At 46.7% G+C, this 56,279-nt stretch carries 57 protein-coding genes and 2 pseudogenes (2 of these 59 running past the window's edge); 33 read left to right on the forward strand and 26 right to left on the reverse strand.

Annotated elements, in window-relative coordinates; genetic code table 11:
* From serA to ACOGW3_RS15990, 4 genes are all read left to right on the forward strand, one after another.
* Positions 1–1,397 carry the 3' portion of a phosphoglycerate dehydrogenase gene (serA, locus tag ACOGW3_RS15975; protein ID WP_419903896.1) on the forward strand. Its footprint begins 181 nt before the window's first position, so 1,397 of the gene's 1,578 nt are visible here — the last part of the coding sequence; its start codon lies beyond the left edge, outside the window; it ends in the stop codon at positions 1,395–1,397.
* Between the two features lie 249 nt (positions 1,398–1,646).
* The gene (locus ACOGW3_RS15980) at positions 1,647–2,804 is read left to right on the forward strand and encodes an ATP phosphoribosyltransferase regulatory subunit (protein WP_419903897.1); all 1,158 of its coding nucleotides are present in this window, start codon (positions 1,647–1,649) and stop codon (positions 2,802–2,804) included.
* Position 2,805: 1 nt separating this feature from the next.
* Positions 2,806–4,107, forward strand: a complete 1,302-nt coding sequence (locus ACOGW3_RS15985; RefSeq protein ID WP_419903898.1) for an adenylosuccinate synthase — start codon at positions 2,806–2,808, stop codon at positions 4,105–4,107.
* 254 nt (positions 4,108–4,361) lie between these two features.
* Positions 4,362–4,940 (forward strand): hypothetical protein, encoded by a 579-nt coding sequence (locus ACOGW3_RS15990; protein WP_419903899.1) that lies wholly within the window; start codon positions 4,362–4,364, stop codon positions 4,938–4,940.
* Between the two features lie 6 nt (positions 4,941–4,946).
* Here ACOGW3_RS15990 and ACOGW3_RS15995 read toward each other — a convergent pair whose 3' ends face one another.
* Positions 4,947–6,179 (reverse strand): ISL3 family transposase, encoded by a 1,233-nt coding sequence (locus ACOGW3_RS15995; protein WP_419901077.1) that lies wholly within the window; start codon positions 6,177–6,179, stop codon positions 4,947–4,949.
* On the opposite strand from ACOGW3_RS15995, the gene ACOGW3_RS16000 reads away from it, so the two are divergent.
* Entirely contained in the window at positions 6,166–7,755 is a 1,590-nt protein-coding gene (locus tag ACOGW3_RS16000; protein ID WP_419903900.1) for a hypothetical protein, read from the forward strand. The genes ACOGW3_RS15995 and ACOGW3_RS16000 overlap by 14 nt on opposite strands.
* 10 nt (positions 7,756–7,765) lie before the next feature.
* Positions 7,766–8,233 (forward strand): hypothetical protein, encoded by a 468-nt coding sequence (locus tag ACOGW3_RS16005; protein WP_419903901.1) that lies wholly within the window; start codon positions 7,766–7,768, stop codon positions 8,231–8,233.
* Between the two features lie 8 nt (positions 8,234–8,241).
* Here ACOGW3_RS16005 and ACOGW3_RS16010 read toward each other — a convergent pair whose 3' ends face one another.
* Complete coding sequence (locus ACOGW3_RS16010) at positions 8,242–8,394, reverse strand: hypothetical protein (protein ID WP_419903902.1); 153 nt, start codon at positions 8,392–8,394, stop codon at positions 8,242–8,244.
* Between the two features lie 236 nt (positions 8,395–8,630).
* Between ACOGW3_RS16010 and tnpA (ACOGW3_RS16015) the strand changes: the two genes are divergently transcribed.
* Positions 8,631–9,065 (forward strand): IS200/IS605 family transposase, encoded by a 435-nt coding sequence (gene tnpA, locus ACOGW3_RS16015; RefSeq protein ID WP_419901154.1) that lies wholly within the window; start codon positions 8,631–8,633, stop codon positions 9,063–9,065.
* Positions 9,066–9,250: 185 nt separating this feature from the next.
* Positions 9,251–9,622 carry an IS200/IS605 family transposase gene (tnpA, locus tag ACOGW3_RS16020; RefSeq protein WP_419903903.1) on the forward strand — a complete coding sequence of 124 codons (372 nt, stop codon included), beginning with the start codon at positions 9,251–9,253 and terminating at the stop codon, positions 9,620–9,622.
* Positions 9,623–9,754: 132 nt separating this feature from the next.
* Here the strand turns inward: tnpA (ACOGW3_RS16020) and ACOGW3_RS16025 are convergent, their stop codons facing one another.
* Both ACOGW3_RS16025 and ACOGW3_RS16030 read right to left on the reverse strand, forming a co-directional pair.
* Positions 9,755–10,198, reverse strand: coding sequence for a hypothetical protein (locus ACOGW3_RS16025; protein ID WP_419903904.1), 444 nt, complete (start codon positions 10,196–10,198; stop codon positions 9,755–9,757).
* A gap of 119 nt (positions 10,199–10,317) precedes the next feature.
* Complete coding sequence (locus ACOGW3_RS16030; RefSeq protein ID WP_419903905.1) at positions 10,318–10,506, reverse strand: hypothetical protein; 189 nt, start codon at positions 10,504–10,506, stop codon at positions 10,318–10,320.
* Between ACOGW3_RS16030 and ACOGW3_RS16035 the strand changes: the two genes are divergently transcribed.
* The 7 genes from ACOGW3_RS16035 to ACOGW3_RS16065 all read left to right on the forward strand — a co-directional run bounded on the left by ACOGW3_RS16035 (position 10,493) and on the right by ACOGW3_RS16065 (position 18,698).
* Positions 10,493–11,725, forward strand: coding sequence for an ISL3 family transposase (locus tag ACOGW3_RS16035; protein ID WP_419901077.1), 1,233 nt, complete (start codon positions 10,493–10,495; stop codon positions 11,723–11,725). The two genes, ACOGW3_RS16030 and ACOGW3_RS16035, sit on opposite strands and share 14 nt — an antisense overlap.
* On the forward strand, positions 11,719–12,639 hold the full coding sequence (locus ACOGW3_RS16040; RefSeq protein ID WP_419904069.1) for an NADPH:quinone oxidoreductase family protein: 921 nt from the start codon (positions 11,719–11,721) through the stop codon (positions 12,637–12,639). Before ACOGW3_RS16035 ends, ACOGW3_RS16040 begins: the two co-directional genes overlap by 7 nt.
* A 137-nt stretch (positions 12,640–12,776) precedes the next feature.
* Positions 12,777–13,970: an ectoine hydrolase DoeA gene (doeA, locus tag ACOGW3_RS16045; RefSeq protein WP_419903906.1), complete on the forward strand. Its 1,194-nt coding sequence runs from the start codon at positions 12,777–12,779 to the stop codon at positions 13,968–13,970.
* Entirely contained in the window at positions 13,967–15,154 is a 1,188-nt protein-coding gene (gene argE, locus ACOGW3_RS16050; protein WP_419903907.1) for an acetylornithine deacetylase, read from the forward strand. Before doeA ends, argE begins: the two co-directional genes overlap by 4 nt.
* Positions 15,155–15,179: 25 nt before the next feature.
* A complete protein-coding gene (locus tag ACOGW3_RS16055) occupies positions 15,180–15,686 on the forward strand; it encodes an Lrp/AsnC family transcriptional regulator (protein WP_419903908.1) in 507 nt (168 codons plus the stop codon).
* 117 nt (positions 15,687–15,803) lie between these two features.
* The gene (locus tag ACOGW3_RS16060; protein WP_419903909.1) at positions 15,804–17,294 is read left to right on the forward strand and encodes an NAD-dependent succinate-semialdehyde dehydrogenase; all 1,491 of its coding nucleotides are present in this window, start codon (positions 15,804–15,806) and stop codon (positions 17,292–17,294) included.
* A gap of 21 nt (positions 17,295–17,315) precedes the next feature.
* Positions 17,316–18,698, forward strand: coding sequence for an aspartate aminotransferase family protein (locus tag ACOGW3_RS16065; protein ID WP_419903910.1), 1,383 nt, complete (start codon positions 17,316–17,318; stop codon positions 18,696–18,698).
* Between the two features lie 45 nt (positions 18,699–18,743).
* Here ACOGW3_RS16065 and ACOGW3_RS16070 read toward each other — a convergent pair whose 3' ends face one another.
* Entirely contained in the window at positions 18,744–19,571 is an 828-nt protein-coding gene (locus ACOGW3_RS16070) for a 3-keto-5-aminohexanoate cleavage protein (RefSeq protein WP_419903911.1), read from the reverse strand.
* A 14-nt stretch (positions 19,572–19,585) separates the two neighbouring features.
* Positions 19,586–20,923 carry an aspartate aminotransferase family protein gene (locus tag ACOGW3_RS16075; protein WP_419903912.1) on the reverse strand — a complete coding sequence of 446 codons (1,338 nt, stop codon included), beginning with the start codon at positions 20,921–20,923 and terminating at the stop codon, positions 19,586–19,588.
* Positions 20,924–21,194: 271 nt separating this feature from the next.
* On the opposite strand from ACOGW3_RS16075, the pseudogene ACOGW3_RS16080 reads away from it, so the two are divergent.
* The 4 genes and pseudogenes from ACOGW3_RS16080 to ACOGW3_RS16095 all read left to right on the forward strand — a co-directional run.
* Positions 21,195–22,046: pseudogene (locus tag ACOGW3_RS16080) on the forward strand (TAXI family TRAP transporter solute-binding subunit); the annotation flags it as partial.
* Positions 22,047–22,238: 192 nt separating this feature from the next.
* A complete protein-coding gene (locus ACOGW3_RS16085) occupies positions 22,239–25,061 on the forward strand; it encodes a TRAP transporter permease (protein WP_419903913.1) in 2,823 nt (940 codons plus the stop codon).
* Between the two features lie 14 nt (positions 25,062–25,075).
* Positions 25,076–25,504 carry a universal stress protein gene (locus ACOGW3_RS16090; protein WP_419903914.1) on the forward strand — a complete coding sequence of 143 codons (429 nt, stop codon included), beginning with the start codon at positions 25,076–25,078 and terminating at the stop codon, positions 25,502–25,504.
* A 183-nt stretch (positions 25,505–25,687) separates the two neighbouring features.
* On the forward strand, positions 25,688–26,095 hold the full coding sequence (locus ACOGW3_RS16095) for a DoxX family protein (protein WP_419903915.1): 408 nt from the start codon (positions 25,688–25,690) through the stop codon (positions 26,093–26,095).
* An 87-nt stretch (positions 26,096–26,182) separates the two neighbouring features.
* Here ACOGW3_RS16095 and ACOGW3_RS16100 read toward each other — a convergent pair whose 3' ends face one another.
* From ACOGW3_RS16100 to ACOGW3_RS16110, 3 genes are all read right to left on the reverse strand, one after another.
* Positions 26,183–26,878, reverse strand: a complete 696-nt coding sequence (locus ACOGW3_RS16100) for a glutathione binding-like protein (RefSeq protein WP_419903916.1) — start codon at positions 26,876–26,878, stop codon at positions 26,183–26,185.
* Positions 26,879–27,051: 173 nt separating this feature from the next.
* Positions 27,052–28,296 carry a multidrug effflux MFS transporter gene (locus tag ACOGW3_RS16105; RefSeq protein WP_419903917.1) on the reverse strand — a complete coding sequence of 415 codons (1,245 nt, stop codon included), beginning with the start codon at positions 28,294–28,296 and terminating at the stop codon, positions 27,052–27,054.
* Positions 28,297–28,402: 106 nt separating this feature from the next.
* Complete coding sequence (locus ACOGW3_RS16110; protein WP_419903918.1) at positions 28,403–29,317, reverse strand: LysR substrate-binding domain-containing protein; 915 nt, start codon at positions 29,315–29,317, stop codon at positions 28,403–28,405.
* A 128-nt stretch (positions 29,318–29,445) separates the two neighbouring features.
* Here ACOGW3_RS16110 and ACOGW3_RS16115 point away from each other — a divergent pair, with 128 nt between their 5' ends.
* Positions 29,446–30,048 carry a sulfatase-like hydrolase/transferase gene (locus ACOGW3_RS16115; protein WP_419903919.1) on the forward strand — a complete coding sequence of 201 codons (603 nt, stop codon included), beginning with the start codon at positions 29,446–29,448 and terminating at the stop codon, positions 30,046–30,048.
* Between the two features lie 5 nt (positions 30,049–30,053).
* Here ACOGW3_RS16115 and tnpA (ACOGW3_RS16120) read toward each other — a convergent pair whose 3' ends face one another.
* Positions 30,054–30,488, reverse strand: coding sequence for an IS200/IS605 family transposase (tnpA, locus tag ACOGW3_RS16120; RefSeq protein WP_419901075.1), 435 nt, complete (start codon positions 30,486–30,488; stop codon positions 30,054–30,056).
* Between the two features lie 102 nt (positions 30,489–30,590).
* On the opposite strand from tnpA (ACOGW3_RS16120), the gene betC reads away from it, so the two are divergent.
* From betC to ACOGW3_RS16135, 3 genes are all read left to right on the forward strand, one after another.
* Positions 30,591–31,601 carry a choline-sulfatase gene (betC, locus tag ACOGW3_RS16125; protein WP_419904070.1) on the forward strand — a complete coding sequence of 337 codons (1,011 nt, stop codon included), beginning with the start codon at positions 30,591–30,593 and terminating at the stop codon, positions 31,599–31,601.
* A gap of 407 nt (positions 31,602–32,008) precedes the next feature.
* Entirely contained in the window at positions 32,009–32,347 is a 339-nt protein-coding gene (locus ACOGW3_RS16130) for a hypothetical protein (protein ID WP_419903920.1), read from the forward strand.
* A 103-nt stretch (positions 32,348–32,450) separates the two neighbouring features.
* Entirely contained in the window at positions 32,451–32,909 is a 459-nt protein-coding gene (locus ACOGW3_RS16135; RefSeq protein ID WP_419903921.1) for an ATP-binding protein, read from the forward strand.
* A gap of 279 nt (positions 32,910–33,188) precedes the next feature.
* Here ACOGW3_RS16135 and ACOGW3_RS16140 read toward each other — a convergent pair whose 3' ends face one another.
* Entirely contained in the window at positions 33,189–33,317 is a 129-nt protein-coding gene (locus ACOGW3_RS16140; RefSeq protein ID WP_419903922.1) for a hypothetical protein, read from the reverse strand.
* Here ACOGW3_RS16140 and ACOGW3_RS16145 point away from each other — a divergent pair.
* Positions 33,304–34,536, forward strand: a complete 1,233-nt coding sequence (locus ACOGW3_RS16145; RefSeq protein WP_419901077.1) for an ISL3 family transposase — start codon at positions 33,304–33,306, stop codon at positions 34,534–34,536. The two genes, ACOGW3_RS16140 and ACOGW3_RS16145, sit on opposite strands and share 14 nt — an antisense overlap.
* A 203-nt stretch (positions 34,537–34,739) precedes the next feature.
* Here the strand turns inward: ACOGW3_RS16145 and istB are convergent, their stop codons facing one another.
* The 4 genes from istB to ACOGW3_RS16165 all read right to left on the reverse strand — a co-directional run bounded on the left by istB (position 34,740) and on the right by ACOGW3_RS16165 (position 39,332).
* A complete protein-coding gene (gene istB, locus ACOGW3_RS16150; RefSeq protein WP_419901088.1) occupies positions 34,740–35,552 on the reverse strand; it encodes an IS21-like element helper ATPase IstB in 813 nt (270 codons plus the stop codon).
* Positions 35,549–37,057 (reverse strand): IS21 family transposase, encoded by a 1,509-nt coding sequence (istA, locus tag ACOGW3_RS16155; RefSeq protein ID WP_419901087.1) that lies wholly within the window; start codon positions 37,055–37,057, stop codon positions 35,549–35,551. Before istA ends, istB begins: the two co-directional genes overlap by 4 nt.
* 97 nt (positions 37,058–37,154) lie before the next feature.
* Positions 37,155–38,099, reverse strand: coding sequence for a response regulator (locus tag ACOGW3_RS16160; protein WP_419904071.1), 945 nt, complete (start codon positions 38,097–38,099; stop codon positions 37,155–37,157).
* Positions 38,100–39,332: an ISL3 family transposase gene (locus ACOGW3_RS16165; RefSeq protein WP_419901077.1), complete on the reverse strand. Its 1,233-nt coding sequence runs from the start codon at positions 39,330–39,332 to the stop codon at positions 38,100–38,102.
* Between ACOGW3_RS16165 and ACOGW3_RS16170 the strand changes: the two genes are divergently transcribed.
* The gene (locus ACOGW3_RS16170) at positions 39,319–39,453 is read left to right on the forward strand and encodes a hypothetical protein (RefSeq protein ID WP_419903923.1); all 135 of its coding nucleotides are present in this window, start codon (positions 39,319–39,321) and stop codon (positions 39,451–39,453) included. The genes ACOGW3_RS16165 and ACOGW3_RS16170 overlap by 14 nt on opposite strands.
* Positions 39,454–39,459: 6 nt before the next feature.
* Here ACOGW3_RS16170 and ACOGW3_RS16175 read toward each other — a convergent pair whose 3' ends face one another.
* Entirely contained in the window at positions 39,460–40,692 is a 1,233-nt protein-coding gene (locus tag ACOGW3_RS16175) for an ISL3 family transposase (RefSeq protein WP_419901077.1), read from the reverse strand.
* Between ACOGW3_RS16175 and ACOGW3_RS16180 the strand changes: the two genes are divergently transcribed.
* A complete protein-coding gene (locus ACOGW3_RS16180; protein WP_419903924.1) occupies positions 40,679–40,843 on the forward strand; it encodes a hypothetical protein in 165 nt (54 codons plus the stop codon). The two genes, ACOGW3_RS16175 and ACOGW3_RS16180, sit on opposite strands and share 14 nt — an antisense overlap.
* Before the next feature lie 206 nt (positions 40,844–41,049).
* Here the strand turns inward: ACOGW3_RS16180 and ACOGW3_RS16185 are convergent, their stop codons facing one another.
* The 3 genes from ACOGW3_RS16185 to ACOGW3_RS16195 all read right to left on the reverse strand — a co-directional run bounded on the left by ACOGW3_RS16185 (position 41,050) and on the right by ACOGW3_RS16195 (position 44,812).
* Positions 41,050–44,139, reverse strand: coding sequence for a methyl-accepting chemotaxis protein (locus ACOGW3_RS16185; protein ID WP_419903925.1), 3,090 nt, complete (start codon positions 44,137–44,139; stop codon positions 41,050–41,052).
* A 94-nt stretch (positions 44,140–44,233) separates the two neighbouring features.
* Positions 44,234–44,392, reverse strand: a complete 159-nt coding sequence (locus ACOGW3_RS16190) for a hypothetical protein (RefSeq protein WP_419903926.1) — start codon at positions 44,390–44,392, stop codon at positions 44,234–44,236.
* A gap of 27 nt (positions 44,393–44,419) precedes the next feature.
* On the reverse strand, positions 44,420–44,812 hold the full coding sequence (locus ACOGW3_RS16195) for a chemotaxis protein CheW (protein ID WP_419904072.1): 393 nt from the start codon (positions 44,810–44,812) through the stop codon (positions 44,420–44,422).
* A gap of 107 nt (positions 44,813–44,919) precedes the next feature.
* On the opposite strand from ACOGW3_RS16195, the gene tnpA (ACOGW3_RS16200) reads away from it, so the two are divergent.
* Entirely contained in the window at positions 44,920–45,354 is a 435-nt protein-coding gene (tnpA, locus tag ACOGW3_RS16200) for an IS200/IS605 family transposase (RefSeq protein WP_419901154.1), read from the forward strand.
* Between the two features lie 69 nt (positions 45,355–45,423).
* On the opposite strand, the gene ACOGW3_RS16205 is transcribed toward tnpA (ACOGW3_RS16200), so the two are convergent.
* From ACOGW3_RS16205 to ACOGW3_RS16220, 4 genes and pseudogenes are all read right to left on the reverse strand, one after another.
* Positions 45,424–45,615, reverse strand: coding sequence for a hypothetical protein (locus tag ACOGW3_RS16205; RefSeq protein ID WP_419903927.1), 192 nt, complete (start codon positions 45,613–45,615; stop codon positions 45,424–45,426).
* The gene (locus ACOGW3_RS16210; protein ID WP_419903928.1) at positions 45,615–47,960 is read right to left on the reverse strand and encodes a chemotaxis protein CheA; all 2,346 of its coding nucleotides are present in this window, start codon (positions 47,958–47,960) and stop codon (positions 45,615–45,617) included. The genes ACOGW3_RS16205 and ACOGW3_RS16210 overlap by 1 nt, the downstream gene beginning before the upstream one ends.
* A gap of 127 nt (positions 47,961–48,087) precedes the next feature.
* Positions 48,088–48,452, reverse strand: a pseudogene (locus ACOGW3_RS16215) (response regulator).
* 5 nt (positions 48,453–48,457) lie between these two features.
* The gene (locus tag ACOGW3_RS16220) at positions 48,458–48,754 is read right to left on the reverse strand and encodes an STAS domain-containing protein (RefSeq protein ID WP_419903929.1); all 297 of its coding nucleotides are present in this window, start codon (positions 48,752–48,754) and stop codon (positions 48,458–48,460) included.
* A gap of 302 nt (positions 48,755–49,056) precedes the next feature.
* Between ACOGW3_RS16220 and ACOGW3_RS16225 the strand changes: the two genes are divergently transcribed.
* From ACOGW3_RS16225 to phnE (ACOGW3_RS16245), 5 genes are all read left to right on the forward strand, one after another.
* The gene (locus tag ACOGW3_RS16225; protein ID WP_419903930.1) at positions 49,057–49,533 is read left to right on the forward strand and encodes a globin family protein; all 477 of its coding nucleotides are present in this window, start codon (positions 49,057–49,059) and stop codon (positions 49,531–49,533) included.
* A gap of 350 nt (positions 49,534–49,883) precedes the next feature.
* Positions 49,884–50,861: a phosphate/phosphite/phosphonate ABC transporter substrate-binding protein gene (gene phnD, locus ACOGW3_RS16230; protein ID WP_419903931.1), complete on the forward strand. Its 978-nt coding sequence runs from the start codon at positions 49,884–49,886 to the stop codon at positions 50,859–50,861.
* Between the two features lie 82 nt (positions 50,862–50,943).
* On the forward strand, positions 50,944–51,747 hold the full coding sequence (phnC, locus tag ACOGW3_RS16235; protein ID WP_419903932.1) for a phosphonate ABC transporter ATP-binding protein: 804 nt from the start codon (positions 50,944–50,946) through the stop codon (positions 51,745–51,747).
* The gene (phnE, locus tag ACOGW3_RS16240; protein ID WP_419903933.1) at positions 51,744–52,550 is read left to right on the forward strand and encodes a phosphonate ABC transporter, permease protein PhnE; all 807 of its coding nucleotides are present in this window, start codon (positions 51,744–51,746) and stop codon (positions 52,548–52,550) included. The genes phnC and phnE (ACOGW3_RS16240) overlap by 4 nt, the downstream gene beginning before the upstream one ends.
* Positions 52,550–53,368, forward strand: coding sequence for a phosphonate ABC transporter, permease protein PhnE (gene phnE, locus ACOGW3_RS16245; RefSeq protein WP_419903934.1), 819 nt, complete (start codon positions 52,550–52,552; stop codon positions 53,366–53,368). The genes phnE (ACOGW3_RS16240) and phnE (ACOGW3_RS16245) overlap by 1 nt, the downstream gene beginning before the upstream one ends.
* 77 nt (positions 53,369–53,445) lie before the next feature.
* Here phnE (ACOGW3_RS16245) and ACOGW3_RS16250 read toward each other — a convergent pair whose 3' ends face one another.
* The gene (locus ACOGW3_RS16250) at positions 53,446–54,144 is read right to left on the reverse strand and encodes an SDR family oxidoreductase (RefSeq protein WP_419903935.1); all 699 of its coding nucleotides are present in this window, start codon (positions 54,142–54,144) and stop codon (positions 53,446–53,448) included.
* A 111-nt stretch (positions 54,145–54,255) separates the two neighbouring features.
* Entirely contained in the window at positions 54,256–55,488 is a 1,233-nt protein-coding gene (locus ACOGW3_RS16255) for an ISL3 family transposase (protein WP_419901077.1), read from the reverse strand.
* On the opposite strand from ACOGW3_RS16255, the gene ACOGW3_RS16260 reads away from it, so the two are divergent.
* Positions 55,475–56,086, forward strand: coding sequence for a flavodoxin family protein (locus tag ACOGW3_RS16260; protein ID WP_419903936.1), 612 nt, complete (start codon positions 55,475–55,477; stop codon positions 56,084–56,086). The genes ACOGW3_RS16255 and ACOGW3_RS16260 overlap by 14 nt on opposite strands.
* Positions 56,087–56,180: 94 nt before the next feature.
* On the opposite strand, the gene ACOGW3_RS16265 is transcribed toward ACOGW3_RS16260, so the two are convergent.
* Positions 56,181–56,279, reverse strand: the end of a protein-coding gene (locus tag ACOGW3_RS16265; RefSeq protein ID WP_419903937.1) for an NAD(P)-dependent oxidoreductase. 825 nt of this gene lie beyond the right edge of the window; only the last 99 of its 924 coding nucleotides appear in the window; the start codon falls outside the window, past its right edge; the stop codon is at positions 56,181–56,183.

Consider the following 56,279-nt stretch of genomic DNA (forward strand, 5'->3'; position numbering starts at 1 on the left):
CCGCAACCAATCTAAAAGTTGTTGGCCGTGCGGGCATCGGGGTCGATAACGTAAATATTGACGCTGCATCCGGTAAGGGCGTGGTTGTTATGAACACACCACACGGTAACTCCATCACCACAGCAGAGCACGCGATTGCAATGATGTTTGCTGCGGCGCGCCAAATTCCAGAAGCGAATGCATCTACTCAGGCCGGTAAGTGGGAAAAATCTCGCTTTATGGGGTCTGAGCTTAACGCCAAGACTCTTGGCGTTATTGGGTGCGGAAATATCGGCGCGATTGTAGTTGATCGGGCTCAAGGTCTGAAGATGAAGGTGGTTGCATTTGACCCGTTCCTTTCTCCTGAGCGGGCCAATGACCTAGGTGTGGAAAAAGTTGAGTTGGACGAGCTTCTCGCCCGGGCTGACTTTATCACATTGCATGTCCCCTTAACGGATCAAACCCGTGGCATTATCAATGCTGATGCGATTGCGAAAACCAAGAAGGGTGTTCGTATCATTAACTGTGCCCGTGGTGGTCTTGTTGTTGAGGCTGATCTGAAAGTAGCTCTTGAAAGTGGTCATGTCGCTGGTGCTGCCAGTGATGTGTTCGAAGTTGAACCTGCCAAGGACTCTGTTTTATTCGGTGCGCCGAATTTTGTGGCAACCCCTCACCTCGGAGCTTCTACAGCGGAAGCACAGGAAAATGTTGCGCTTCAGGTTGCAGAGCAACTTTCTGATTACCTGCTGACAGGCGCGGTTACCAATGCGCTTAATATGCCGTCTTTGACTGCAGAGGAATCCAATAGACTTCAGCCTTATATGACATTGTCCCAACAATTGGGCAGCTTTGCTGGTCAGTTGACGCGTACGGGTCTTAAGGCAATCAAAATTGATTATGAAGGCTCCGTTGCATCACTGAACTGTCGTCCTTTGACCCAGACAATTGTGGCCAGTCTTCTGGCCCCAATTATGGATTCTGTGAATGTGGTGAGTGCGCCTGTAATTGCCCGCGAGCGGAATATTGACGTGAGTGAAGCCAAGCATGAGCGTGATTGTGACTTCCAGACTTTAATCCGGTTAACCGTTACCACTGAACAGGGTGAGCGGTCTGTTGCGGGAACTCTTTTTGGGGGTAAACGTCCCCGTCTCGTCAACATCAAAGGAATTGAGATCGAAGCTGAACTTGGAAAACACATGCTTTACCTCACCAACGAAGATTCCCCAGGTTACATTGGGGCCTTGGGTATGCAGTTGGGTGAAGCAGGGGTGAATATTGCAACCTTCCATCTCGGGCGTACTGCGCCAGGACAAGATGCAATCGCCTTGATCGAGCTTGATAGTCCTCTTGATGCCGCGCAGATCGAAAAAGTTAAACAGCTGCCTCAAACCAAACAGGTAGCCCAGCTTAACTTCTAGATTAAGCTTTGAATTGAAAAGAGGGCCGTTGGTTTATTCCGCGGCCCTTTTTCTGTAGGGAAAAGATTCATTAAAAACCTTACGTTTAGCTCGAAATTTACAATTATTCGGCAAAAAATCAGGGAATCTGGTTGCTCTGCGGAGGTAAAACCTGTAGTCAATCACCGAAAGAGCCCAAGGTTCGGACTTCCGGTCATTGTAGGTTTTTTCGCATCGTAATGAGCTTAAAACCGACCCGGAACGCAGACTATGAAAAAGAATGGGAACCAGGCTTTATTGCCAGCTGGCTTACAGGATTTATTAATGCCTGCTGCCGCGCATGAAGCTGAAGTCGTACGCCGCCTAATCGACTGCTTTTCTTCCGAAGGATATGACCGCATCAAACCTCCTCTGTTGGAGTTTGAGAACGCTTTGTTATCGGGTGCAGGTGAGACCCTTTCTGATCAAATTTTCCGTCTAATGGATCCTTCCAGTCATCGTATGATGGGTGTTCGGGCTGATATTACACCTCAGATTGCGCGTATAGCTGCATCCCGTCTACAAAATGCACCGCGCCCACTGCGTCTTTGTTATGGCGGGGACGTCCTTCAGGTTACGGGCAGCCAGCTTCGCCCAGAACGTCAGTTTACCCAGGTTGGTGGTGAGCTAATTGGCGTTACCGAAGACGCTGCAGATGCTGAAGTCATTCTGGCTGCCGTTTCTGCGCTTGAAAATGTTGGCGTGAAAGACCTCAGTGTAGATATCAATCTACCAACGCTAGTTCCTGCTATCGCACATGAACTTGGAATTGATAAAGATGCTGCTCTTGAATTGAGGGTCGCCCTTGATCGTAAGGATGCAGCCGAAGTTGAAAAACTCGCAGGTGAAAACGCCGGGTATTTTCTAAAGCTCCTTAATGCTGCAGGTACGGCACAAGAGGTTTTGGACTACGCTAAAAATCTGGATTTTTCCGGAACGGCCAGCCGTGAGTTTGAGCGCCTTGTAACCGTTGTTAATTTAGTATCAAAGGCTGCGCCTGACTTAACCGTTACCCTCGATCTTGTTGAGCACCGTGGTTTTGAATATCACACAGGTACCAGCTTTATCTTCTTTGCAAAGGGTGTACGTGGGGAATTGGGGCGCGGCGGACGTTATGATTCTGTCAGCGTTGATAATGTTACAGAGCCTGCAACTGGCTTTACGCTCTTCATGGATACTGTACTTCGAGCCCTTCCGAAACCTAAGGTCGCTCGCCGAATATTCCTTCCTTTTGGAACACGGCGAGAAGAAGGGACTGCCTTGCGTGCGCAAGGTTGGGTAACTATTGCTGGCCTAGAGCAAGCTGAGAATGATCGCGCGGAAGCGCTGCGTTTGTCCTGTAGTCATCTCCTTGAAGATGATCACATACACGAGTTAGGAAATAACTGACATGTCTAATGTTGCTGTCGTCGGCTCCCAGTGGGGAGATGAAGGTAAAGGTAAAATCGTTGACTGGCTATCCGAACGTGCGGATGTCGTCGTTCGATTCCAAGGTGGCCATAATGCTGGTCATACTCTGGTAATTGATGGCGAGGTTTACAAACTTTCCCTTCTTCCATCTGGTATTGTTCGCAAGGGCAAAATGTCCATTATTGGCAATGGTGTTGTTGTCGATCCCTGGGCATTGTTGTCTGAAATTGAGCGTCTGCAAGAACAGGGCGTTGCGATTACGTCTGACAATCTCAAAATTTCTGAGAATGCCGCTTTGATCCTGCCAATTCACGGTGAAGTTGATCGGGCCCGCGAACTCGCTGCTAAAGGTGAAGCCAAAATAGGAACCACAGGTCGTGGCATCGGCCCTGCTTATGAAGATAAAGTAGGACGCCGTGCTATTCGTATTTGTGATCTGGCTGACGAGGACTTCCTTCGCGAGCGTGTTGAAGGTCTTCTCCTCCACCATAACGCTTTGCTTCGTGGCCTCAAACAGCCCGAAATCAATGGTGATGGCCTGGTAGAAAAACTTATGGAGATCGCTCCCAAAATCCTTCCATTCGTTGATGTTGTTTGGCAACGGCTTGACGAGTGCAGGAAGACAGACAAACGTGTACTTTTCGAAGGTGCACAGGGCGCTATGCTAGATGTTGACCACGGAACTTATCCCTTTGTCACGTCATCTAATACAATTTCTGGTCAAGCATCGGCTGGATCTGGTGTTGGGCCGAGTGCTGTTGGTTATGTCCTCGGCATTACCAAAGCCTATACGACCCGTGTTGGGTCAGGGCCTTTCCCTACCGAGCTCTTTGACGATGTTGGACAGCGTCTGGGTGAGCGCGGTCACGAGTTTGGTACAGTTACAGGTCGTCAACGTCGTTGTGGCTGGTTTGATGCGGTTATGGTTCGCCAAGCTTGTAAGGTTGGCGGTATCACAGGTATCGCTCTCACCAAACTTGATGTTCTTGATGGTTTTGAAGAACTTAAGGTTTGTGTCGGTTATCGTATCGATGGTGTCGAATATGATCACCTTCCTTCGTTACCGAGCAAACAGGCTAAAGTTGAGCCTATCTTTGAAATTCTTGAGGGGTGGAGTGAGACCACTTATGGCGCGCGTTCATGGGCTGATCTCCCTGCGACTGCCATTAAGTATATTCGCCGTATTGAAGAACTGATTGATGTGCCGGTGGCCTTGCTTTCTACAAGCCCGGAACGTGATGATACTATTTTGGTTCAGGATCCTTTCCATCCAAAATCATAAGACACTTATCCATAAGTTGTTTTAAAAGAGGCGCCGTCATTTTTCGGCGCCTTTTTTGTTGAAAAATGACGAGGTGTCTCTGATTTGAAATCTACTTTGCGAGAAGATGAATGGGGAAAAGTTTTTCCGACGGCCTTCTCTTTTCTATAAGTTTTGTTAACTATATTTTTTATGTTTGGCTGTTATAGCTAAAAACAGCTAATTACGAATAAGGTTTGAGAGGGCCGGGGGCCTGTTCTCAGGTAGAGGAAAGTATGCCTGCTTATCTTAGAGAAATTGCCAACGAACTGGCTCATCTTCAACAGCCCGTTGATTTTGATAAGCGCTTTAGATTAACGCCTTCAGAGCGCTTGCCAGAACTCCAGTCACCGGGAACTCTAGCGATAGGTGTCGCGAGCCTTAAGAGTGACGGAAGGTCGCTTTTTGCTTTGGTTTGCCAGAAAGAAGCGGCACCTAGATTTTCAATGATCCGCTTGATGAATCGCATCAATTGTTCGGCGATGGTCACACCTTTGGCATCCGGGACGATCATTTTTCCAGATGACAATGTTCGCCGGTTTGTGATCATATACGACCGCCCTAGCGGGAATCGTTTGGTCCAGCAGTACGGACAGCCTGTGTCGAAAATGGGCGAAGAAGAAATCCTTACTGGTGTTATCCATAACTTACTCCCTGCATTTAGAGAGCTTTCTACTCGTACTCTTATGCATCGGGCAATTCGGCCAGATAATGTTTATATAACGTCAGACGGCCGGGCGACCCTTGGAGAATGTCTTTCACCCCCTGCCGCCTACGCACAACCGGTCCTTTATGGCACTTCTCCGCTTTGTTGAGTAGATTTAGGATTTCAAATAGAGCATAGATTGATTATCTGGAATGGATGATTGTCTAATTTTGAGTTTGAAGTATTCGGTATCCTTGATGCCTCTGGCTCGCTTACGGATCATTCCTATACTGACATTACCAGCCTCTATCCTGGCGCTTGTGAGCTTGTGTTTGGCGTAGTTGCAGATGCCCACACAATGTTTCCGTAGGGATTTCGCGAACTTTTTTAGATAGAGCATCTGTGACTGATCTGCTATCAGGCACCAACGTTCCAGTTGCTCCGCCATCGCCTCAAATGAAGCGGCACTCCACAGCAGCTGAAGCTGTTCTTTCAAGACGTAAAGTGCATTCAGGTTGCTATTGCTCTCCAGCAACCTTTGCAGCTTGTCACTTTGTTTTTCACTCAACTTATCCGCATTTTTGAGCAACAGATAATGTGTCCCTTTCATCAACTCTTTACCACTTGGATCGGCCTTTCTGAACTCAAGTCGACGCTGATTATGGATAGCTTTGCTGTAGTTTTTCATGACGTGGAAACGGTCAAATACTATGTCGGCCAACGGCAAGGACTCTCTGACAGCCTTTTGGTAGGCAGGCCCCATATCCATCGCTACGGCCTTTATTTTGCAGGCTGTATCTGGTTGCAGTTGTTTCAAAAACCTTGAAAAAACCTCGGCAGTTCGGCCTGCTTCAACCCAGATCAGATGACCGCCAACCATATCGTAGACCACCGTCATGTAGTCATGACCTTTCGCCCGGGCAACTTCATCTACACCAATATATTCCAAGCCAGTTAGCTCTGCAGGATCAAGCGTAGGGAGAGTTTCAATAAGGTATGCCCTGTCGATATTCTTGACCGTTTCCCATCGTATATCCAAATGTCTGGAAACCGCTTGAATAGACATATGCCGACATAATCCACTGATCAGTCGGCAAAATCGGTGAGTGAAACGGCACCCTTTATCAACAAAATCACACCCCTCAATGCGGCGTTCGCCCTTGTTAATATAAACCTGCGCCAGCTCAATCTCGACCACACAAGGATACCCAAAAAGGGGGATGTCGTTTACTTGTCGGCGGACATGCTGGTTGATGCTTCCCTTCTGGCCTGTAGCAGGGTCTATAGCCCTCCTACGCGCGTCTCGGCTGCAGTGAATGACAATCTTAACACCGCCGTCATCCAGTTTAATTTCATTTACACGTTGCCCTTTGAGGCCTAAAATATGCTGCGAGATGTTGATTGTCATATACCTGCTCTATGTAAAGTTATCAGAAACCATACATATCAACAGGTTACTTGGCGGTCGGCATCTTTTTCTACTCAACAAAGCGGAGAAGAGCCTCCTTTATGAACCCATTGATTCTGGTATGGCTAATCCTTCTGGGCGCGGGGATGGTGGCGTTCTGGATGATTTCTACGCATTCGGGGTTTTGATCGCTGAGCTTGCCATGGGTGGAACCCTACTTAATAACCATAGCGATGATGATATTGTTGAGGCCAAAATAAAACTGGGTTCTTACGGAGCCCTGTTGGGACAAACCCGTGTCCCCTTAAAGTTTATGGAGCCTTTGAGAGGGTTGCTTAGTGATGATGCCTATGAGCGTTGGACGATGTCTGATCTTGATATGTGGGCGAACGGCCGTCATTTAAGTCCCAAGCAAGTTCCATTGCCGCAAAAGGCAGTTAGATCGTTTTCTTTTGTCGGAAAAGAGCATCACACAGCCCCAGCCCTGGCAAATGGGATGCGTATGCACTGGGAGGAAAGTAAAAAACTTATATCTTCTGATCAGTTGGATGCCTGGGTTCGGCGCGCGCTATCAAATGACGATATGGGTGATTTAATTGTTCTTGCTGAACGAACGTCTCATGCGCTTGCGAGTACAGGGTCTGGAGATGATAGGGCTGTTTCAGTATCCATTATGGCGTTAGATCCTTCGGCACCCATTATATACAAGGACACATCGGTGAGAGTTGATGCGGTTGCACAATCCCTGGCAATAGATTTTTTTGTTCCTAATAAGGTTGAGCAAATTCTGGATATCATCCGGATGAAGTTGTCACAGGCATGGGTGTCCTCTCAAACACGGACCAAACCAGAGTTTGTTGCGATCGTGAAACAGATTGAATCCCTGGGGCAAAATGTTCAAAGCATGCTACCGGGTTATGGGATGGAACGAACCGTGTACTCTGGAAATGAGGGGTGGCCTTGCCAATCACCACTGCTAGGTGAAAATTACATCGATGATTTAAAAGACCTTCTCCCGGCCTTGGAGAATATGGTTGCATCTGGTCGTATAGAAGGGGCACCCGTTGACCGTCACCTCCTCGCTTTTGGTATGAACCACTTGCGCGGTAATTTCGATACTTTATTGAAACGTTTTGAAGATCCCTTTGAGCGAGATACTTACAACCGTGCGTCTTTAAGATTTCTTTCTGATTTACAAAAACAATTTGGCCCTTCAAGTCTACCTGCTTTATCTGCACATATGGCGGACCTGTTAATTGATGCTGTTGAAGATTTTCATAATACAGCCTTCCGGCAGCAGTTAATAGAAGCCGTTGATAAAGCGAAGAAGGAAGGGAAACTGATAACCCTTCAATCGATTTTAGACAATTCTCAAATCCAGGGCCAAGACAAAGCTGGGTTTGATCAAGCGCAAGCCATTTTTGCTAATCTAGAGGCTCAGGCCACCTGGTTAGAAAAGGGCGGACTTGTCTCTGAACAAAACGTTCGTGCCGTCAGCAATAAGACTTCGGCGGTTATTTCCGGGGTTTGTTCTGGCCTGGCGTTAGTACTTATGACGATAACTTGGGTGTTATAGGGAATTTATGATGGGTAGATTACCTATTTTATTAGTAATGTTGTTATTGGCAGCAGTTCTAATGCCATCAGCAATTTTGTTGTGTGTGTTAATGGTGCCAAGTATCGTTGCTTTCGTGGCAGACCGCACTCCCCAGCACTACCTTACAATGACCGTAGGGCTTCCTAACATTTGCGGCGCAATACCTGGCTTAGTCAAACTCTGGGAGTTGGGCCAGACCTTTGACGGTGCTTTTTCAGGGATTTCTGATCCCTGGAATATGATGATTGCCTATAGTGCCGCGGGGTTTGGCTGGCTCATCTATTTTGCAACCCCTATCGTCGTGCAAAGTTATCTGAGTACCTCTACGGAGGGGAAGGTCAAATCTATCCGGAGGTATCAAGATGATTTGATTGATGCTTGGGGTGAAGGGGTCAAGCAGTCAGCAGTTGTTCAAACTGAGGCCGGGGAGGAAGGCAGTGAACAGGAAGTTGTTTGAATAAACAACTAGGTTTCACTTCGTGATAGTTTATTCAAACGCTGCAAAAAGATAATAAGGTAAAGTAGAATAAAGAGGGCAAAAAAGAGTTCTTGTACTTCGCTAGCCCTTTGAAAAATTCTAAATGAAGCATCCATCGCTCCTAAAAGACGTTCTGTCATTCTTGCGACCTCGGAAATTATCGCGGTTGGAAGTAGAACAAGCGTTGGAATAATAAAGGCGACGGGTTTGCTTCTAAGTTCAGGTCTGTAATGAAGCAGTAGTGGAAGAACTATTCCTCCAAGTATAATTTAATCCGGTAAACCCCCGGCTATGCCGGGGGACTCTCAATGGTTTGACCGTTACCACGGTCTTACATTTCTTTGTTTATTGACCAAAATAACAAAGGAATTAGCCGATGAGAGATTACAAAAGCCTTGCACATACGAGATGGGATTGTAAATACCACGTGGTTTTCATCCCTAAACGCAGGCAAAAAGTTATCTATGGCAACCTACGTCAGTATCTTGGTGAAATTTTCCATGAACTGGCCGGGCATCGCGAAAGTAAGATTGAGGAGGGCCATTTGATGCCGGATCACATTCACATGTGTATCAGCATACCGCCCAAACATGCTGTTTCAAAAGTCGTTGGATACCTAAAAGGAAAAAGCGCGATTGCCATAGCTCGAAAATTCAAAAATAAAGCACGGAATTTCAAGGGTGAAAATTTTTGGGCCCGTGGATATTTCGTCTCAACTGTAGGGCTCGATGAACAGATGGTGAGGGAGTATATCAGAACGCAAGAAGAGCGTGATAAGTACTTTGACCAAATGGATATATTCAATCCATAACCGCTTTAGCGGTTCCCAATTTGCCCCTTTAAGGGGCTCACCCGCTTAAGCCCCCGGCTTTGCCGGGGGTCATTTAACTTAATCCGGTAAACCCCCGGCTATGCCGGGGGACTCTCAATGGTTTGACCGTTCCCACGGTCTTACATTTCTTTGTTTATTGACCAAAATAACAAAGGAATTAGCCGATGAGAGATTACAAAAGCCTTGCACATACGAGATGGGATTGTAAATACCACGTGGTTTTCATCCCTAAACGCAGGCAAAAAGTTATCTATGGCAACCTACGTCAGTATCTTGGTGAAATTTTCCATGAACTGGCCGGGCATCGCGAAAGTAAGATTGAGGAGGGCCATTTGATGCCGGATCACATTCACATGTGTATCAGCATACCGCCCAAACATGCTGTTTCAAAAGTCGTTGGATACCTAAAAGGAAAAAGCGCGATTGCCATAGCTCGAAAATTCAAAAATAAAGCACGGAATTTCAAGGGTGAAAATTTTTGGGCCCGTGGATATTTCGTCTCAACTGTAGGGCTCGATGAACAGATGGTGAGGTAGTATATCAGAACGCAAGAAGAGCGTGATAAGTACTTTGACCAAATGGATATATTCAATCCATAACCGCTTTAGCGGTTCCCAATTTGCCCCTTTAAGGGGCTCACCCGCTTAAGCCCCCGGCTTTGCCGGGGGTCATTTAACTCCAATTTCAAGAATTGTCCGAGGTTTTTGGTCCAGCCATGAACTTGTATTGTGGAAATTTGTCTCGCCTTGGTCATTGATGGCCGCCCATTCGCTGGAAGTACCCCATTCAAACCAATGTTGTCCCCAACCGGCTTCTTCACCAGACATGTAAAAGCTTCCCAGTGCTGCTATTAAAATCCAGAACCAAAGCCATGAAAAATTCTTTAGATTTTTATGTGCAAGTATTCTGAGCGCGATGAAAAAAGATACCGCCGGGATAACGGCATGGGAAGTCTCAAGTATGCCAGATCGTTCATTGCCGATCCACTTGTCGTAAATATCACCGGGTAAGAATAGGCCCGTGAGGAGTAGTGCTAAAACCAGAACTATAGGGGTCCATAACCATAACCACACAGGTAAATCATCGGTCATTAATTGATTTTTGGTTATCATTTTAGATTCCGCTGGCACAAAAAAATCGAACAGTTGAGGGAACCTAGCTTCTCAGCAGATGGGGAGCCAGAAAAAATTAGAATATCTACTGAGATTAAAGGGATTTATTGAAGCTTTTATCAGTTAGTATGGTCTTCATATTTTACGGTAACTTTATTGTCGAGGCCTACCGAGGGCTCTCCATAATGAGTATAAATACGGCTCTTCTCCGCTTTGTTGAGTAGAAAAAGATGCCGACCGCCAAGTAACCTGTTGATATGTATGGTTTCTGATAACTTTACATAGAGCAGGTATATGACAATCAACATCTCGCAGCATATTTTAGGCCTCAAAGGGCAACGTGTAAATGAAATTAAACTGGATGACGGCGGTGTTAAGATTGTCATTCACTGCAGCCGAGACGCGCGTAGGAGGGCTATAGACCCTGCTACAGGCCAGAAGGGAAGCATCAACCAGCATGTCCGCCGACAAGTAAACGACATCCCCCTTTTTGGGTATCCTTGTGTGGTCGAGATTGAGCTGGCGCAGGTTTATATTAACAAGGGCGAACGCCGCATTGAGGGGTGTGATTTTGTTGATAAAGGGTGCCGTTTCACTCACCGATTTTGCCGACTGATCAGTGGATTATGTCGGCATATGTCTATTCAAGCGGTTTCCAGACATTTGGATATACGATGGGAAACGGTCAAGAATATCGACAGGGCATACCTTATTGAAACTCTCCCTACGCTTGATCCTGCAGAGCTAACTGGCTTGGAATATATTGGTGTAGATGAAGTTGCCCGGGCGAAAGGTCATGACTACATGACGGTGGTCTACGATATGGTTGGCGGTCATCTGATCTGGGTTGAAGCAGGCCGAACTGCCGAGGTTTTTTCAAGGTTTTTGAAACAACTGCAACCAGATACAGCCTGCAAAATAAAGGCCGTAGCGATGGATATGGGGCCTGCCTACCAAAAGGCTGTCAGAGAGTCCTTGCCGTTGGCCGACATAGTATTTGACCGTTTCCACGTCATGAAAAACTACAGCAAAGCTATCCATAATCAGCGTCGACTTGAGTTCAGAAAGGCCGATCCAAGTGGTAAAGAGTTGATGAAAGGGACGCATTATCTGTTGCTCAAAAATGCGGATAAGTTGAGTGAAAAACAAAGTGACAAGCTGCAAAGGTTGCTGGAGAGCAATAGCAACCTGAATGCACTTTACGTCTTGAAAGAACAGCTTCAGCTGCTGTGGAGTGCCGCTTCATTTGAGGCGATGGCGGAGCAACTGGAACGTTGGTGCCTGATAGCAGATCAGTCACAGATGCTCTATCTAAAAAAGTTCGCGAAATCCCTACGGAAACATTGTGTGGGCATCTGCAACTACGCCAAACACAAGCTCACAAGCGCCAGGATAGAGGCTGGTAATGTCAGTATAGGAATGATCCGTAAGCGAGCCAGAGGCATCAAGGATACCGAATACTTCAAACTCAAAATTAGACAATCATCCATTCCAGATAATCAATCTATGCTCTATTTGAAATCCTAAATCTACTCAACAAAGCGGAGAAGAGCCATAAGCTTGTTGTTAAGGTTGAGGCCGCAGCCTTGAACTTCTCGGATCTCTTGATGTCCGAGGACAAGTATCAAGTTCGTCCCCCCAGACCTTTCACGCCTGGGCAGGAAATTGCCGGCGTTGTTGTCTCTGCGCCTGAGGGTAGTAAGTGGAAAAAGGGTGATCGTCTTGCCAGTAAAATTCCTTGGGGAGGATTTGCTGATCAGGTCGAAGTCCAGCCTGAATATGCATTTCCGGTACCTGATAATATCTCCTTCACCATGGCGGCAGCATTGCCTGTAACCTACACCACCTCGATGATTGCCTTTTTCGACAGTACAGTGCTTCGGGAGGATCAAACGGTTCTTGTCCATGCTGCGGCGGGCGGTGTAGGCTTGGCCGCGGTTGAAATTGCCAAGGCAATTGGTGCGCGTGTTATCGCGACGGCCGGGAGTGAAGAGAAGCTCACAATAGCCAAAGAACACGGTGCTGATGTCGGACTGAATTATCGCGATGAAAATTGGTTCCAGAAGGTCAAAGAGCTCACAGATGGTGAAGGGGTCGATGTTATCTATGATCCTGTCGGTGGCGATATTGCCCTACCGAGTATCCGATGTCTGGCCAGAGACGGGGTTTATCTGATCGTTGGCTTTGCTTCCGGGACAATTTCGGAACTTCCTGCGAACCGGTTGATGTTGAAAAGGGCCTCAGCGAAAGGGGTTTATTGGAATCAGGAACTAGATGCCAAGATTATCGAGGATGTGATGGATCGGATCTTCACAATGCTTGAGAAGGGGCAGCTGAATCCAGTGGTGGATGACCGCTTTAGCTTGAGCGAGCTCCCTGACGCTTTGCGTGCTTTGCAAAACAGGGAGACTATCGGCAAGGTTGTTCTAAAAGTGGAATAAGCTTTTTGAGAAGGCATTTTGATGAATTTTTATCTCTTTTGAACTTTTCCTTTAGATGAAACATCTTGCATTCTTGTGCCAATATCAACTTTGGGAAAGAGGCTTCCCGACTTCATATAACTTCCATAGGTGCCCCAATGACTTCTGTCGCTGAATCAGTTGCGTTGAATTTTTCTCTTGCTGAGTATGCTAAACGATTGTTCAAGACTCGCAAGGCTATGCAGGCTCAGGGATTGGATGTCCTGATTGTTACAGATCCCGCAAATATGGCCTGGCTAACGGGATATGATGGATGGTCTTTTTATGTGCATCAGTGCGTGATCGTAACTCTTGAAGGAGAGCCCATCTGGTTTGGGCGTGGTATTGACGCCAATGGTGCCAAGCGTACGACCTATTTGAAGCACGATAATATTATTGAATATCCTGATCACTATGTTCAATCCAATGAGCGTCATCCCATGGATTTTCTCTCCGGGATCATCGCAGATAAAGGGCTGGGTAATCTTTCTATCGGTGTGGAGATGGATAACTACTACTTCACAGCGGCGGCCTATGCCTCACTGCAAAAACATCTGCCCAATGCATCCTTCAAAGATTGCTTGAATTTGGTGCATTGGCAACGCTCGGTGAAATCCGAAGCCGAGTTGGACTATATGCGTAAGGCCGGAAAGATAGTGGAGGTCATGCACCAGAGAATCAGGGAAACGGTCAAACCTGGTTTGCGAAAGCACGAACTGGTCGCTGAAATCTATGACGCTGGTCTTCGCGGTGTGCCGGAATATGGTGGCGACTATCCTGCCATTGTTCCGCTGCTTCCCTCAGGCGCAGACGCTTCGGCCTCTCATCTGACCTGGAACGACAAGCCCATGGTGTCTGGTGAGGGCACGTTTTTTGAAATCGCGGGTGTCTATAAACGTTATCACTGTCCGTTGTCCCGCACTGTCTTCTTGGGCAAGCCGGATCAGAAATTTCTCGATAGTGAGAAGGCCGTCTTGGAAGGCATGGAAGCTGGTCTTGAACAGGCAAAAGCCGGAAATTACTGTGAAGACATTGCCAACGCCTTTTTCGCCGTCTTAAAAAAGAACGGTATTATCAAAGACAGTCGCACGGGCTATTCCATCGGCCTTTCCTATCCTCCCGACTGGGGCGAACACACCATGAGCCTGCGCAAAGGTGATAAAACGATCATGAAACCGGGGATGACATTTCATTTTATGACGGGGCTCTGGCTGGACGATTGGGGATTGGAGATTACGGAAAGTATTGTTATTGGTGAACGTGGACCTGAATTACTTTCTAATGTACCTCGCGAACTGGTTATTATTCCATGACAAACACCCAGACCCTGATCCAGCCCTCGACCCTGACTTCGACCAAAGAAATTCTTACCCGTCTTGTTGCTTTTGAAAGCCTGTCCGGTCTCTCTAACCTGGATATGGTTTCCTATATCGAAGATTATTTAAAAGAGCACGGCATCTCATCGTCCATTAGTTATGATGAAACCGGGGAACGTGCCAACCTTTATGCCACGGTTGGTCCCGAGGTCGATGGCGGTGTTGTCCTGAATGGTCATACCGATGTCGTTCCGGTAAAAGGTCAGCCATGGACAGAAAAGCCCTTCACTCTGATTGAACGTAATAACCGCCTTTATGGTCGTGGTTCGGTGGATATGAAGGGCTTTCTTGCTTGTACTCTTGCAATGGTTCCAGAGTTCAAATCTTACGATCTGAAACGTCCTGTTCATCTTTCTTTTTGTTATGACGAAGAGATCGGCGGCTTTGGCGCGCCGGTATTGGCCGGAGATATCATGTCAAAGTCGATGACCCCGTCCGTTGTGATCGTGGGGGAACCGACCAATATGAGTCTGGTTACCGGGCACAAGGCAGGGTTCGAGCTTCGAACAGAATTCGATGGACTTGAAGTTCACTCTTCTGATCCGAGGAAGGGCGTTAATGCCGTAGAGTTTGCAGCGCGCTTCATTTCAAAGATCCTTGAGGTCGGGGCAGAACTTGCGGCAAGCCCTGTCAATGGCTCGCCTTTTGATCCTCCTTATTCAACCTGTAATGTTGGCCAAATCGAAGGTGGAATAGCGACAAATATCACGGCCAAAAGCTGTGCAATCAATTGGGAAATTCGTCCAATACCCGGAGTTGATGGCTACGCGATTTTAGATAAAATTAGAAATTACGCTGAGGATGTTCTTTTGCCGGAAATGCAGGCTGTTTTTCCTGAAGCAGATATTCGAACTTTGGTTCTGGCGGATATCCCTGGCTTGTTGGCTTCGGATGATTCTCCTGCGGTGACTTTGATCAGGCAGATTACAGGTAGTAATGTCAGCGAAGTGGTTTCATTTGGCACTGATGCGGGATATTTTGAGAAAGTAGGGCTTTCGACTGTTGTCTTTGGTCCGGGCTCGATAGAACAAGCGCATAAACCGGATGAGTATGTTGAAATTTCAGAGCTTGAGCGTTGTCTTTCTTTCTTGCATGATCTTGCCAAACATCAGGCGCAATAAGCCAAAATCTTAGTTAGGTAATTACATGCGTGCAGCTGGGCTTCGTTTAGATGATCGTGATATCGCGATCTTGAAAATTCTGCAGACAGAAGGCCGGATCACAAAAGCTGCTTTGGCCGAGCGGGTGAATCTATCACCTACTCCTTGCTGGGCTCGTTTGCAGCGTTTGGAGCAGTCAGGCTTAATCGAGAGTTACGAAGCACGTCTTTCTGTCAAAGCATTCTCTCCTTTTTCGACAGTTTTGATGGAAGCAGAACTTGATAGCCATCGCGCGGAAGATTTCGAAAAATTCGAAGTTGCGGTCCAAAATATTCCAGAGATATTAGAATGCTGGGCCGTTGGTGGAGGGATCGATTATATTATAAAGATCGTTACCAAAGATATTGACGGATATCAAAGGCTGGTTGATCGGATGCTGGAATCTAAAATCGGACTTCGGCGTTATTTTACATATGTGGTGACAAAGCCGGTTAAGCAGGAAAACGCCTTGCCGATAGATTTGTTGTTTGAAAGTGAAAAGCCCGAGGAATAGATGAAACTGCTGTCTTCGCTCTTTTAAACGAAGGCTTTTCTAAAACCCCCATCTTCTTTAGACGCACTTTCTCAAACATATTTCGCATTATGGACCGGTAATAACTGAGGCTGGTCCATGTGTGAAATGAACAATGAAAAGAAGCGTTCTAATGCTTTCAGGCATTTGAAAGATCCGCGCTTACTCAAAGAATTTAGCTACATCAACGGTCACTGGTGTGACGCGATGTCGGGCAAACAAATCACGGTTACAGATCCATCTGATCAGCTAACTCTTGGCTGTGTTCCCGCAATGTCGGGAATTGAAAGCACGAGAGCGGTTGATGCAGCTCAGGATGCTCTCCCCTCCTGGGCTGCATTGTTACCCCAGGAAAGATCCGCCATTCTCCGGCGTTGGTTTGAGCTCTTAAAAGAACACCGTGAAGATCTTGCGCTACTTATGACCCTTGAACAGGGTAAGCCGATATCGGAAGCTCGGGGCGAGATTGATTATGCGGCAGATTTCATTGAGTTTTATGCCGAAGAAGCCAAGCGGCCAAACATTGAGAATGTAACCTCTCATATGCCTGGAGGAGAAGTCGAGGTCTGGCGTGAACCTTCTGGTGTCGCTGCTTTGATAACACCGTGGAATTTCCCTTGTGCGATGATCACACGTAAAGCCGCTGCTGCATTGGCTGCGGGATGTACTTGTGTCGTTCACCCCTCCAAAGAAACACCTTTTTCAGCAACAGCCTTGGCAGAGCTGGGAGAGCTGGCAGGGTTTCCGCCAGGCATCTTCAATGTCGTAACGGGGGAGCCTGATGAAGTCGTGGCGTCCTGGACCAAAGATAAGCGGGTACGGGTTCTCTCGTTCACGGGTTCGACAGAGATAGGACGCTTACTCTACAGTCAGTCCTCTTCTTCCATAAAGCGTTTGGTTTTGGAACTCGGTGGGCATGCGCCTTTTATTGTTTTTGCAGATGCCGATATCGATCATGCTGTGAAATGTGCAATATCAGCTAAATTCGCGACATCTGGCCAGGATTGCCTTGCGGCAAATCGAATGTACATCGAACAACCTATCTATGAAGAGTTCACCCAAAAGTTTGTTTCTGAGACAAATAAGCTGACCGTTGGAAAAGGGTTGGATGATCCTGCTATTGGTCCTTTGATGAATGAAAATGCCATGCTCAAGCAAGAGGCGCATGTTTCAGATGCATTAAAAAAAGGTGCCAAACTTTTGACCGGTGGGGAGCGTGATTCTCTTGGACCGCTTTTTTATAAACCCACCGTATTGGGAAGTGTTCCTGCTGATGCGGTGATCTTTGAAGAGGAGACCTTTGGGCCCACGGCCTGCCTCACGCCATTTGAGTCGGAAGACGATATCATTGCTAAAGCCAATGATTCTGAATATGGGCTTGTGGCCTATGTCCACACTCAAGATCCCAAGCGGATCTATACCGCCAGCCGGGCGTTGCAATACGGCATGGTGGCCATCAACCGTACCAAGGTAACAGGTGCGCCGATCCCCTTTGGTGGGATGAAGCAGTCAGGCCTTGGGCGCGAAGGTGCGCGGCAGGGCTTGGAAGCTTTTACTGAAATTAAATACGTCTGTCGCGATTACGCGTGATCTAAGTTTAAGGAAAATACAATGTTAAGAAATGACCAACTGGCCGAGTGGGATCGCGATAATTTTTTCCATCCCTCCACGCACCTTGCTCAATTCGCTCGCGGTGATCTCCAAAACCGGGTGATTACCCGGGGTAAGGGGCTCTATATAAAAGACAGCAATGGTAAGGAAACACTGGATGCTTTTGCAGGGCTTTACTGTGTAAATATCGGTTATGGCCGTGATGAAGTTGCCGATGCAATTGCCGCTCAGGCAAAAGAGCTCGCTTATTATCACTCCTACGTCGGTCATGGCACTGAAGCATCAATTACTCTGGCCAAGATGATTCTTGATCGTGCGCCGGCCAATATGTCGAAGGTTTATTTCGGGCTCTCAGGTTCAGATGCAAACGAGACCAATATCAAATTGGTTTGGTATTACAACAACGTGCTCGATCGCCCAAAGAAAAAGAAGATTATTTCCCGCTGGCGGGGATATCACGGTTCAGGCTTGATGACCGGTTCTCTCACAGGGCTAGAGCTGTTTCATAACAAGTTCGACCTGCCGCTTTCACAAGTCGTGCACACAGATGCGCCGTATTATTTTCGCCGCGAAAACTTAGACCAGTCTGAAGCGCAATTTGTTCAACAATGCGTCGATAGCCTCGAAGAGCTTATCGCTAGAGAAGGCGCAGATACTATTGCGGCATTCATTGGCGAACCTGTTCTTGGCACTGGTGGGATTGTGCCGCCGCCTGAAGGTTATTGGAAAGCGATCCAGGCTGTTCTCAAAAAGCACGATATCTTGTTGGTTGCGGACGAAGTCGTAACCGGCTTTGGTCGTCTCGGATCCATGTTTGGCTCTGATCATTATGATATTGAACCAGATATCATCACGATCGCCAAAGGGTTGACCTCTGCTTACGCTCCGCTTTCAGGATCTATCGTATCGGACAAGGTGTGGAAAGTTCTGGAAGAAGGTACTGATAAGTTGGGCCCAATCGGTCATGGCTGGACTTATTCTGCGCATCCAATCGGGGCTGCAGCAGGGGTAGCCAACCTAAAGCTTATTGATGAGATGAACTTGGTATCAAACGCTAAAGATATCGGTGCTTACTTCAATCAAGGCCTTAAAGATGCGCTGTCTGATATTTCCATTGTAGGGGATATCAGGGGTGAAGGGATACTTTCTGCTGTCGAATTCGTGAAAGACCGGGATAGTCGTACTTTCTTTGATTCGGCTGACAAAGTTGGGCCGCAGATTTCAGCTGCGCTTCTTGAGCGCAGTCAGGTAATCGCCCGTGCAATGCCACAGGGGGATATCCTGGGCTTTGCACCGCCACTTTGCATGACCCGTGAAGAAGCCGATACCATCATAGAAGCAGCCCGAGATGGCATTTCAGCTGTAGCGGCAAAAGTAGGGTAAAGTAATTTGAGGCTTCCAATTTTATTCAATGGAGTTGGAAGCCTCTTATTTTATGCCAAGTAGCTTTCGGGTATCCTGTGCTGTAGCAACTTCTTTACCCATGGCGATAATCTCATCACTGGTTTGAGCCACAATCTGAGCTGTTGATTTCGCCTCAACACCGGATCTCAGGTAAGAATTGTTTTCAAACCCCACCCGGGCGTGACCGCCTTGTTTGATCGCTTCAGCAATGCAATCGGCTTCGCTTTGACCGAAGGCACAAACAAACCAAGGTCCAAGTGTTGTTATGTCTTGTTCATCCTTTAACTGGATAAAGGGCGATAATTCATCGACCTTACCTAGGCTATCTGTTGCGTAACGCCCCAGGACAAAAAGAAGGGAAGGGTTGCTAACAGGTATTGTTTTGCTTTCAACAAAGCTTAAAAAACGGGCCAGATCATTTTGGTCGTAAAGAATATGCTGGACGTGGATGCCAGCTTCATTTGCCCAGTGATAAAAATTCGCCCCATGTGTTTCTTCGCCTGCTGGCATCATTTCTTTCAAGGCCACACTGACGGCTTCAGGCATAACCCCTTTAACACAAGCTACTTGTTGTTGTGGGGTATAGCGTCCAACAGCCTCGGTCGTTATCTGGACCAGTAAATCTTGACCAATGGTGTCATTTATTCCGGCAAGGACTTCTCTGTAGAGGCCTGTGTCAAGAACGTGCACTTGATCTCGGTCCCGAACGTGAAGGTGAGCCATCGCGGCCCCCGCACGCTGACAGGCAACGGCTTCTTCGACGATTTGCGACACCGTAACTGGTAAATTGGGGTGATCTTCCCTGGTTTTTCGTGCGCCGTTTGGTGCGGCCATGATGATTGATGGTGTCATTACTTTGGTCTCAGTTATTCCGTAGCAGAAAGCTCTTCTAACATCGTGAAGGACTGTGAGAGTTTTTCAACAATTTCATCTATATGCTGGTCTTCGATAATGAAAGGTGGTGCCAGAAGGATGTGGTCGCCGTTTTTCCCATCGATGGTTCCAGGCATGGGATAGCACATCAGGCCTAATTCAAAGGCAGCTTTCTTGATTCGGGCGTGAACAGATAAGGCGGGATCAAAGGGTTCTTTTGTATCCCGGTCTTTGACAAGCTCAAGCGCTATGAACAGGCCGCGTCCACGGATATCACCTACATGGGGATGTTGGCCAAAAGCATCAGTGAGGGCTTTCGTGAGTTGCTCGGAACGATGCCTGACGTTGGTAAGTAGGTCGCGTTCTAACATTGTGGTAAGGACGGCGAGGCCTGCAGCACAGGCTGTAGGGTGCGCTTGATAAGTATGGCCGTGTTGGAAAAATCCGGAACCATTTTCAATCGCACTATAGACACCTTTGGTACAGAGCATTGCGCCAATCGGCTGGTAGCCCGCCCCTAGACCTTTGGCGATACAGAGGATGTCAGGGGTTATATCATCGTGTTCACAGGCAAAGAGTGTCCCCGTTCGGCCCATGCCGCACATGACTTCATCCAGGATGAGTAAAACACCATATTGATCGCAGATCTCCCGGATACGTTTAAGGTATCCAGGTGCTGCGGCAACGGCTCCCATAGTGGCGCCGACAACGGGTTCGCAAATGAATGCGGATACTTTTTCAGCTCCGACCTTGAGGATTTCTTCTTCAAGACGGTTCGCGGCTCTAAGGCCGTAGGCTTCATCGCTTTCGCCTTCATTCTGATCTCTGTAAGGGTAACAGGGATCAATGTGCGACATCGGAACCAGCATCGGCATAAAGGGTTCGCGGCGCCATTTGTTGCCACCGGCGGATAAGGCACCAATAGTATTCCCATGGTAGCTCTGCCAACGGGCGATAACATGGGAGCGTTGGTCATCACCACGTTCTAGGTGGTATTGCCGGGCGAGCTTTAAGGCGGCTTCAACGGCTTCTGATCCACCAGAGACAAAATAGACCCGGTCGATACCTTCGGGCGCGTTCGCGATCAGAAGGTCTGCGAGATCTTCGGCTGGTTCACTGGTGAAAAAACCGGAATGCGCAAAAGATAACTTATCAGTTTGTATTTTGATTGCTTCTTGGACCGCAGTATCAGAGTGCCCAAGGCAGGAAACTGCAGCGCCGCAGCAACCATCCAGATAGCGTTTGCCATTTTGGTCAACAATGTAACAGCCATCACCCGCAACAGCTGTAGGAAGCTGAGATTTGGTGTGGCGCGGAAATACGTGTCCCATTTTTCTCTCCGGGAAGACTTGTGCCCAAATGTCAGCCAGTCCCCTAAAACCAGCTTGACCGTGGTTGCGCTCTGTACGGCGTCGTTGTTTGAAATAGAGTTCGATAAAATATCATTTGTGTCAATAATAGAAATATAATAACATTTGTTTTGTTTTTGACATGAAATTTTAGGGCGTAATTGATGGGTATTGTTGATAAGACACGGATCGTGGAACAGCTTACCCGTGAGTTAAATTCCTACCCGAAGAGCTTACGAAGAATAGCGATGTTTATTATCAAGTAGGTGGTGCTATCTGCCGTTTGGTTAACAAAGGCACTAAAGATCACGACATTAACTGCACTCATAAAACTGGCGGTTCTGTTACTAACATTAACAGCTTGCGTGCTGGCGATATCGATATGGGGGTTGCTCAATCTGATTGGCAGTACCACGGTTATAACGGTACGGCTCCTCAAAAGTTCCCTGATGGGGCTTATCCAGAAATGCGTGCTGTTTTCTCTGTACACCCAGAGCCATTCACAGTTGTTGCTCGTTCAGATTCAGGTATCAAAACCTTTGATGATCTAAAGGGTAAAAAAGTAAACGTTGGTGATCCAGGGTCAGGCGCTCGTGGCACCATGGAAGTTCTCATGGCGAAGATGGGTTGGGAAATGAGTGATTTTGCACTCGCTTCAGAACTGAAGTCTTCTGAGCAAGCTGCGGCTCTTTGCGATGGCAAAGTTGACGCGATTGTTTTCACTGTTGGACACCCAAGCGGAACAATCAAAGAAGCAACGACTTCTTGTGATTCAGTTTTGATCGACGTTGATAATGCAGAAGCGAAAAAACTTGCTTCTGATAACGATTATTATGCAATGGCATCTATCAAAGGTGGCACATACAACGGTACTGATCGTGATGTAACAACATTTGGTGTTGGCGCGACATTCATCAGCTCTACTGCTGCTGACGAAGAAACTATTTACCAGATGGTTAAAGCTGTATTTGATAACTTCAAACGCTTTAAGAAAATGCACCCAGCATTTGCAAACCTTCAGGAAAAAGACATGATTATCAACAATCTGTCTGCTCCTCTACATGATGGCGCAGTTCGCTATTATAAAGAACGCGGCTGGATGTAATCAGCTGTCGGAAATTTAGGGCAGGAATGCTTCGGCTTTCCTGCCCTTTTTCTAATTCTAAAGCAGATGTCTCAAGAAAATCAAACTCGCTGAATTGGGTTCAATACCTTCATCGGGCAAATAATAATCAGAAAAATTATTCTTAGGCACTGTGTGTTCCGCCCTCCGGCGCAGAAAACAGGGATACGGGGAATGGCATCAGAGAATACTGAAAATGTACAAATGAGTGACGAGGAACTACAAGATCTCGTTGCTTCTACGGATACAGGCGGGCGAGTACCGTCAAGTCGTAACATCGTTGTGTTAATGGCCGTTACGGCATTGGTTTGGTCAGTTTTCCAAGTTTGGATCGCCTCTCCTCTTTCATATAACATTGGCTGGGGTGTTTTTCCGAGTAAGGAAGCGCGTACTATTCACCTAGGGTTCGCTGTTTTTCTGGCATTTCTAGCCTATCCAGCTTTCTCAAAATCTCCACGCCGTACCATTCCAATTTTCGACTGGGCGCTTGCAATCGTAGGGGCCATTTGTGCGCTCTATCCCTATATCGCAGATAGCGCATTGGGCGATATTTTATTTGGAAACCAGTTATCCAATCGTGCCGGTAACCCTAATCAGATAGATATTGTTGTATCAGTAATCGGGATGGTTCTTTTATTGGAAGCAACGCGACGGGCGTTGGGCCCACCCCTCATGGTGGTGGCGATGGTCTTCCTTGGCTATACATTCTTGGGGCCATATGCGCCTGATTTGATTGCCTGGAAGGGCTCCTCTTTCGGTGGTACCGTTGATAAACAGTGGACTTCTACTGACGGTGTCTTCGGTATTGCCTTGGGCGTGTCGACGGATTTGGTCTTTCTATTTGTGTTATTCGGCGCACTACTCGATCGTGCTGGTGCCGGTAATTATTTCATTAAAGTCGCTTTCTCATTGATGGGACACTTTAGTGGTGGTCCTGCAAAAGCTGCTGTTGTTGCCTCTGGTATGACCGGACTGATTTCTGGCTCTTCCATTGCCAACGTTGTCACCACAGGTACTTTTACTATTCCCATGATGAAGCGCGTTGGTTTTAATGCTGAAAAATCTGGCGCCGTCGAAGTTGCATCCTCAGTGAACGGACAGATCATGCCACCTGTTATGGGGGCAGCTGCATTTCTGATGGTGGAATATGTAAACATTCCATACTTTGACGTGGTTAAACACGCCTTCTTACCAGCGATTATTTCTTATATCGCCCTGGTTTATATCGTTCATCTTGAAGCTCAAAAATTGAACATGCGAGGACTGACACGGTCAGGGGATCAAAAGTCCACCAAGGATGTTTTGCTTTCATGGGCAATTACCCTTTCAGCTATTGTAGCATTGGCCGGAGGGCTGGCTTATGTTTCGGACGCCTATCAGGTGCTGGAAACTACGGCTGCGCGTCTTGGGGCTGTGCTGGCAATTTTGATCGCTCAGTTTGTGATCGTTAGATTTCTGAAGGGCAGTTCAAGTGATGCTGTTTATGCCAAAACTATTTCAACTGGGGCAATGGTCCTTGGTAATATGGTTATTGGATCCTTTGGGTTATTCTTCCTGATTAATTTTGTTCAGGATGTTGCTGGTAAAGAGCTTTCCTGGTGGATAATCGGGGGCGGTATTCTCGTCGCATATATCTTCCTTGCTCGCTATAGTTCATCTTATCCCGACCTTGAAGTTGATGATCCTAATCAGCCTGTTTCAAAATTGCCTGAAGTTGGTCCAACAGTTAAATCAGGTTTGCACTTTCTCTTACCTGTTGTTGTTCTGATCTGGTTCTTGATGGTGGAGCGTGCTTCGCCTTCATTGTCAGCCTATTATGCGACAAGCCTTATGCTTCTCATTCTATTTACACAACGCTATCTGTTCGCGTTCTTCCGTAAGGAAGCGAAAACAGGGACCATTAAGCGTGGCTTGAATGAGTTGGTCGAAGGAATGATCGCAGGCGGCCGAAACATGATCGGTATTGGTATCGCGGCTGCGGCAGCTGGTATCATCGTTGGTGCTGTCGATCAGACAGGTGTTGGTGGTAAGCTCGCTGCACTGGTTGAGTTCTTATCCCTTGGCCATATCATGCTTATCCTGTTTTGGACGGCTATTCTTAGCTTGATTCTTGGCATGGGCTTGCCGACAACAGCAAACTACATTGTGGTGTCTTCTCTCCTCGCCCCGGTCATTGTTGCCTTGGGTCAACAAAACGGATTGATTGTTCCCCTCATCGCGGTTCATATGTTTGTGTTTTACTTCGGGATTATGGCAGATGTGACGCCTCCGGTGGGGCTTGCCTCCTTTGCGGCGGCGGCGATATCCGGTGGTGACCCAATACGTACTGGGTTTGTCGCTTTCTTCTATTCCCTGCGTACGGCACTGTTGCCATTCCTCTTCATTTTCAATACCGATCTGCTTCTGATCGATGTATCGCCTTTGGAGGGGGTATTTATCTTTATCATTGCTACCGCGGCGATGTTGATCTTCACAGCTGGTTCACAAGGGTTCTTCCTTGCTAAGTCCAAGTTGTGGGAATCAGCTGCACTTCTATTGATTGCCTTCACACTTTTCCGCCCAGGTTTCTGGATGGATTATGTTATCCCGCCTTATGAAGAACGCGGCGGTGCTGGATTGGTTCAGGCTCTGGAAGAAGCTGCTGTTGGGGATAAGATGCGTATCATCGTTGATGGTGTTGACGATGTTGGAGAGCCCGTGACCTTGACCATGGTTTTGACCGTTGGTGATGAGGCTACAGGACAAGAACGTTTAGAAGGTTATGGCCTGGAAGTCATCGAGCAAGATGGCAACTATATTGTTGATGGTACAACTTTTGACAGCGCTGCCGAAAAAGCTGGCTTTGATTTCGATCAAGTAATCGCTTCTGTCGGAGCGCCTGTTGATCGTCCTGCAAAGCAGCTGTTCTTTATTCCTGCCTTGATGCTATTGGGTCTGATCGTGATGTTACAGCGTCGCCGTCGTCGTGATCCACTTGCACAACCTGCAACTGCTTAAAGGAGATAAAAACAATGTTTAAGCATATCCTGTTAGCAGTTGATCTTGAGCAAGATGAAAGCTGGGGTAAGGCACTTCCAACATCTGTGGAATACGCCAAAGCTTTTGGATCAACGCTCCATATCATGACTGTAGTGCCAAATTTTGGTAGCAGCATCGTCAGCTCTTTCTTTCCTCAGGATCATGAAGAGCAAATGATGAAAGGTGCTACTAAAGCCTTACATGACTTCGTCGATAAGCATATTCCCGATGATATCAAGGTTCAGCACATCATTGGTCATGGAAATGCGTATGAAGAAATTCTGCGTGTTTCAGATGAGATCAAACCTGATGTCATTATCATGGGGGCGCATCGTCCACGCATGGAGGATTATTTGCTTGGTCCAAACGCAGCGCGTGTGGTTCGCCATGCTAAATGCTCTGTATTAGTGGTACGTAATTAACCCGAAATAGCTTTACGGTTACCGTATTTTAATGGGCCTGGTCTTAAGTGACTGGGCCCATTTTTATGTCAGTATGATCTTGCTCTGTCATCAAGATCATACTGATATTACTGAGAGATTGGATTTTTTTTATTCTTTGTGTAATCATCCTGTCTGCAGAGTGGAACAAGCTTGGGGAAAACAATGTTGAACATATTTCATAATACGGCCTTGGGCCTGTTAATATTACGACTAACACTTGGTGGGCTGATGTTCTTGCATGGCCTCAACAAATTGACGAACCTTGATGGATCGATACAGTTTATCGGTAGTAAACTGGTTTCTATGGGGTTGCCTGAATTTGTTGCTTATGGCGTCTTGTTTGGAGAAGTCGTGGCACCGATATTAATTATTCTTGGTTTGTATGCTCGCCTCGGGGCGTTATTGGTTGCGGCCAATATGGTGTTTGCGATCATATTGGTGCATTCGCATCAGCTTTTCCTTTTGACAAAACAGGGGGGATGGCAACTTGAATTACAAGGCTTCTTCCTTTTGACAGCCGTTGTCCTTCTCTTTACGGGATCCGGTCGTTTTGCGGTAAAACCTGACTAGGTCTCGTCAAAATTCTATATTCAAAAATAAAGCCCTGTCGATTTGACAGGGCTTTATTTTTTGTGAATGTTCAAAGAAGCGACAGTTTTACCGAGCTGCTTCAGCGGCAATTTTAAGTGTCGTTAAATGAGGCTCTTCCAAGCCTTTATCCCAATCAAAGGCTTCTTCTGCTCTGGCATAGGCGCGTACGGTTGCTTCGCGAGCCGCAATCCGTTCAACCCATTTTTTCAGGTTTGGGAAATCATCGATGTCCTGTTGTTGCCACTCATAATAAGCAACCCAAGGATACGCCGCCATATCCGCGATCGAATAAGCACCTGTGATATAGTCGCGACCTTCGAGTTGTTTGTCTAAGACACCATAAAGGCGTGCGGTTTCTTTAACATAGCGGTTAATGGCATAGGGGATCTGTTCTGGGGCAAAGCGCCCAAAGTGATGGTTTTGACCTGCCATTGGACCAAGGCCACCCATTTGCCAGTGTAACCACTGCAATGTTTCGTAACGCTCAGCACCCTCTTTGGGCAGGAACTGACCGTATTTGTCTGCCAGGTACTCAAGCATCGCCCCTGATTCAAACAGGGAAAGCGCTTTTTCCCCCGTTGAAGGTTCGTGATCTACCAAAGCTGGTATCCGGTTATTCGGGGCTATGGACAGGAAATCAGGGTTGAACTGGTCGTCTTTCATAATGTTGATCGGGGTGATCCGGTAGGGAACACCGATCTCTTCCAGAAGGAGAGTGATCTTGTGGCCGTTTGGGGTCGGAGCGTAAAAAAGGTCCAGCATGTTGAGTTCCAGTTTCCCTAAAAATTAAACGAGGACGCTTTTATCCTCGTTTTGATCCATCTTAACGATTTGTTTTTGTCGTTTGTCTAGGTAGAGATGGAGGGATGGATATGTCGTTTCAAGGGGGAATATAAAATAATATACCAATTGGTACTAAATTTATATCTGTTCGCTTAAGTAAGCTGAGCCTCAGGTTGTTTTTCAGCCCACAACATAATCCCGAGGGAAATCACGCCGAGAATGGCAAAGGAATAGACCAGGGGCAAAATGGTTGTGTCATAGCTTTGACCTACGGCAATGCCGATGGCCATGCAGATGTAAGTGGTTAGAGAACCGACCACAGCCGATCCCATACCAGCAAGCTTGCCCAGGGGTTCCATCGCGAGTGTATTGAAGTTCCCAAAAAGTATGCCGACGCAGAAAAAGCTGAGCATCATGAAAGCCATGAAAGCCCACAAGGGGGGCTGTCCGGCGGCTAGAGTTGCTGGCACGACAAAAGCGATAGCGAGTGCTGTCATGGTTATAAGGGCAATTTTTGACAGTTTTCGCATGCCAAATTTCATGACGAGATTTGCGTTTGTTAGCGAAGCTGCCCCGATGGACAAGGCCAATATGGCAAAATATAGTGGGAAAAGTTCCGTAATGCCGTAGATGTCCTGAAAGATCTGCTGGGCGCTTGTTAGATATCCAATGAAAGCACCAAAAATGATACCTGCTGCGAGGGTATATGAAAGAGCCTGTTTATTGGTCAGGATGGTTTTGAGGCCTGTCCAAAAGTGACTAAATGACAACGATATGCTGTCTTCTTTAGCTAGGGTTTCAGGCTGGCGAGTGGCAAACCAGATAAGCACAATTGATGCCAGCAGCGAGAAGCTAATAAAGATCGCCTGCCAGTCAAAAAATACCAGGATTGATAATCCAAGAGCAGGAGCTATGGTGGGCACGATAATGAATACGGCCATAATAAAGGACATAATCCGCGCCATGGCACGGCCTTCGTACTGATCACGCACGAGAGCTATCGATATTGTACGCGGTCCCGAAGCGCCCACTCCCTGTAATAAACGGCCAATAAGCATTACGGAGAAGTCAGTTGCGACCGCCGATATGATCGATCCTAGAATAAAAATCACCAAACCAAGATAGATAACGGGTTTGCGCCCGACACTGTCTGATAAGGGGCCAAGAAAAATTTGACCTGTTGCTAATCCAAAAAATATGATCCCGATAATCAGCTGGGTATCGTTGGCGTTGGCAATGGAAAGGTCCTGGCCTATCGCTGGTAGTGCAGGCATGACAGCATCGATCGACAAGGCGACCAGTGACATCAAAAATGCCATAAGTGCGATGAACTCTCCAGATCCCAGGGGAGATCCCAGGCCAGATTCTGGGGGAGATTTTGGACGTGTTGATGCCATAATTCACAAAGCCAGTTCGGAGGTCAAACATGTCATATAGGTCTTATCGCCTAATGTAACAAGCTGTGACTATAAGATAGGAGGCAGTAATTTTATGAAGCTTGCCTTATTGTTTGCTAATCCAGCTGAAGGTATTTTGTACGTGCGGCCCCGAGCCTTTTCGCAAGCGCATGATATAGGCTCGTGAGCTATGGATGGTTTCTGTGCAAGCAGGCACAAGTAAGCCCTGATCGATATACTCTTCTATTAAACCGCGCCAACCCAGAGCAACACCCTGATGGCCCAAAGCAGCTTGTAATATCAGTGTATAGTTACTTAGAGATATAGATGCCTTGTTCTTTTTCCCCTCTAGGCCCAGTTGGGCGAACCAACTATCCCAGTTGTGCCAGGGGGCTTCAGGGGAGGCTGATAAGTTTAACAATGGTAGGTCGAATAAATCACGGGGCATGGTTATGGGGCCATTTTCTTCCAGAAATTTAGGACTGCAAATCGCCATGACTTCTTCGGTAAATAGAATGTGGCTCTTCTTGTCATCGTCTGTGGTTTTATCGGGGTCTTGGAGGGAAATCACAAGGTCGCTTTGAATGTCTAGCGGATCTCCGGGTGTTTGGGATGTCACGACCTGGATATCAAGGTCTTGAAAATGGTCGCGGAGATTGGCCAGTCTCGGTATCAGCCAGTGTCCAGCAAAGGCAAAATCGGTACTGATACGAACACGCCGAATTGCTTTACGGGCCTCAATTTGTTCGAAAACATCATGAATATTTGCAAGACTGTTTTGTATCGCCTCGTGGAGGGCCACTCCAGCCTGGGTGAGGCTGACCCCGCGATTTTGCCGGAGGAACAGTGGCTCGCCAACAAAAGATTCCAGGCGTTTGATTTTCTGACTTAACGCAGGTTGTGTTAATCTAAGCTGTTGGGCGGCTTTGGTTAGATTCCCGAACTTACTTGCCGCATCAAAGGCGTGAAGTTCCGAGATGTGGCTGTGAACTCTGCTATAAAGATTATTTATGTCAGTCATATCAATTCCTAGTCTACAAGCCATTATGTAGTTGCCGTATTGTCTCGAAGGTAAATTTAATTATGGCTGATGGTCAATCGTTATTGCTTGGGTGAGATATCCAGCATGGCGTGTTCGAGGGTATTAAAATGAGTAAGAAACCAAATATTTTAATCATTATGGTGGATCAGTTGAACGGTACGTTGTTCCCTGATGGTCCCGCTGATTTTCTTCACGCCCCGAATTTGCGTGCACTCTCCGAGCGTTCCGTTCGCTTCAAGAATAACTATACCGCCAGCCCGCTTTGTGCTCCTGGTCGCGCCTCTTTTATGGCAGGGCAGTTACCTTCTCGTACCCGGGTTTATGATAATGCGGCAGAATATGCTTCCGACATTCCCACCTACGCTCACCACTTGCGTCGGGCAGGTTATTACACCTGTTTGAGCGGAAAGATGCATTTTGTTGGACCAGACCAACTGCACGGTTTTGAAGATCGCTTAACCACGGATATCTATCCGGCAGATTTTGGTTGGACCCCGGATTACCGTAAACCCGGCGAGCGGATTGACTGGTGGTATCATAACCTTGGCTCCGTGACCGAAGCGGGTGTGGCCGAAATTAGCAACCAGATGGAATACGATGACGAAGTCGCTTTCAATGCACAGCAAAAGCTCTATCAGTTAAATGACCCCCGGCAAAGCCGGGGGCTTAAGCGGGTGAGCCCCTTAAAGGGGCAAATTGGGAACCGCTAAAGCGGTTATGGATTGAATATATCCATTTGGTCAAAGTACTTATCACGCTCTTCTTGCGTTCTGATATACTCCCTCACCATCTGTTCATCGAGCCCTACAGTTGAGACGAAATATCCACGGGCCCAAAAATTTTCACCCTTGAAATTCCGTGCTTTATTTTTGAATTTTCGAGCTATGGCAATCGCGCTTTTTCCTTTTAGGTATCCAACGACTTTTGAAACAGCATGTTTGGGCGGTATGCTGATACACATGTGAATGTGATCCGGCATCAAATGGCCCTCCTCAATCTTACTTTCGCGATGCCCGGCCAGTTCATGGAAAATTTCACCAAGATACTGACGTAGGTTGCCATAGATAACTTTTTTCCTGCGTTTAGGGATGAAAACCACGTGGTATTTACAATCCCATCTCGTATGTGCAAGGCTTTTGTAATCTCTCATCGGCTAATTCCTTTGTTATTTTGGTCAATAAACAAAGAAATGTAAGACCGTGGGAACGGTCAAACCATTGAGAGTCCCCCGGCATAGCCGGGGGTTTACCGGATTAAATTAGCCAGAGAAACTGATTCTGAGAATGGTGAAGAAAAACGTCCGTGGTGCGTAACCGTCAGTTTTACTCACCCACACGATCCTTATGTGACCCGGCGGAAATTCTGGGACCTCTATGAAGACTGCGAACATCTTGAGCCCACTGTTGGCGGTATTTCTTACGATGAACAGGATCCTCATTCGCAGCGAATTTATAAAGCCAATGATTACGAAGCTTTTGATATTTCTCCTGAAGATGTAAGGCGATCACGCCGAGCTTACTTTGCCAACATCTCTTACCTGGATGAAAAAGTAGGAGAACTTATGGATGTTCTTGATCGCTGTCGGATGCGCGATGATACCATCGTTGTATTCTGTTCAGATCACGGAGATATGTTGGGTGAGCGTGGCCTCTGGTTCAAGATGAATTTCTTTGAAGGATCTGCACGGGTTCCTTTGATGATCTCCATACCAGATGGGATGACAGGTCTTGTAGAGGCTCCCGTTTCCAATTTAGACATTGTGCCGACAATCGCTGATCTTGCTGGTGTGGATTTAAGCGAGGTTCTTCCCTGGACTGATGGCGAAAGCCTCATGCCGCTCGCCCATGGTGGAAAAAGAACGAGCCCCGTTTATATGGAGTATGCAGCAGAGGGGTCTTATGCGCCGCTGGTTTCAATTCGTGAAGGGCGGTACAAATTCAATCACTGTGAATTGGACCCCCCACAGCTGTTTGATCTGGAAGCCGACCCAAACGAGCTTATGAATTTAGCTGGTAGCCCCGAAAATAAAGAGCTTGTTGAAGCCTTCATGGCAAAGGTCAGGGCGCGTTGGGATATGGAGCTGTTTGATTCCCAGGTTCGGGAAAGCCAGGCGCGGCGCTGGGTTGTATACGAGGCCTTACGCAATGGAGGTTACTTCCCCTGGGATTTTCAGCCACTTCAAAAAGCTTCAGAGCGGTATATGCGTAATCATATGGATCTCAATGTTCTCGAAGATAAGGCGCGTTTTCCACGAGGTGAATAACCGCTTCTGCATGCGGGGAAGGGCTTATCTGATGTTTTGCTCCTCCTCCCGGCATGTTGGGCGAGGGGCGGTAGGTCTGAGCAGGGTTGCTCATAATCTATATCCTTCCCGTAATACACTGAATATATGCTTTTGTATGGTATGATGCACCTATCGCGGGATAAAAAAATTTACTAGTTATTTTGACTCTAATTACATAGTTGAGGTGTTGAGGCTGTGTTCGGATAAATATCTAGTATTTGAGTGTATTTTTAAACAATTATCTTGGTTTTGGTGAATTGGAGCACTGAGATAATAACACTGATAAGTAGTGAAAATCTTTATCGTTTGTTTATACAATCGAGGTTAAAATATCGAACTATATAATTCCGCGCTGCAAACGATCACACAGGGATCAGGAGGAGTTGATGAGTTCGAAAGAACCGAGAATATTATTAGTGGAGCCGAATGAAGTTATCAGAAATGATATTCTAAAGGTTCTGTCAGAGAAAAATTTTGGTGTAATCTGTTCGCTAAGACCAGACGACGTTCTCTTTTCTGATGAGGATGTTGAAGCTCCGATCGGATTAATTTTGATCTCCGATGATTTTGACCGAAGCTTACTGTCTGAGTCTTCTCTGGTTCTTGGTTCAGCTCGAAAGCTTCCACAGCAAATACCTGTTGTCGTGATGACGGAAATAGACACCCGGAAATCTCCTCTCGAGTTGGTCATTAATAATTGGTTCCATACTCTTAAAAAGCCCTGAATTTTCTGAAATTCTTTATTCCGTTGTATGTGCGGCGATAAATCAGTTCAATCATGTACGGGATTTATTAGCCGAAATTGAAACCAGAACCTCTGCGATCGGTTTGATTACCTCGGGTAGCTTTGAGTTTAGAACGGTCGATGAAGCCCGTAACCTTACGACGATGCTTAGTTTGGCCTGTCCTGGTGCTGATGGAATTGTCATTGGTTTGAACGAGTTGCTACAAAATGCTGTTGAGCACGGTAATTTGGAAATTGGCTATAATTTGAAAACGGAATTGCTAGAGACTGGTCGTTTATACGAAGAAATCCATAACCGGTTACAGATGTCACCTTTTAACGAAAGGGTGGTGACTGTGAATTATTCGCGTAATAATAAGGAAATAGTCTTTGTCATTCAGGATCAGGGAAAAGGTTTTAATTGGCGGAAGTATTTAACCATAGATGATGAGCGAATTACTTCCAGCCACGGTAGAGGAATTGCATTGGCTAAGATGATGGCCTTTACCGAACTGAATTATAATGGTTCCGGGAATAGGGTGACTGCGAGGATCATGCTCTAACCAGCCCGAAATCTATGGCTAAGCTTGCTATCTTGGAATTGATTTTAGATGTGTTGCGTTATTTTGAAAAACGTAGGTTTCGTTTATTTTAAATAATCAAAACAGATGGCCGTTAGATCGTCTCTGAGTTCATCTCCACCACTTTCATAAAAAGTTGAAATCAGCTGATCCAGGAGTTGTATATTCTCCTGCCCTCTGGTCAGGTCTTTGACCAAGTTTACTAATTCATCGCCTTCTAAATATATATCACCCTTTAATTTCGTTTCGATCAGGGCGTCACTAAAGGAGAATAAAAAATTGGCTCTTCTCCGCTTTGTTGAGTAGAAAAAGATGCCGACCGCCAAGTAACCTGTTGATATGTATGGTTTCTGATAACTTTACATAGAGCAGGTATATGACAATCAACATCTCGCAGCATATTTTAGGCCTCAAAGGGCAACGTGTAAATGAAATTAAACTGGATGACGGCGGTGTTAAGATTGTCATTCACTGCAGCCGAGACGCGCGTAGGAGGGCTATAGACCCTGCTACAGGCCAGAAGGGAAGCATCAACCAGCATGTCCGCCGACAAGTAAACGACATCCCCCTTTTTGGGTATCCTTGTGTGGTCGAGATTGAGCTGGCGCAGGTTTATATTAACAAGGGCGAACGCCGCATTGAGGGGTGTGATTTTGTTGATAAAGGGTGCCGTTTCACTCACCGATTTTGCCGACTGATCAGTGGATTATGTCGGCATATGTCTATTCAAGCGGTTTCCAGACATTTGGATATACGATGGGAAACGGTCAAGAATATCGACAGGGCATACCTTATTGAAACTCTCCCTACGCTTGATCCTGCAGAGCTAACTGGCTTGGAATATATTGGTGTAGATGAAGTTGCCCGGGCGAAAGGTCATGACTACATGACGGTGGTCTACGATATGGTTGGCGGTCATCTGATCTGGGTTGAAGCAGGCCGAACTGCCGAGGTTTTTTCAAGGTTTTTGAAACAACTGCAACCAGATACAGCCTGCAAAATAAAGGCCGTAGCGATGGATATGGGGCCTGCCTACCAAAAGGCTGTCAGAGAGTCCTTGCCGTTGGCCGACATAGTATTTGACCGTTTCCACGTCATGAAAAACTACAGCAAAGCTATCCATAATCAGCGTCGACTTGAGTTCAGAAAGGCCGATCCAAGTGGTAAAGAGTTGATGAAAGGGACGCATTATCTGTTGCTCAAAAATGCGGATAAGTTGAGTGAAAAACAAAGTGACAAGCTGCAAAGGTTGCTGGAGAGCAATAGCAACCTGAATGCACTTTACGTCTTGAAAGAACAGCTTCAGCTGCTGTGGAGTGCCGCTTCATTTGAGGCGATGGCGGAGCAACTGGAACGTTGGTGCCTGATAGCAGATCAGTCACAGATGCTCTATCTAAAAAAGTTCGCGAAATCCCTACGGAAACATTGTGTGGGCATCTGCAACTACGCCAAACACAAGCTCACAAGCGCCAGGATAGAGGCTGGTAATGTCAGTATAGGAATGATCCGTAAGCGAGCCAGAGGCATCAAGGATACCGAATACTTCAAACTCAAAATTAGACAATCATCCATTCCAGATAATCAATCTATGCTCTATTTGAAATCCTAAATCTACTCAACAAAGCGGAGAAGAGCCAAAAAATTCTCGGATGTAAACGGGATGATTTTTAAGTCGTAATTTGCAGATTTACTGATCCCCAAGGGGACTCCCGTCGTGTCGAGATATTGAAATTCATGTAGAGCGTCAACCACTTTGTCCGGTTGCGTCAACCACCTTGGCCGCTTTTGATGCGGCTGTGATCTGACGTTTATTTACGATGCTTCAGGCATATTTTTCACCTTTTTGTTTGTGGTTTTCCGCAACATTTTTTTGAGATTTTGGGCGGCTTCCCATTGTCTGTAGCTGTCGATATTCATCTCAAGAATGGTTGAGTGGTGAACAAGACGATCGATTGCTGCAACGGTCATGGCCTTATCTTGAAAAATATTGTCCCATCCGCTAAAAGGTTGATTGGCAGCAATTGCAATACTTCGGTACTCATATCGTCTGGCGATCAATTCAAAGAGCACGGATGTTTCAGATATATCCCTTTGTGCATAGGTAATATCATCGAGAATGATGAGATCAAATTTATCGAGTTTTGCGAGGGCGTTTTCGAGCATAAGTTCACGTCTGGCAGCCTGGAGTTTTTGCACCAGATCACTGGTTTGCGTATAGAGCACACGGTATCCAGCCTCTATAAGAGCATAACCTACGGCGCATAGGAGATGAGTTTTTCCTCCCCCTGAATTTCCAATGGCAATCAGATTTGCTCTTGCGTCAATCCAGTCACCGGCAGACAAGGCTTCGACCTGCGCCTTTTTCACGTTAGGCAGCCGCTTGAAGTTAAAAGTGGCCAGAGTTTTTCCGCCCAGCAGGTTTGATGCGTTGAGATGGCGTTGAATGCGTCGCGTGTCCCTTTCGGCCAATTCATATTCGGCCAAAACGGCAAGGAACCTGGCTGCTGACCAGCCCTCCTTGTCGGATTGGATTGCGATATCTTGCCAGTGTTTGTGAAAGCTGGGTAATCGTAAGTCAGTTAGCATAAGAGGCAGCTTGTGCTGATCCACTTCAATGTTTGTCATGCCCGATCCTCCAACAGAGTATCAAAGACTGATAATGAAGGTTGAACCACGGGAATATCAGGAGGTAAATCCGTGTTCTTTTTTGTGATATTCAGCTTAAGTTTTTTTGCGCAAGGTAGCCTTCCTGCATTGATTTCTCTCGAAATCAGGTGCGCGACTTCGGCCTCACAAGCCTCTTCGTGCGCAAGGAAAAGTATCCCAACCATCTGACGACACGCATCTCTGCGGGACAACTTTTTCTGAAACAATGTCCAGGCCAGGGAGTACTCGGTTCTTGGAAAAATACTGTCACGATAAATAGAATTGGCGAGTGCCTGAGGTTTACGTTTGAGAGCATGAATGACGTGATGATAATTGATAACATGAATGCGGGGGCCTTTGCCGTGCCCCCGCTCACGAGAATGGCTGACGACATGAGTGCTGCCTAGATAGGCTTCTATCCGGTTATCGTAAATATGGACACGCAAGCGTTGACCAATTAGGCGAGAAGGGGCGCTATAAAAAACCTGCTTAACTAAAAAACCACTTGTTTTGGTAACTCTCGACACGACTTCAGTGTAATCTGTTGTTCGCCGAGGAGGTAACGCCTTGAGAGATTTCAACTCTGTTTGGATATCTTGGTCACGATGTTTGTTCCGTCTAGCAATCAGCTCGTCCAAAAATCGCCGATACTCATCCAAAGTGTCAAAGTCATTACTGCCACGCAAAATCAGGGCCTGCTTTATCGCAGTCTTAAGGTGACCGTGGTGAGATTCAATGGCACCGTTCTCGTGTGATTCCCCTCTGTTATTTCGACTGGCCTCCATACCGTAGTGCTCAACAAAAGCAGAATAACGTTTGGTAATGTCCTCCTTTTCCTCAACGCTCAAATTCCGAAAGGCCGCAGACAGGCTGTCGGTCCGGTGGTTTTCAGGAGCGCCCCCCAAGGACCAAAGCGCATTTTGTAAGTTCTCCGCAAGGGCTGTAAAACTCTCACCGCCAAGTACGACCCCAACATGTTCCCATCGGCTATATACCAGAACAAAATGATAGAGCCGATGCACCAAAGGATCTCCTGCAATGGTAATACTTAAGTCGGCTGCATCCGTGAAATCTGATTGGCCCATGTAACCCGGCTCAGGTGTTTGCCTGAAAATGATATCCTTTTCAGGGCCATTCAGAGCCCGCCATCCCCGAACTCGGCGCTCTAACGTGCGCTTGACACGGTCATCGGGAAAACGGAGCGGATAGAGGCTCTGTATGTGGCGCAACAAAGTAATGGGTTTGACCGAGTTGTCTTTATCCAAAATGGGAAGGATGTCCTTATCCCAGATATCTTCAAGCGGATCAGAAACTGTTCGCCCTCGCTTTATATTGCGTTGTGACGGTAAAGTCGCATCAACGTCAAATCGGCGGGCCGTGCGTTCGCTAAACCCTGCGCGGGCAGCGGCGGTTCGTTGACCATGAGTTTTTCTATCTGTCATGTAAAGTCTCAGTTGTTCATCTGTGATAAATTTATACGGCAAACAGGTTCCTCCAATTACATCTAGAGGTTCCTAATTTATCAACTCACAGCAGCTTGTAACTAACACCAAATTAAGCCTTGGCCGGTGGATCTGATTATCAAACGGGCACGCCCTTTTTAATGATCAGATCCACCGGCCAAGGTGGTTGTCGCAACCGGCCAAGGTTATTGTCGCTGAACAATTCATCCGGTTTTGACCATGCACCGTAGAGAGGAGGCGGTGCTGCAGCACCTGCATAACTCAGGGTTCCCTCATCTGGTGAAATCAATCCAATAATCATGGTGGCATATTGGCCAGTTGGTAGCATGTCACATAGGCTTTGATTGATGTTTGAAAGCAATACATGAGGGTTTATCCAGGCTTCGCCGACATTAAATAACAAGGTGTGAAGGCGTATGGTATTCAAGGCAGAAACAACCCCATGGCCTGAAAAGTCTGTGACATAAAAGCCGATGGAACCGTTTTCCAGCACATGAGCCCCCCAGAAATCGCCACCTAGTTCAGAAGACGGTTGGCAAACTGATGAAATGTTCAGCCCGGTGGCTTGGCGTATTTCCGCCAATTTCTTTTTGGAGGGAAGTATATTCTGTTGAACGTCTTTAGCTGTGGAGAGTTCATCGGCCACTCTGTGACGATAGCGTTCTTGTTTTTCGGTCAAAACCAGGTTTTTTAAATGAAGCTTAGTCCTGATAACAAGTTCGAGTGCATTGACTGGTTTGGTAAGGAGGTCGCTTGCTCCTGCTGCAAAAGCCTTTAGGCGTTCTTCGTTATCATCCATTGCAGTTTGAACGATGATAGGGATTGAAGCTGTGTCTTCTATTTGTCGAACAAGGCTACAGACTTCCATGCCATTCATTATTGGCATGATGATATCCAAAATCATGAGATCCGGCGGATTAGAGGCAACCTTGAACATAGCTTCTTGACCATCTTCGGCAAGAACGAGGTTCGTAAATCCAGCCTTTCGTAAGATACCAGCAATCATGTCGCGCAATAGCTTTACGTCATCAACGATGGCACTTCTCCGCTTTGTTGAGTAGATTTAGGATTTCAAATAGAGCATAGATTGATTATCTGGAATGGATGATTGTCTAATTTTGAGTTTGAAGTATTCGGTATCCTTGATGCCTCTGGCTCGCTTACGGATCATTCCTATACTGACATTACCAGCCTCTATCCTGGCGCTTGTGAGCTTGTGTTTGGCGTAGTTGCAGATGCCCACACAATGTTTCCGTAGGGATTTCGCGAACTTTTTTAGATAGAGCATCTGTGACTGATCTGCTATCAGGCACCAACGTTCCAGTTGCTCCGCCATCGCCTCAAATGAAGCGGCACTCCACAGCAGCTGAAGCTGTTCTTTCAAGACGTAAAGTGCATTCAGGTTGCTATTGCTCTCCAGCAACCTTTGCAGCTTGTCACTTTGTTTTTCACTCAACTTATCCGCATTTTTGAGCAACAGATAATGTGTCCCTTTCATCAACTCTTTACCACTTGGATCGGCCTTTCTGAACTCAAGTCGACGCTGATTATGGATAGCTTTGCTGTAGTTTTTCATGACGTGGAAACGGTCAAATACTATGTCGGCCAACGGCAAGGACTCTCTGACAGCCTTTTGGTAGGCAGGCCCCATATCCATCGCTACGGCCTTTATTTTGCAGGCTGTATCTGGTTGCAGTTGTTTCAAAAACCTTGAAAAAACCTCGGCAGTTCGGCCTGCTTCAACCCAGATCAGATGACCGCCAACCATATCGTAGACCACCGTCATGTAGTCATGACCTTTCGCCCGGGCAACTTCATCTACACCAATATATTCCAAGCCAGTTAGCTCTGCAGGATCAAGCGTAGGGAGAGTTTCAATAAGGTATGCCCTGTCGATATTCTTGACCGTTTCCCATCGTATATCCAAATGTCTGGAAACCGCTTGAATAGACATATGCCGACATAATCCACTGATCAGTCGGCAAAATCGGTGAGTGAAACGGCACCCTTTATCAACAAAATCACACCCCTCAATGCGGCGTTCGCCCTTGTTAATATAAACCTGCGCCAGCTCAATCTCGACCACACAAGGATACCCAAAAAGGGGGATGTCGTTTACTTGTCGGCGGACATGCTGGTTGATGCTTCCCTTCTGGCCTGTAGCAGGGTCTATAGCCCTCCTACGCGCGTCTCGGCTGCAGTGAATGACAATCTTAACACCGCCGTCATCCAGTTTAATTTCATTTACACGTTGCCCTTTGAGGCCTAAAATATGCTGCGAGATGTTGATTGTCATATACCTGCTCTATGTAAAGTTATCAGAAACCATACATATCAACAGGTTACTTGGCGGTCGGCATCTTTTTCTACTCAACAAAGCGGAGAAGAGCCTCAATGGCTCTTCTCCGCTTTGTTGAGTAGATTTAGGATTTCAAATAGAGCATAGATTGATTATCTGGAATGGATGATTGTCTAATTTTGAGTTTGAAGTATTCGGTATCCTTGATGCCTCTGGCTCGCTTACGGATCATTCCTATACTGACATTACCAGCCTCTATCCTGGCGCTTGTGAGCTTGTGTTTGGCGTAGTTGCAGATGCCCACACAATGTTTCCGTAGGGATTTCGCGAACTTTTTTAGATAGAGCATCTGTGACTGATCTGCTATCAGGCACCAACGTTCCAGTTGCTCCGCCATCGCCTCAAATGAAGCGGCACTCCACAGCAGCTGAAGCTGTTCTTTCAAGACGTAAAGTGCATTCAGGTTGCTATTGCTCTCCAGCAACCTTTGCAGCTTGTCACTTTGTTTTTCACTCAACTTATCCGCATTTTTGAGCAACAGATAATGCGTCCCTTTCATCAACTCTTTACCACTTGGATCGGCCTTTCTGAACTCAAGTCGACGCTGATTATGGATAGCTTTGCTGTAGTTTTTCATGACGTGGAAACGGTCAAATACTATGTCGGCCAACGGCAAGGACTCTCTGACAGCCTTTTGGTAGGCAGGCCCCATATCCATCGCTACGGCCTTTATTTTGCAGGCTGTATCTGGTTGCAGTTGTTTCAAAAACCTTGAAAAAACCTCGGCAGTTCGGCCTGCTTCAACCCAGATCAGATGACCGCCAACCATATCGTAGACCACCGTCATGTAGTCATGACCTTTCGCCCGGGCAACTTCATCTACACCAATATATTCCAAGCCAGTTAGCTCTGCAGGATCAAGCGTAGGGAGAGTTTCAATAAGGTATGCCCTGTCGATATTCTTGACCGTTTCCCATCGTATATCCAAATGTCTGGAAACCGCTTGAATAGACATATGCCGACATAATCCACTGATCAGTCGGCAAAATCGGTGAGTGAAACGGCACCCTTTATCAACAAAATCACACCCCTCAATGCGGCGTTCGCCCTTGTTAATATAAACCTGCGCCAGCTCAATCTCGACCACACAAGGATACCCAAAAAGGGGGATGTCGTTTACTTGTCGGCGGACATGCTGGTTGATGCTTCCCTTCTGGCCTGTAGCAGGGTCTATAGCCCTCCTACGCGCGTCTCGGCTGCAGTGAATGACAATCTTAACACCGCCGTCATCCAGTTTAATTTCATTTACACGTTGCCCTTTGAGGCCTAAAATATGCTGCGAGATGTTGATTGTCATATACCTGCTCTATGTAAAGTTATCAGAAACCATACATATCAACAGGTTACTTGGCGGTCGGCATCTTTTTCTACTCAACAAAGCGGAGAAGAGCCTTTTTTTTGCTGTCTTTGAGCACAATGCCCGTCCGGTTATAGACGAGCGTTGTTAGCTTCTTGAATTCCTTATCCGAGAACGGGAACTCGCGGTCTTGCGAAGGCGTTTGAGCGTTTGTCCCTTTTCTTGCGAGAGCGGTCATTACTTTGGGCTCCAATTATTTATCGTATAGGCTTTGTTCATTTTTTTGCTCTGTCTTTTTCTCCGAACCTTGCCCCATGACCGGAGGGTGTCTTCGGGGCAAGGTTTCGAAGAGCGGCCTTAAAATTCAGACCAGTCGTCATCATCTTCAACGGCTACCGCTGCAGATGAACCTGACTTCAGAGCAGAGACCTTTTTAGGGGCTGCTCTGGGGGCGGCAGTTTTTTTCGCTGCCTTAACCTCTTTTAGTTTTTGACCTTTACCGTCTTTGGTTTCTTCGGTTGTGAAGAAGCCGATAAGATCGACAAGACCTTCTGCCTGCTCCTCAAGGGTGCGGGCTGCTGCAGAACTTTGCTCAACCAGAGCGGCGTTCTGCTGGGTCATTTCATCCATAGTGGTGATGGCGGTGTTGATCTCTTCGACACCCGAAGCCTGTTCGCGGCTGGAGGCGGCGATTTCAGAGATAATATCGGCCACACGTTTGGATGAATCGACAATTTCAGAAAGGGTATCTCCGGTGGATCTCACCAGTGTTACGCCTTCTTTGACCTGGTCGTTGGCTTCGACGATCAGGGTTTTGATGTCCTTGGCCGCTTCACCATAGCGCTGCGCCAGGGTCCGGACTTCGGCGGCGACTACCGCAAATCCTTTACCTGCTTCACCCGCTCTCGCGGCTTCGACCGCGGCGTTCAGGGCCAGGAGGTTGGTCTGGAAAGCGATCTCGTCGATGACACCGATAATGTCAGCAACCTTTTGAGAAGCTTCTTCGATACCGGTCACGGCAACAACAGCTTCCTGGACAACTTCACCACCTTTTTCAGCGGTTTCAGTTGCATTGATCGCCATCTGGTTGGCCTGCTGGGCTGACTCTGCGTTTTGTTTAACCGTTGTGGACATTTCTTCCATAGAAGCTGCTGTTTCCTGCAGGCTCGAAGCTTGTGCTTCGGTCCGTTGGGATAGATCAGTAGATCCGGAAGAAATCTCTGTAGAGGCTGACCCGATTTCATCGGTTGTGGAGACAATTTCGCCTACAGTTTCCGATAGACGGGCAGAGGTCTGGTTCACATCCTGTTTCAGGGTTTCATACATCCCCGTGTAATCGGTTGTGATTTCGTGCGTCAGATCACCGCCTGAGAGTGAGGACAAGGCTTTTGCCACATCACCAACCACATCACTGACATTTTTGTTCAGTGAATTCAAGGCATTGGTCAGGCCAAGCATAAAGCCTTCTTTGCCGTCTGCGTCGAGTGATTTGCTGAAATCACCGGAGGAAATGGCCTGGACCATGCCATCAACTTCGACCTGGATTGCAAGCTCAGCTGTAACATCTGCCCACTCAACCACGGTACCAAGACGTTCGCCGTCTTCGTTGTTGATCGGGTTGGCGATAAGGTCAAAGGTGCGGCCACCGATTTCGATCTGGCTTTCGAAGGTAGTCGCCAGAGCTTCGAGCGCGGCACGTTGATGGGCCGGGTTTTTATGGAAGCGATCAATGCTACCACCCAAGAGTTTATTGGTATCAAAGCCGGTGAGATCCTTACGGATATCAGCTTCACCTTCTCTCATCATACCCATGACAGCTTCGTTCATATAGATGATGTCAAAGTCATTATTGGCGACCATTACGTTGGCAGTACAGCTATCCAATGCCACTTTCACCCTGGCATTTTCAGCTGCAACACGTTCGGATTCACGTTGTTCAGCCAGTTTTTCCGTCACATCATCCCACTCTACCACGGTACCAAGACGCTCGCCGTTGGCATCGAGAATAGGAGAGGCGATAAGGTTAAAGGTCCGTCCACCGACTTCGATAGAAGTCTCATAGGCGGATTTCAATCCTTGAATCATGCCGCGTTGATGACTCGGGTTTTTGTGGAAGCCATCAATATTGACGCCGAGAAGATTATTGGCATCAAGGTTTGGCAGATCTTTTTTCATATCACTTTCTGCATTTCGCATCATGTCGACCATGGTGCCGTTCATGTAGATGATATTGAGATCAACATCTGCAACCATGACGTTTGCTTGGCAATTGTCGAGAGCGACCTTGATACGGGAATTGTCTATGGCATCATTACGGAAAGAGAGAACAGAATTCCCGAGTATGCCTATCTCATCCTTACGATCGGCATCAATGTGTACCTCAGCGTTAGTGTCTGTTACGAGTGTTACCAATTGAGAAAGTGATCGACTTATTCCGACCGCAACGGTGGTGCCAAGACCAACTGAGATGACGAGTAAAGTAATGGTGGTGATAAGGAAGATAATTTCTGTGTTAACAGCTGTATCTTCGATAATATGTATATCCTCAATGAGTTCATTTTCGGCCAAAATTTCAATTTTCAGAATTTGATCAAGACGAGCAGAGCTGGTGTTAAAAAAGTCCTGTCCACTTATGCCAGCAAGGTTAAAAGTTTCCGGGTATTTTTTGATAATTGCACGCATTTTACCGAGCTCGTTAGAGGCCGGGTCATTGATCATGTCAGCATAGAGCGATTTGAGTTCTGGTGTGGCATAATTTTGAAATATCCAAAAATAGCTCTCTTGTTTACTGATCAAGCTGGTTATTTGTTGATATTTGTTCGTGTCAAATGCGCCTGTCGTAAAGCCAGCAGACCCAACAACGCGTTCAATCCCAGCATTTTCCTTGGCCTGAAGTAGCGCAATTAAAGAAGTGATATCATTTGATATTTTACCGTCATCACTCAAATGCGGCATTTCGGCAACGATTTCGATTAGATGAGCAATGATATTAGAATAATGAGCTGCCATTTCTGGTACTGTAAGTGATAGGTCTGAAACTTCAGTACGAATGTCGCTCAGTTCTCTTAACTCTGATTGTAATTTGCTCAATTTAGCTGTGAATTTGACGTCATCAGTATTTTCGAGAAGAAATGTGAGCTTCTGTTCAAATTCTTTCTGTGCTTCATTGCTGAGGCGTCGCCGCTCGGTAAGTTTTGATTTGGAATCTTCAGCTCCTTTTGATCCTATAAAATTTGCGGATGTGCCTCGTTCAACCTGTAAGGTATGAATGTAGGCACCGATTTCAGGAGTTGATTCGGCAATCCCTTTTATATGTTCCATGGATTGTACAGTCGCGTTCTTTTCCAGGACGGTATAAGTGGAATAAAATAAGAGGCCAAGGATGGGTATTAACAGGGATATGCCAAACTTAATTTTCACGGATAGATTGTTTAAGAGCGCGAGCATTTTCTTCTCTCCATTTCGCATTACTGCATTTATTGATTTTGTCAGATCAGGAGGGTTTGAGTTCTCCTATTGCAAAATATTCTTTTAAGTCTCTTTAGATTTGTGGCCTGTTGTTCGTGTCGGAAATAGAGGCAAAAAAACGGTCTCTAATATTTACTAAACCAGTTAAATTTATCTCATCAGCTAGAACTAATAATTTGGTTGTTAGGTGCCAATTTTCTTTTATCAACCGGGTAATGTTATCGTTATTCATTACTGATCTCCATTTACTCAAACTGCCTTAGTTACTCTCGGCTTGGCCTGCGGTTACGCCTTCTTCGATAGCCTGCGTATCGAAGAGGCGCTCTTGGTTGAGTAAGGCGACCATCCGTTCTTCGATAGTTACCAAGCCTGATAGATATTCTTCTTCAACGAGATTTTCCATTTTCGGAACATCTCGAATATCAGTGTTGGATACGGTGAGAATGTCGGATACGGTATCAACAAGTATCCCGACCATGCGGTCTTTCACAGCAATGATAACAATGACATGAAGAGTGGTTGCTTCTGTCTCGCCCAAACCAAAGCGACATCGCAGATCAAAAATGGGAACAATGACCCCCCGCAAATTTAACACGCCGCGCATGTATTCAGGGGTGTTGGGTAAAAGGGTTGTATCAACCCAACCCTTAATTTAATCCGGTAAACCCCCGGCTATGCCGGGGGACTCTCAATGGTTTGACCGTTCCCACGGTCTTACATTTCTTTGTTTATTGACCAAAATAACAAAGGAATTAGCCGATGAGAGATTACAAAAGCCTTGCACATACGAGATGGGATTGTAAATACCACGTGGTTTTCATCCCTAAACGCAGGCAAAAAGTTATCTATGGCAACCTACGTCAGTATCTTGGTGAAATTTTCCATGAACTGGCCGGGCATCGCGAAAGTAAGATTGAGGAGGGCCATTTGATGCCGGATCACATTCACATGTGTATCAGCATACCGCCCAAACATGCTGTTTCAAAAGTCGTTGGATACCTAAAAGGAAAAAGCGCGATTGCCATAGCTCGAAAATTCAAAAATAAAGCACGGAATTTCAAGGGTGAAAATTTTTGGGCCCGTGGATATTTCGTCTCAACTGTAGGGCTCGATGAACAGATGGTGAGGGAGTATATCAGAACGCAAGAAGAGCGTGATAAGTACTTTGACCAAATGGATATATTCAATCCATAACCGCTTTAGCGGTTCCCAATTTGCCCCTTTAAGGGGCTCACCCGCTTAAGCCCCCGGCTTTGCCGGGGGTCATTTAACTTCGCGAACGGACATGATATCTACGCCGTATTCCTGCTTGCCCACGGTAAAGGTTATGAATTGCGAGTGGCCCACTTCTTCAACCTGGACAAGGCTGTTGTCTTCAACTCTATCGCCATGGGGGGCGTTTCCCGAAGCGGCAATAGTTGTATTTTCCTGTGCAACGAGGCTGTTACTTTCCATTAATCTTGCTCCACTACTTCCAAATCCTGTTCGTCGACACTTATGGGATCGTCAATCAAAAGTTCGGATAGCCCTTTGGTGAGGATTAAGGGCTCTTTCCCAGAGATTTCCGGTGCCGGTTCTTGGGTGTCGGTGTGTTCTATTCTTGCCTTCTCAACATTGCTGCTGCTGGCGGCACTTTCGGAGGCATCACAATCAGCGCCATCAATATCGACATCGTCATCGTTTCGGGCAAATGTGTGTGCTTCCTGTCTGGCCATAGCGTCTAGGCCGTCAACATCGAGAATTAGGGCAACCATGCCATTTCCGAGAATTGTGGCCGCGGAAATGCCATCCACGGGGTCGTAATTTTCTTCGAGGCTTTTGATCACAACCTGTTGTTGGCCGAGAAGCTCATCGACCAGGATGCCAACTTGTTTTCCGCCTTCAATTTCAACGACGACGACGAGCCCTTTACTCGGGTCTTTTTGCGCAGCAGGAATCTTGAACAGGCTATGTAATTTTACCAGTCGGATATATTCGCCACGCAATGACACAACTTCGGCGCCATTTGATAAACGGTGCAGGTCTTCTTTTGCCGGACGCAGGCTTTCAATAATTGATGTAAGGGAAATGATGAATTTTTCTTTGCCGATTGCCACCACCATACCGTCAAGAACGGCGAGGGTTAGTGGTAGGGACATGATGAATTTGGTGCCTTTGCCCGGTACGGATTGCACGGAAATTCTGCCACCCAGGTTACTTATGTTTCGGCGAACCACGTCCATTCCAACGCCGCGTCCGGAAACATCGGTAACTTCATCTGCTGTTGAAAAGCCGGGGTTGAAAATGAGGTCATCAATTGCTTCGTTGGATAAATTTTCGTCCGCGTTAATGATGTTATGTTCGATTGCTTTTGCTCTGACACGCTCGCGGTTTATGCCGCGGCCATCATCTTCGACGATAATATGAATACGCCCGGACCGGTGTTCCGCCATGAGCTTGACGATTGCCACCTCAGATTTACCAGCCTTTACGCGGTCTTCAGGTGTTTCTTCAACGCCGTGATCCAGCGAGTTTCTGATCATATGGGTTAAGGGGTCTGACAGTTGCTCAATAACGGTCTTATCAACTTCGGTGTTTTCACCAGATGTTTCCAATTCTACCTTTTTACCAAGCTTGGTTGCCAGTTCGCGCACCAGCCTTGGGATGCGAGCAAACACAGATTTTACGGGTTGCATACGCACGGCCATGACGGATTCTTGAATCTCGCGGGTGTGCATGCCCAGGTCTTCAAATCCTTTGGCCATAAAGGCGGCAAGTTCAGGCGGGAGATTGTCGACTTGTTGGCGCAACATGGCCTGGGTAATGACCAGCTCGCCCACCATGTTGACCAGGCGATCAACGCGATCAAGCTCAACACGAATGGAAGATACGCGTGTTTGTCCCGCTCCTGTTACGCCCCCAGCTCCAGCACCAGGTGAAGGTTGTCCTGATGGTGGTTGGATTGTGGGGGCTTGCATGGCCGCTACGGCTTGTTCTTTTGTGGCTTCAAGAGATTTTTCTGGAACGACATCATCGAGTGCTTCGTCTGTCGTCTCGCTGGGCAGAGCAACGTCGGTATCCGAGCCTTTGATCGTGATTGTTAGATCACAGTCTTCCGTGACGAACTCAAAGACTTCTTCGACATCCGCAAGTGTGCATTCTGAAGTCAGTTCGAAGACCCAGGTTAAATAGGCTTCGTCTGAAACAATTTTTTGAATATTTGGAAGGCGGTCTGTATTAACGGTCGTGGTTAATTCTCCCAACTCTTTCATCTCGCGTACAAGTAAGAGCGGTTCGTTTGCATGCTGTAGCAAGTCGATCTTGGGAGCGAAATCAATGATATACTTTGTTAGGTCTGATTGCTGGCTGCTGTTGTTATCAGTATCATTTGGGGGGCTGTCGTCACTCGCCGCAGTTTCCCCAAAGGCCAAGACATTGAGTTTTTCTTTGATCTCAGCAAAGTCTTCCTCGGGGACAAGAACACCATCCTGTGCGGCTTGAATAAGGTTGGTGAGAACATCATTGGCTGCGAGTAACAGGCCAACCAATTCTTCTGTTATGCCTATTTCGCCCTGGCGCATTTTGTCGAGCAGGGCTTCATAGATATGGGCAAAGCCAACCAATTGATCAAAACTGAAAGCCCCGGCCCCCCCTTTTACTGAGTGGACAACACGGAAAATAGCATTGAGGTCTTCTACATCTACATTTTCAGGATTGTGATGGAGATCCGCTAGACGTGTCTCTGCATCTATCAATAGTTCTGCGCACTCTTCGAAGAAGGTGTTCTTGAACTGGTCTAGGTCGAAATCGTTTGTACTCACAATTCCCCCTTATACGAGCGTTCTCGTACATTCGGCGATTAAATGACAGCTTCCTCTACCAAACTCATTTAAGGATCCTGATGGGTGCGAGCTCAGGTCATCTGAGCTTTTTGTTTACGTGGATCAGTCAGGGGCAAACTTTATTGACAACTTGCAGTAACTTTTCCGGATTAAACGGTTTTACAATCCAGCCAGTGGCACCAACGGTGCGTCCTCGGTTTTTTTTCCGCCATCTGATTCTGTGGTGAGTACCAAAATAGGGGTGAGGCGATGGGTTGGGTTGGCACGAATTTCTTTGCACAATGTGAGGCCGTCCATGTTCGGCATGTTCACGTCGGTGATGACAAGGTCAACTCTGTCACCGCCCAATACGTTTAAGGCTTCACAGCCATCGGCAGCTTCAAGGACACTATGTCCTGCGCCTTTGAGTGTGAAGGCAACCATATCTCTCATTGTTTTAGAATCGTCTACGGTAAGAACTTTTAACCCCATTGTACTTAGCTCCGTAATGTATCGTTAGAATAAAGGCCTAAATCCTTAAAGGCTGTGACGAGCACGTCGGAAGAGTCGTTGATCTGGAATGATCTGTCGGCTTCTACGCAACTAACAGCAGCTGAATGAATGATCTGCAAGCAGGCTGTGGAGGCTTTCTCTACATCTTTGCCATTGATGTTGAGGTCGAGACTTTTTTCATCTGCTTCGACAAAAAGAGCGAGAAGTTCTTCTGCTACAAAAATGTCAAGGCACGGCGCGAGCTCGATTGTGGCTGTCTGCTCTGTGACGTCCAACTTCATGATTGGGACTTACCTCCGGGAGTAGGGATAAAATCAAAACCGAACTGATTATATGTTGCGCTAAAGATGCAAATACATCCTATGAGTGTGTTCTGTATTTGTTAAGAAGCAATTAAGTAGCGTTGCTGAAAATAAGTTTAGAATGATTTTAATTTGTTGCAGTTTTTGACCTGCTTTATTTTTATACATAATATCATGTGTTTAGTGTGAAATAGGATGTGTGAAATTTTTTCCTTTACTAGTTATTTGTTATTGTTGGGTAATTTTCTTACTCGTAATGGAAAAACAAATGGTGTCATGTCATGGAAAAAACACAAATTGATAATGTACAGCGGACATTTAAGCAGGTTGCTGCAATCAAAGAACAAGCTGCAGAGCTATTTTATGGACGCTTGTTTGAGCTGGATCCATCGCTTAAAAAAATGTTTCGATCTGATATGAAGTCTCAAGGCAAAAAGCTTATGGTTGCACTTGCCGCTGTGGTGGCTGGATTGAGTAATTTGGATAGGATTGTTCCTGTTGTTCAGTCCCTGGGTGTGAAGCATGTCGGATATGGTGTTGAGGCAAAGGATTATGACACCGTGGGGGCCGCCTTTATATGGACACTGGAAAAGGGGCTAGGGAAAGATTTTACACCGGCAGTTCGAGATTCCTGGTTGGCCGCTTACACCCTTTTGGCCGGGGTTATGAAAGAGGCTGCCGCAGACGTGCCGATAAAAGATGAGTTTAAAGTACTCATGGCTCAGGCTTTTGTTTTTATTCAACAAAAGCAGAATTGATATCGTGACTTGCCAGCTATTCAATAACATCCAGTAAGAATGAACAGATCCTGCGGTCAATTTTGGAAACCAGTAGGCGTCTCCCAGCGCTTGGTGGTCGTCTTAGCTGTCGTCTTGATATTTCATTTCATTCGAAGTTGAATTAGGTTTCAAATGAAAGGTGATTGTGTTTCAATTGAAATATCTGTCGAGGCGAGAGAAAATAAATAGAGTCTTCGAGAGTAAGTTCTGTGTCAGTTGTGGTAATGTAGCCGGCACGCTGAACAGTTAAGAACAAAAAACAATAACGTTTAAGATCTAGACTAAGAACGATTTATAACACGATTATTTCAATATACTGGGAGGTATTGATGAAACTTCGGGATATTCTTTTTGGATGCGCCAGCGTTCTGGCTTGTCTTTCCATAAACGTATCAACTGCTTCTGCTCAAGATTGTGCTCGGGGTGATTTGGATACGCGCTTTTGTGATGTAGACGGTGATTTAATCGCTGACACACCAACTGATCCTTCAAAATTACTGGATCCGGACACGCTTATTTTTGCTTATACACCGGTTGAAGATCCAGCTGTTTATAAAGAAGCTTGGTCAGATTTTATCGACCATCTTGAAGATAAAACAGGCAAAGATGTTGTTTTCTTCCCTGTTCAGTCCAATGCCGCTGAAATCGAAGCAATGCGCTCTGGTCGTCTTCATATTGCTGGTTTTAACACAGGTTCCAACCCATTAGCGGTGAACTGTGCCGGTTTCTCTCCATTTACCATTATGGCTCGTGAAGACGGCAGCTTTGGTTACGAGATGGAAATCATAACTTATCCGGGTAGTGGTATCGATAAAGTCGAAGACCTTAAAGGCAAAGCTCTCGCCTTTACATCACCAACTTCAAACTCAGGTTTCAAAGCGCCATCTGCAATTTTGAAAGCTGACTTTGACATGGTTAAAGATCGTGACTTCGAAGCAACATTCTCTGGTAAGCATGACAACTCCATCCTGGGTGTTGCCAACAAAGATTACATTGCTGCTTCTATCGCGAATTCGGTTAAATTCCGCATGATCTCACGTGATGTGATCAAAGCTGATCAGGTCAAAACCATTTATACATCACAGACTTTCCCAACAACTGGATTTGGTGTTGCTTACAATCTGAAACCTGAACTTCAGGCACAGATTAAAGACGCTTTCTTTAGCTTTGAGTGGGCTGGTACATCATTGGAAAAAGAGTTTTCTAAATCTAAAGAAAGCCAGTTCCTTCCAATGACATACAAAAAGTTCTGGGATGTTATCCGTAAAATCGATACGGCTAACAATGTATCCTACGCTTGTAAGTAACAGGCTTTTTAAAATACTTATAACAAACCCGGTGCCTGCAAAGGTGCCGGGTGTGTTTTATTAATCGACAGGTAGAGTTAGCATGTTGCACCTGAATAAACTTAGCAAGCAGTACGCAACGGGCGACATGGCCCTCAAAGGCGTAGAGCTTGAAATTCCCAAAGGACAGGTTGTTGCTTTGATCGGGCCATCTGGCGCGGGTAAAAGTACGTTGATACGCTGTATTAACCGGCTGGTAGAGCCGACCTCTGGGACGGTAACCCTAAATAGTAATGAATTGACGAAGCTTGGTTCTGGTGCGTTGCGTCAGGCAAGACGTCGTATGGGGATGATCTTCCAGGAGTATGCTCTGGTTGAACGCCTGACGGTTATGGAAAACGTTCTGTCCGGTCGTTTGGGCTATGTTGGGTTTTGGCGTTCCTTCTTGCGGAAGTATCCGCAAAGCGATGTCGACGAAGCCTTCCGCCTCCTTGAGCGAGTTGGCCTTGATCATATGGCTGACAAACGCGCCGATGAACTCTCTGGCGGACAAAGGCAGCGTGTCGGTATTGCTCGCGCACTGATTCAAGATCCTGAATTGTTGCTCGTGGATGAGCCAACTGCATCTCTTGACCCCAAGACATCACGCCAGATTATGCGTTTGATCTGTGAGCTTTGTGCTGAACGCGATCTTGCCGCGATCATCAATATTCACGATGTTGCTCTCGCTCAAATGTTTGTCCAACGCGTGGTTGGCTTGCGCTTTGGTGAAATTGTTTATGACGGACCTCCTGATCAGCTTAAGCCTGAAATCCTGACGGAAATCTATGGTGAGGAAGATTGGGAAGCGACCATCGAAAAAGTTGATGATGAAGAGGATGAGGCGGAACAGGGGGCGGTTGCATGAGTGCCTCTGTAACGGCTTCACGGAAATGGCGAAAGCCTCCGATGATCAAGAACCCGCTTGTCCGCTGGGGATTGATTTCTGCATCTCTGATATATCTCGTCCTCGCCTTTGGTTCTTTTGATGTCAATTGGGCCCGGGTATACGAAGGTTTAGATCGCGGCTGGAATTTTATTCTGGCTTTCTCTCAACCTGATTTTACAAGCCGCTGGTCTGATATTGCTGATGGGATGACAGAATCAGCAATTATGACGATCACATCGACAGCTTTCGGAATTTTGATTTCAATTCCAATTGGCCTCGGTGCTGCGCGGAACATAGCGCCTTTGCCTGTGTACATTGTCTGTCGTGGCATCATCGCTATTTCTCGTGCACTGCATGAAATTATCGTGGCTATCTTGTTGGTGGCAATCTTTGGTTTTGGTCCCTTTGCTGGTTTTGTAACTCTGTCCTTCGCGACCATCGGTTTTCTTGCCAAACTTTTGGCAGAAGACATCGAAGATACCGATAAGTCTCAAGCTGAGGCGATCAAAGCAACCGGCGCCGGTTGGTGGCAATGGGTAACTTATGGCATTCAGCCACAGGTCATGCCGCGTTTGATCGGCTTGTCCATGTACCGCTTGGATATCAATTTTCGTGAATCAGCGATTTTGGGGTTGGTCGGTGCTGGGGGGATCGGGGCGACATTGAACACGGCGTTTGACCGTTACGAATTCGATACCGCTGCGGCCATCATCATCATCATTATAGTTGTTGTTATGACTCTTGAGTATCTCTCAGGCATTATCCGGGCGAGGTTACAATAATGGCTGTATCTACTAATAGTACCGGACAAAAAGTCTGGATGGTTCGTGATCGCAATGCGCAACTGAAACGGTGGTTTATTTACTTCGTATCCGTTGCAGTGGTTATGTATTGTTGGCAGACGATCTCATCGGCGACTACTTGGTTCTTTGTTTTTGATGCGCCACGGATTGCTGCTGATATTGGCGGACGTGCGATGCCACCAAAGTGGTCCTACATCAATGAACTCTGGAAACCTTTGTGGGATACCATAAACATCGCCACGATTGGGACGGTGTTGTCCCTTATCATTGCTGTACCTGTGGCATTTATGGCAGCGCGTAATACGACGCCGCATCAAATTTTCTGCCGCTGGCCGGCGTTGTTTATCATCGTGTCATCGCGTTCGATCAACTCTCTCATTTGGGCACTGTTGCTTGTTGCCATAATCGGTCCAGGTATTTTTGCCGGGACTATCGCGATTGCTCTGCGCTCCATCGGATTTTGTGCCAAGCTGCTCTATGAGGCGATCGAAGAGATTGATGAGAAACAGGTCGAGGCGATTACAGCGACTGGTGCCAGTCGTTGGCAGGTCATGGCCTATGCCATCGTGCCTCAGATCATGCCTTCGTTTGCAGGGATCACCGTTTTCCGCTGGGACATTAACATCCGCGAATCAACCGTTCTTGGCCTCGTTGGGGCTGGGGGTATTGGTCTGCAGATGAGCTCATCGCTTAATGTGTTGGCCTGGCCTCAGGTGTCGCTCATTATCTTTGTTATCTTTATTGCCGTTATCATTAGTGAAATGGTGTCAGCGAAAGTAAGATCTGCGATTATCTAGTCGGAACGCAAGTTATGAAAAAGGCCCCAGTCAGTGATATGTCTGGGGCCTTTTTATATTTATGACGGGAAGAGAGCTTAAGCGTAATCGTTGATGCTGCGACCTGATACCTGCCCCCAAAGGATATGCTCATCTGAGAACATGCGTTCAATCATACCTGCTGCGTCAGCTGGGGTCATGGCAACCTCAAGGTCGCGATCAATACCCGCCGTACTGTACATGTTGGTGTCAACTTTACCCGGATAAAAGCCCATCACCCGAACGCCTTTGGGCGCACACTCGACTTCCATACAGCCGGTAAAGCCACGGATTGCCCATTTGCTACCGGAATAAACCGAGATCGATTTACGGCAATAGAGAGCACCGGTTGAGACAACATTGATAATTGCGCCAGTTTTCCGCGCGAGCATTCCAGGCAAGACTGAATGGGTCATGAACATGGTGCCCATGGTATTGGTTTCCATTACCGCACGGATATCGGCTGTGGAGTATTCGTCAAAAGAGCCCTCTAGCCAGATTCCGGCATTGTTGATCAGTCCCCAAATTGGCCCGATGTCCGTTTCAACGGATTTTATAACCTTTGCACAGTCTACCTCGTTGGCCACATCCAAGGTATAGCCTGGAATGCCGAGTTCCTCAGCACAGGTTTTGACCTTCTCAGGGTTACGCCCGGTTAAGACAGGATGATAACCCGAAGCCTTTAGTTTTTCAGCTGTCGCCAAGCCGATGCCACTGGTGGCACCCGTTATCAATACCACTCGATTATTATCAGCCATTTCTTCTCGCTCTCGAATAAAATCTCTTTATTGATTGTTTGATGCTATCCTACTGTTTCAAGAACAATATGTGTAGCAACCTTTGGCACTTCTCCGCTTTGTTGAGTAGATTTAGGATTTCAAATAGAGCATAGATTGATTATCTGGAATGGATGATTGTCTAATTTTGAGTTTGAAGTATTCGGTATCCTTGATGCCTCTGGCTCGCTTACGGATCATTCCTATACTGACATTACCAGCCTCTATCCTGGCGCTTGTGAGCTTGTGTTTGGCGTAGTTGCAGATGCCCACACAATGTTTCCGTAGGGATTTCGCGAACTTTTTTAGATAGAGCATCTGTGACTGATCTGCTATCAGGCACCAACGTTCCAGTTGCTCCGCCATCGCCTCAAATGAAGCGGCACTCCACAGCAGCTGAAGCTGTTCTTTCAAGACGTAAAGTGCATTCAGGTTGCTATTGCTCTCCAGCAACCTTTGCAGCTTGTCACTTTGTTTTTCACTCAACTTATCCGCATTTTTGAGCAACAGATAATGTGTCCCTTTCATCAACTCTTTACCACTTGGATCGGCCTTTCTGAACTCAAGTCGACGCTGATTATGGATAGCTTTGCTGTAGTTTTTCATGACGTGGAAACGGTCAAATACTATGTCGGCCAACGGCAAGGACTCTCTGACAGCCTTTTGGTAGGCAGGCCCCATATCCATCGCTACGGCCTTTATTTTGCAGGCTGTATCTGGTTGCAGTTGTTTCAAAAACCTTGAAAAAACCTCGGCAGTTCGGCCTGCTTCAACCCAGATCAGATGACCGCCAACCATATCGTAGACCACCGTCATGTAGTCATGACCTTTCGCCCGGGCAACTTCATCTACACCAATATATTCCAAGCCAGTTAGCTCTGCAGGATCAAGCGTAGGGAGAGTTTCAATAAGGTATGCCCTGTCGATATTCTTGACCGTTTCCCATCGTATATCCAAATGTCTGGAAACCGCTTGAATAGACATATGCCGACATAATCCACTGATCAGTCGGCAAAATCGGTGAGTGAAACGGCACCCTTTATCAACAAAATCACACCCCTCAATGCGGCGTTCGCCCTTGTTAATATAAACCTGCGCCAGCTCAATCTCGACCACACAAGGATACCCAAAAAGGGGGATGTCGTTTACTTGTCGGCGGACATGCTGGTTGATGCTTCCCTTCTGGCCTGTAGCAGGGTCTATAGCCCTCCTACGCGCGTCTCGGCTGCAGTGAATGACAATCTTAACACCGCCGTCATCCAGTTTAATTTCATTTACACGTTGCCCTTTGAGGCCTAAAATATGCTGCGAGATGTTGATTGTCATATACCTGCTCTATGTAAAGTTATCAGAAACCATACATATCAACAGGTTACTTGGCGGTCGGCATCTTTTTCTACTCAACAAAGCGGAGAAGAGCCCAACCTTTTGTATAAATTATTCTGATAAGCAGCTGATGAATAAAAGTCTTTTGATCGTAGCTCATATCCCGTCACCCAATACAATGATGCTTAGAAATGCTGTTGTTAAGGGGGCGGAAAACCCTGATATAGAGGGGATTGATTTGGTTGTGCGAACCCCATTCGAAGCCGGCCCCGAAGACGTCTTAACTGCCGATGGAATAATTTTAGGGACGACGGAAAACCTTGGCTATATGAGCGGGGCGTTAAAGGATTTTTTCGATCGCATTTATTATCCCTGTCTCGAAGTCAAACAAGGTCTGCCCTATGGCCTTTATATTCGGGCAGGTCACGATGGTACCGGTACGAGGCGAGCAGTTGAGACTATTGTAACAGGACTGCGTTGGAAGCCGGTACAAGAAGAGGCACTAATTTGTCGTGGTGAATACCGGGACGAGTTTAAAGGTGAATGTGAAGAACTTGGCATGCTGATAGCAGCTGGATTAGAAGCTGGTATTTTTTGAGAACTAAGTTTTTTAAAAAATGACAGTGCATAACCAAAGACAACAGGGCTCTTCCACGGGCCTTGTTGTCTTTGGGGTTAACTCATTTCTATCGTTATGCTGTGTTTTCTTCTGTGAGTTCAGTGGGGTAGCCTTCTGCGCGCATTTCTATGCCACAGGCTTTTTCCAACAAGCGGGCGACTTCTGGTGATTG

It is taken from the genome of Kiloniella sp. (assembly GCF_965205715.1).
In the GTDB taxonomy this organism is placed as follows: domain Bacteria; phylum Pseudomonadota; class Alphaproteobacteria; order Kiloniellales; family Kiloniellaceae; genus Kiloniella.

Excerpts from the sequence above, each read along its gene's own strand:
- ACOGW3_RS15980 (WP_419903897.1), top strand. The coding sequence starts at position 1,647 with ATGAAAAAGAATGGGAACCAGGCTTTATTGCCAGCTGGCTTACAGGAT.
- ACOGW3_RS15985 (WP_419903898.1), top strand. The coding sequence starts at position 2,806 with ATGTCTAATGTTGCTGTCGTCGGCTCCCAGTGGGGAGATGAAGGTAAA.
- ACOGW3_RS15990 (WP_419903899.1), top strand. The coding sequence starts at position 4,362 with ATGCCTGCTTATCTTAGAGAAATTGCCAACGAACTGGCTCATCTTCAA.
- ACOGW3_RS16000 (WP_419903900.1), top strand. The coding sequence starts at position 6,166 with ATGTTGATTGTCATATACCTGCTCTATGTAAAGTTATCAGAAACCATA.
- ACOGW3_RS15995 (WP_419901077.1), bottom strand. The coding sequence starts at position 6,179 with ATGACAATCAACATCTCGCAGCATATTTTAGGCCTCAAAGGGCAACGT.
- ACOGW3_RS16005 (WP_419903901.1), top strand. The coding sequence starts at position 7,766 with ATGGGTAGATTACCTATTTTATTAGTAATGTTGTTATTGGCAGCAGTT.
- ACOGW3_RS16010 (WP_419903902.1), bottom strand. The coding sequence starts at position 8,394 with ATGACAGAACGTCTTTTAGGAGCGATGGATGCTTCATTTAGAATTTTT.
- tnpA (WP_419901154.1), top strand. The coding sequence starts at position 8,631 with ATGAGAGATTACAAAAGCCTTGCACATACGAGATGGGATTGTAAATAC.
- tnpA (WP_419903903.1), top strand. The coding sequence starts at position 9,251 with ATGAGAGATTACAAAAGCCTTGCACATACGAGATGGGATTGTAAATAC.
- ACOGW3_RS16025 (WP_419903904.1), bottom strand. The coding sequence starts at position 10,198 with ATGATAACCAAAAATCAATTAATGACCGATGATTTACCTGTGTGGTTA.
- ACOGW3_RS16035 (WP_419901077.1), top strand. The coding sequence starts at position 10,493 with ATGACAATCAACATCTCGCAGCATATTTTAGGCCTCAAAGGGCAACGT.
- ACOGW3_RS16030 (WP_419903905.1), bottom strand. The coding sequence starts at position 10,506 with ATGTTGATTGTCATATACCTGCTCTATGTAAAGTTATCAGAAACCATA.
- doeA (WP_419903906.1), top strand. The coding sequence starts at position 12,777 with ATGACTTCTGTCGCTGAATCAGTTGCGTTGAATTTTTCTCTTGCTGAG.
- argE (WP_419903907.1), top strand. The coding sequence starts at position 13,967 with ATGACAAACACCCAGACCCTGATCCAGCCCTCGACCCTGACTTCGACC.
- ACOGW3_RS16055 (WP_419903908.1), top strand. The coding sequence starts at position 15,180 with ATGCGTGCAGCTGGGCTTCGTTTAGATGATCGTGATATCGCGATCTTG.
- ACOGW3_RS16060 (WP_419903909.1), top strand. The coding sequence starts at position 15,804 with ATGTGTGAAATGAACAATGAAAAGAAGCGTTCTAATGCTTTCAGGCAT.
- ACOGW3_RS16065 (WP_419903910.1), top strand. The coding sequence starts at position 17,316 with ATGTTAAGAAATGACCAACTGGCCGAGTGGGATCGCGATAATTTTTTC.
- ACOGW3_RS16070 (WP_419903911.1), bottom strand. The coding sequence starts at position 19,571 with ATGACACCATCAATCATCATGGCCGCACCAAACGGCGCACGAAAAACC.
- ACOGW3_RS16075 (WP_419903912.1), bottom strand. The coding sequence starts at position 20,923 with ATGGGACACGTATTTCCGCGCCACACCAAATCTCAGCTTCCTACAGCT.
- ACOGW3_RS16085 (WP_419903913.1), top strand. The coding sequence starts at position 22,239 with ATGGCATCAGAGAATACTGAAAATGTACAAATGAGTGACGAGGAACTA.
- ACOGW3_RS16090 (WP_419903914.1), top strand. The coding sequence starts at position 25,076 with ATGTTTAAGCATATCCTGTTAGCAGTTGATCTTGAGCAAGATGAAAGC.
- ACOGW3_RS16095 (WP_419903915.1), top strand. The coding sequence starts at position 25,688 with ATGTTGAACATATTTCATAATACGGCCTTGGGCCTGTTAATATTACGA.
- ACOGW3_RS16100 (WP_419903916.1), bottom strand. The coding sequence starts at position 26,878 with ATGCTGGACCTTTTTTACGCTCCGACCCCAAACGGCCACAAGATCACT.
- ACOGW3_RS16105 (WP_419903917.1), bottom strand. The coding sequence starts at position 28,296 with ATGGCATCAACACGTCCAAAATCTCCCCCAGAATCTGGCCTGGGATCT.
- ACOGW3_RS16110 (WP_419903918.1), bottom strand. The coding sequence starts at position 29,317 with ATGACTGACATAAATAATCTTTATAGCAGAGTTCACAGCCACATCTCG.
- ACOGW3_RS16115 (WP_419903919.1), top strand. The coding sequence starts at position 29,446 with ATGAGTAAGAAACCAAATATTTTAATCATTATGGTGGATCAGTTGAAC.
- tnpA (WP_419901075.1), bottom strand. The coding sequence starts at position 30,488 with ATGAGAGATTACAAAAGCCTTGCACATACGAGATGGGATTGTAAATAC.
- ACOGW3_RS16130 (WP_419903920.1), top strand. The coding sequence starts at position 32,009 with ATGAGTTCGAAAGAACCGAGAATATTATTAGTGGAGCCGAATGAAGTT.
- ACOGW3_RS16145 (WP_419901077.1), top strand. The coding sequence starts at position 33,304 with ATGACAATCAACATCTCGCAGCATATTTTAGGCCTCAAAGGGCAACGT.
- ACOGW3_RS16140 (WP_419903922.1), bottom strand. The coding sequence starts at position 33,317 with ATGTTGATTGTCATATACCTGCTCTATGTAAAGTTATCAGAAACCATA.
- istB (WP_419901088.1), bottom strand. The coding sequence starts at position 35,552 with ATGACAAACATTGAAGTGGATCAGCACAAGCTGCCTCTTATGCTAACT.
- ACOGW3_RS16170 (WP_419903923.1), top strand. The coding sequence starts at position 39,319 with ATGTTGATTGTCATATACCTGCTCTATGTAAAGTTATCAGAAACCATA.
- ACOGW3_RS16165 (WP_419901077.1), bottom strand. The coding sequence starts at position 39,332 with ATGACAATCAACATCTCGCAGCATATTTTAGGCCTCAAAGGGCAACGT.
- ACOGW3_RS16180 (WP_419903924.1), top strand. The coding sequence starts at position 40,679 with ATGTTGATTGTCATATACCTGCTCTATGTAAAGTTATCAGAAACCATA.
- ACOGW3_RS16175 (WP_419901077.1), bottom strand. The coding sequence starts at position 40,692 with ATGACAATCAACATCTCGCAGCATATTTTAGGCCTCAAAGGGCAACGT.
- ACOGW3_RS16185 (WP_419903925.1), bottom strand. The coding sequence starts at position 44,139 with ATGCTCGCGCTCTTAAACAATCTATCCGTGAAAATTAAGTTTGGCATA.
- ACOGW3_RS16190 (WP_419903926.1), bottom strand. The coding sequence starts at position 44,392 with ATGAATAACGATAACATTACCCGGTTGATAAAAGAAAATTGGCACCTA.
- tnpA (WP_419901154.1), top strand. The coding sequence starts at position 44,920 with ATGAGAGATTACAAAAGCCTTGCACATACGAGATGGGATTGTAAATAC.
- ACOGW3_RS16205 (WP_419903927.1), bottom strand. The coding sequence starts at position 45,615 with ATGGAAAGTAACAGCCTCGTTGCACAGGAAAATACAACTATTGCCGCT.
- ACOGW3_RS16220 (WP_419903929.1), bottom strand. The coding sequence starts at position 48,754 with ATGAAGTTGGACGTCACAGAGCAGACAGCCACAATCGAGCTCGCGCCG.
- ACOGW3_RS16225 (WP_419903930.1), top strand. The coding sequence starts at position 49,057 with ATGGAAAAAACACAAATTGATAATGTACAGCGGACATTTAAGCAGGTT.
- phnD (WP_419903931.1), top strand. The coding sequence starts at position 49,884 with ATGAAACTTCGGGATATTCTTTTTGGATGCGCCAGCGTTCTGGCTTGT.
- phnC (WP_419903932.1), top strand. The coding sequence starts at position 50,944 with ATGTTGCACCTGAATAAACTTAGCAAGCAGTACGCAACGGGCGACATG.
- phnE (WP_419903933.1), top strand. The coding sequence starts at position 51,744 with ATGAGTGCCTCTGTAACGGCTTCACGGAAATGGCGAAAGCCTCCGATG.
- phnE (WP_419903934.1), top strand. The coding sequence starts at position 52,550 with ATGGCTGTATCTACTAATAGTACCGGACAAAAAGTCTGGATGGTTCGT.
- ACOGW3_RS16250 (WP_419903935.1), bottom strand. The coding sequence starts at position 54,144 with ATGGCTGATAATAATCGAGTGGTATTGATAACGGGTGCCACCAGTGGC.
- ACOGW3_RS16260 (WP_419903936.1), top strand. The coding sequence starts at position 55,475 with ATGTTGATTGTCATATACCTGCTCTATGTAAAGTTATCAGAAACCATA.
- ACOGW3_RS16255 (WP_419901077.1), bottom strand. The coding sequence starts at position 55,488 with ATGACAATCAACATCTCGCAGCATATTTTAGGCCTCAAAGGGCAACGT.